General features: G+C 66.5%; 61 protein-coding genes and 1 tRNA gene. 40 read left to right on the top strand and 22 right to left on the bottom strand.

The features are described 5' to 3' along the window. Nucleotides 1–10: 10 nt before the first annotated feature. On the bottom strand, nucleotides 11–484 hold the full coding sequence (gene ybaK / locus ATE64_RS12780; RefSeq protein ID WP_058457089.1) for a Cys-tRNA(Pro) deacylase: 474 nt from the start codon (nucleotides 482–484) through the stop codon (nucleotides 11–13). A gap of 152 nt (nucleotides 485–636) precedes the next feature. Between ybaK and ATE64_RS12775 the strand changes: the two genes are divergently transcribed. From ATE64_RS12775 to ATE64_RS12750, 6 genes are all read left to right on the top strand, one after another. After that, nucleotides 637–1,881, top strand: coding sequence for an alpha/beta fold hydrolase (locus ATE64_RS12775; protein WP_331458619.1), 1,245 nt, complete (start codon nucleotides 637–639; stop codon nucleotides 1,879–1,881). Between the two features lie 638 nt (nucleotides 1,882–2,519). Further along, on the top strand, nucleotides 2,520–3,422 hold the full coding sequence (locus tag ATE64_RS12770; protein WP_058457091.1) for an oxygenase MpaB family protein: 903 nt from the start codon (nucleotides 2,520–2,522) through the stop codon (nucleotides 3,420–3,422). A 133-nt stretch (nucleotides 3,423–3,555) separates the two neighbouring features. Then, nucleotides 3,556–4,575, top strand: coding sequence for a formylglycine-generating enzyme family protein (locus ATE64_RS12765; RefSeq protein WP_058800157.1), 1,020 nt, complete (start codon nucleotides 3,556–3,558; stop codon nucleotides 4,573–4,575). Nucleotides 4,576–4,822: 247 nt separating this feature from the next. Further along, entirely contained in the window at nucleotides 4,823–5,599 is a 777-nt protein-coding gene (locus tag ATE64_RS12760) for an SDR family NAD(P)-dependent oxidoreductase (protein ID WP_058457093.1), read from the top strand. Then, nucleotides 5,596–6,387, top strand: a complete 792-nt coding sequence (locus ATE64_RS12755) for an enoyl-CoA hydratase-related protein (protein ID WP_058457094.1) — start codon at nucleotides 5,596–5,598, stop codon at nucleotides 6,385–6,387. The genes ATE64_RS12760 and ATE64_RS12755 overlap by 4 nt, the downstream gene beginning before the upstream one ends. 67 nt (nucleotides 6,388–6,454) lie before the next feature. Then, a complete protein-coding gene (locus ATE64_RS12750; protein ID WP_058457095.1) occupies nucleotides 6,455–8,284 on the top strand; it encodes an arylsulfatase in 1,830 nt (609 codons plus the stop codon). Between the two features lie 10 nt (nucleotides 8,285–8,294). On the opposite strand, the gene ATE64_RS12745 is transcribed toward ATE64_RS12750, so the two are convergent. Further along, entirely contained in the window at nucleotides 8,295–8,912 is a 618-nt protein-coding gene (locus ATE64_RS12745) for a TetR/AcrR family transcriptional regulator (protein ID WP_058457096.1), read from the bottom strand. A gap of 122 nt (nucleotides 8,913–9,034) precedes the next feature. Between ATE64_RS12745 and ATE64_RS12740 the strand changes: the two genes are divergently transcribed. Both ATE64_RS12740 and ATE64_RS12735 read left to right on the top strand, forming a co-directional pair. Beyond that, nucleotides 9,035–9,694, top strand: coding sequence for a hypothetical protein (locus ATE64_RS12740; protein WP_058457097.1), 660 nt, complete (start codon nucleotides 9,035–9,037; stop codon nucleotides 9,692–9,694). Further along, the gene (locus ATE64_RS12735; protein WP_058457098.1) at nucleotides 9,691–11,325 is read left to right on the top strand and encodes a sulfatase-like hydrolase/transferase; all 1,635 of its coding nucleotides are present in this window, start codon (nucleotides 9,691–9,693) and stop codon (nucleotides 11,323–11,325) included. The genes ATE64_RS12740 and ATE64_RS12735 overlap by 4 nt, the downstream gene beginning before the upstream one ends. On the opposite strand, the gene ATE64_RS12730 is transcribed toward ATE64_RS12735, so the two are convergent. Genes ATE64_RS12730 through hutI form a run of 5 tightly spaced genes read right to left on the bottom strand, consistent with a single transcriptional unit; the run spans nucleotide 11,310 to nucleotide 17,062 of the window. Continuing rightward, complete coding sequence (locus ATE64_RS12730; RefSeq protein ID WP_058457099.1) at nucleotides 11,310–11,873, bottom strand: HutD family protein; 564 nt, start codon at nucleotides 11,871–11,873, stop codon at nucleotides 11,310–11,312. The two genes, ATE64_RS12735 and ATE64_RS12730, sit on opposite strands and share 16 nt — an antisense overlap. Continuing rightward, on the bottom strand, nucleotides 11,873–13,537 hold the full coding sequence (hutU, locus tag ATE64_RS12725; protein ID WP_058457100.1) for a urocanate hydratase: 1,665 nt from the start codon (nucleotides 13,535–13,537) through the stop codon (nucleotides 11,873–11,875). Before hutU ends, ATE64_RS12730 begins: the two co-directional genes overlap by 1 nt. Beyond that, nucleotides 13,534–14,337, bottom strand: coding sequence for an N-formylglutamate deformylase (gene hutG, locus ATE64_RS12720; protein ID WP_058457101.1), 804 nt, complete (start codon nucleotides 14,335–14,337; stop codon nucleotides 13,534–13,536). Before hutG ends, hutU begins: the two co-directional genes overlap by 4 nt. Beyond that, entirely contained in the window at nucleotides 14,337–15,866 is a 1,530-nt protein-coding gene (hutH, locus tag ATE64_RS12715; protein WP_058457102.1) for a histidine ammonia-lyase, read from the bottom strand. Before hutH ends, hutG begins: the two co-directional genes overlap by 1 nt. Next, complete coding sequence (gene hutI, locus ATE64_RS12710) at nucleotides 15,863–17,062, bottom strand: imidazolonepropionase (RefSeq protein ID WP_058457103.1); 1,200 nt, start codon at nucleotides 17,060–17,062, stop codon at nucleotides 15,863–15,865. Before hutI ends, hutH begins: the two co-directional genes overlap by 4 nt. Nucleotides 17,063–17,148: 86 nt before the next feature. On the opposite strand from hutI, the gene ATE64_RS12705 reads away from it, so the two are divergent. Genes ATE64_RS12705 through ATE64_RS12695 form a run of 3 tightly spaced genes read left to right on the top strand, consistent with a single transcriptional unit; the run spans nucleotide 17,149 to nucleotide 20,311 of the window. Further along, nucleotides 17,149–18,504, top strand: a complete 1,356-nt coding sequence (locus tag ATE64_RS12705) for a formimidoylglutamate deiminase (RefSeq protein ID WP_058457104.1) — start codon at nucleotides 17,149–17,151, stop codon at nucleotides 18,502–18,504. Continuing rightward, a complete protein-coding gene (hutC, locus tag ATE64_RS12700; protein WP_058457105.1) occupies nucleotides 18,501–19,205 on the top strand; it encodes a histidine utilization repressor in 705 nt (234 codons plus the stop codon). Before ATE64_RS12705 ends, hutC begins: the two co-directional genes overlap by 4 nt. A 14-nt stretch (nucleotides 19,206–19,219) precedes the next feature. After that, nucleotides 19,220–20,311 carry an alpha/beta fold hydrolase gene (locus ATE64_RS12695; RefSeq protein ID WP_058457106.1) on the top strand — a complete coding sequence of 364 codons (1,092 nt, stop codon included), beginning with the start codon at nucleotides 19,220–19,222 and terminating at the stop codon, nucleotides 20,309–20,311. 5 nt (nucleotides 20,312–20,316) lie between these two features. Here the strand turns inward: ATE64_RS12695 and ATE64_RS12690 are convergent. Together ATE64_RS12690 and ATE64_RS12685 are read right to left on the bottom strand one after the other, a co-directional pair. Beyond that, nucleotides 20,317–20,392: transfer RNA gene (locus tag ATE64_RS12690), tRNA-Thr, on the bottom strand. Between the two features lie 18 nt (nucleotides 20,393–20,410). Beyond that, the gene (locus tag ATE64_RS12685) at nucleotides 20,411–21,283 is read right to left on the bottom strand and encodes a hypothetical protein (RefSeq protein ID WP_058457107.1); all 873 of its coding nucleotides are present in this window, start codon (nucleotides 21,281–21,283) and stop codon (nucleotides 20,411–20,413) included. Nucleotides 21,284–21,346: 63 nt separating this feature from the next. On the opposite strand from ATE64_RS12685, the gene ATE64_RS12680 reads away from it, so the two are divergent. From ATE64_RS12680 to ATE64_RS12640, 9 genes are all read left to right on the top strand, one after another. After that, nucleotides 21,347–21,925: a NifU family protein gene (locus ATE64_RS12680; RefSeq protein WP_058457108.1), complete on the top strand. Its 579-nt coding sequence runs from the start codon at nucleotides 21,347–21,349 to the stop codon at nucleotides 21,923–21,925. A gap of 21 nt (nucleotides 21,926–21,946) precedes the next feature. Beyond that, nucleotides 21,947–22,540: a malonic semialdehyde reductase gene (locus tag ATE64_RS12675; protein ID WP_058457109.1), complete on the top strand. Its 594-nt coding sequence runs from the start codon at nucleotides 21,947–21,949 to the stop codon at nucleotides 22,538–22,540. Next, entirely contained in the window at nucleotides 22,533–23,159 is a 627-nt protein-coding gene (gene tsaB, locus ATE64_RS12670; protein ID WP_231729077.1) for a tRNA (adenosine(37)-N6)-threonylcarbamoyltransferase complex dimerization subunit type 1 TsaB, read from the top strand. The genes ATE64_RS12675 and tsaB overlap by 8 nt, the downstream gene beginning before the upstream one ends. Further along, on the top strand, nucleotides 23,156–23,617 hold the full coding sequence (locus ATE64_RS12665; protein WP_058457111.1) for a GNAT family N-acetyltransferase: 462 nt from the start codon (nucleotides 23,156–23,158) through the stop codon (nucleotides 23,615–23,617). The genes tsaB and ATE64_RS12665 overlap by 4 nt, the downstream gene beginning before the upstream one ends. Before the next feature lie 135 nt (nucleotides 23,618–23,752). Beyond that, on the top strand, nucleotides 23,753–24,184 hold the full coding sequence (locus ATE64_RS12660; protein ID WP_058457112.1) for a MucR family transcriptional regulator: 432 nt from the start codon (nucleotides 23,753–23,755) through the stop codon (nucleotides 24,182–24,184). 123 nt (nucleotides 24,185–24,307) lie between these two features. Further along, the gene (locus ATE64_RS12655; protein ID WP_058457113.1) at nucleotides 24,308–24,730 is read left to right on the top strand and encodes a Fur family transcriptional regulator; all 423 of its coding nucleotides are present in this window, start codon (nucleotides 24,308–24,310) and stop codon (nucleotides 24,728–24,730) included. Next, on the top strand, nucleotides 24,702–25,589 hold the full coding sequence (locus tag ATE64_RS12650; RefSeq protein WP_058457114.1) for a lysophospholipid acyltransferase family protein: 888 nt from the start codon (nucleotides 24,702–24,704) through the stop codon (nucleotides 25,587–25,589). Before ATE64_RS12655 ends, ATE64_RS12650 begins: the two co-directional genes overlap by 29 nt. A 49-nt stretch (nucleotides 25,590–25,638) precedes the next feature. After that, a complete protein-coding gene (gene miaB, locus ATE64_RS12645) occupies nucleotides 25,639–26,979 on the top strand; it encodes a tRNA (N6-isopentenyl adenosine(37)-C2)-methylthiotransferase MiaB (RefSeq protein ID WP_058457140.1) in 1,341 nt (446 codons plus the stop codon). A 125-nt stretch (nucleotides 26,980–27,104) separates the two neighbouring features. Next, entirely contained in the window at nucleotides 27,105–28,097 is a 993-nt protein-coding gene (locus tag ATE64_RS12640; RefSeq protein WP_240481998.1) for a PhoH family protein, read from the top strand. Here ATE64_RS12640 and ATE64_RS12635 read toward each other — a convergent pair. Together ATE64_RS12635 and ATE64_RS12630 are read right to left on the bottom strand one after the other, a co-directional pair. After that, the gene (locus ATE64_RS12635; protein ID WP_058457116.1) at nucleotides 28,094–29,008 is read right to left on the bottom strand and encodes a hypothetical protein; all 915 of its coding nucleotides are present in this window, start codon (nucleotides 29,006–29,008) and stop codon (nucleotides 28,094–28,096) included. The two genes, ATE64_RS12640 and ATE64_RS12635, sit on opposite strands and share 4 nt — an antisense overlap. Nucleotide 29,009: 1 nt before the next feature. Further along, the gene (locus tag ATE64_RS12630) at nucleotides 29,010–29,984 is read right to left on the bottom strand and encodes a toll/interleukin-1 receptor domain-containing protein (protein ID WP_058800378.1); all 975 of its coding nucleotides are present in this window, start codon (nucleotides 29,982–29,984) and stop codon (nucleotides 29,010–29,012) included. Nucleotides 29,985–30,409: 425 nt separating this feature from the next. On the opposite strand from ATE64_RS12630, the gene ATE64_RS12620 reads away from it, so the two are divergent. Next, nucleotides 30,410–31,228, top strand: a complete 819-nt coding sequence (locus ATE64_RS12620; RefSeq protein WP_058457119.1) for a ferredoxin--NADP reductase — start codon at nucleotides 30,410–30,412, stop codon at nucleotides 31,226–31,228. On the opposite strand, the gene ATE64_RS12615 is transcribed toward ATE64_RS12620, so the two are convergent. Then, nucleotides 31,225–32,637 carry a M20/M25/M40 family metallo-hydrolase gene (locus ATE64_RS12615; protein WP_058457120.1) on the bottom strand — a complete coding sequence of 471 codons (1,413 nt, stop codon included), beginning with the start codon at nucleotides 32,635–32,637 and terminating at the stop codon, nucleotides 31,225–31,227. The genes ATE64_RS12620 and ATE64_RS12615 overlap by 4 nt on opposite strands. 106 nt (nucleotides 32,638–32,743) lie before the next feature. On the opposite strand from ATE64_RS12615, the gene ATE64_RS12610 reads away from it, so the two are divergent. Genes ATE64_RS12610 through ATE64_RS12600 form a run of 3 tightly spaced genes read left to right on the top strand, consistent with a single transcriptional unit; the run spans nucleotide 32,744 to nucleotide 34,568 of the window. Beyond that, nucleotides 32,744–33,361 carry a lysophospholipid acyltransferase family protein gene (locus ATE64_RS12610; protein WP_082657646.1) on the top strand — a complete coding sequence of 206 codons (618 nt, stop codon included), beginning with the start codon at nucleotides 32,744–32,746 and terminating at the stop codon, nucleotides 33,359–33,361. Between the two features lie 11 nt (nucleotides 33,362–33,372). Beyond that, nucleotides 33,373–34,188: a DUF1295 domain-containing protein gene (locus ATE64_RS12605; RefSeq protein WP_058457121.1), complete on the top strand. Its 816-nt coding sequence runs from the start codon at nucleotides 33,373–33,375 to the stop codon at nucleotides 34,186–34,188. Further along, the gene (locus ATE64_RS12600) at nucleotides 34,164–34,568 is read left to right on the top strand and encodes a hypothetical protein (protein ID WP_058457122.1); all 405 of its coding nucleotides are present in this window, start codon (nucleotides 34,164–34,166) and stop codon (nucleotides 34,566–34,568) included. The genes ATE64_RS12605 and ATE64_RS12600 overlap by 25 nt, the downstream gene beginning before the upstream one ends. Nucleotides 34,569–34,574: 6 nt before the next feature. Here ATE64_RS12600 and ATE64_RS12595 read toward each other — a convergent pair whose 3' ends face one another. After that, a complete protein-coding gene (locus ATE64_RS12595) occupies nucleotides 34,575–35,528 on the bottom strand; it encodes a beta-propeller fold lactonase family protein (protein ID WP_058457123.1) in 954 nt (317 codons plus the stop codon). Between the two features lie 173 nt (nucleotides 35,529–35,701). Here ATE64_RS12595 and ATE64_RS21700 point away from each other — a divergent pair, with 173 nt between their 5' ends. From ATE64_RS21700 to lepA, 4 genes are read left to right on the top strand one after another with little or no spacing between them, the layout of a single operon-like run. Then, nucleotides 35,702–35,848 (top strand): hypothetical protein, encoded by a 147-nt coding sequence (locus ATE64_RS21700; protein ID WP_156416509.1) that lies wholly within the window; start codon nucleotides 35,702–35,704, stop codon nucleotides 35,846–35,848. A gap of 51 nt (nucleotides 35,849–35,899) precedes the next feature. Then, a complete protein-coding gene (locus tag ATE64_RS12590) occupies nucleotides 35,900–36,880 on the top strand; it encodes a HEAT repeat domain-containing protein (RefSeq protein ID WP_058457124.1) in 981 nt (326 codons plus the stop codon). Next, nucleotides 36,868–37,746 (top strand): transposase, encoded by an 879-nt coding sequence (locus ATE64_RS12585; RefSeq protein ID WP_156416508.1) that lies wholly within the window; start codon nucleotides 36,868–36,870, stop codon nucleotides 37,744–37,746. The genes ATE64_RS12590 and ATE64_RS12585 overlap by 13 nt, the downstream gene beginning before the upstream one ends. Before the next feature lie 44 nt (nucleotides 37,747–37,790). Next, a complete protein-coding gene (gene lepA, locus ATE64_RS12580) occupies nucleotides 37,791–39,614 on the top strand; it encodes a translation elongation factor 4 (protein WP_058457125.1) in 1,824 nt (607 codons plus the stop codon). A 330-nt stretch (nucleotides 39,615–39,944) separates the two neighbouring features. Here lepA and ATE64_RS12575 read toward each other — a convergent pair whose 3' ends face one another. Then, the gene (locus ATE64_RS12575; RefSeq protein ID WP_058457126.1) at nucleotides 39,945–40,898 is read right to left on the bottom strand and encodes a LysR family transcriptional regulator; all 954 of its coding nucleotides are present in this window, start codon (nucleotides 40,896–40,898) and stop codon (nucleotides 39,945–39,947) included. Between the two features lie 177 nt (nucleotides 40,899–41,075). Between ATE64_RS12575 and ATE64_RS12570 the strand changes: the two genes are divergently transcribed. Together ATE64_RS12570 and ATE64_RS12565 are read left to right on the top strand one after the other, a co-directional pair. Next, nucleotides 41,076–41,786, top strand: a complete 711-nt coding sequence (locus ATE64_RS12570; protein ID WP_058457127.1) for an SDR family NAD(P)-dependent oxidoreductase — start codon at nucleotides 41,076–41,078, stop codon at nucleotides 41,784–41,786. Nucleotides 41,787–41,853: 67 nt separating this feature from the next. Beyond that, a complete protein-coding gene (locus ATE64_RS12565; RefSeq protein ID WP_058457128.1) occupies nucleotides 41,854–42,180 on the top strand; it encodes an NIPSNAP family protein in 327 nt (108 codons plus the stop codon). A gap of 440 nt (nucleotides 42,181–42,620) precedes the next feature. Here the strand turns inward: ATE64_RS12565 and ATE64_RS12560 are convergent, their stop codons facing one another. The 3 genes from ATE64_RS12560 to ATE64_RS12550 form a co-directional block, all read right to left on the bottom strand. Continuing rightward, nucleotides 42,621–42,926, bottom strand: coding sequence for a hypothetical protein (locus ATE64_RS12560; protein ID WP_058457129.1), 306 nt, complete (start codon nucleotides 42,924–42,926; stop codon nucleotides 42,621–42,623). Further along, nucleotides 42,923–44,209 (bottom strand): hypothetical protein, encoded by a 1,287-nt coding sequence (locus ATE64_RS12555; protein WP_058457130.1) that lies wholly within the window; start codon nucleotides 44,207–44,209, stop codon nucleotides 42,923–42,925. The genes ATE64_RS12560 and ATE64_RS12555 overlap by 4 nt, the downstream gene beginning before the upstream one ends. Nucleotides 44,210–44,289: 80 nt before the next feature. Continuing rightward, entirely contained in the window at nucleotides 44,290–44,982 is a 693-nt protein-coding gene (locus ATE64_RS12550) for a hypothetical protein (protein WP_058800403.1), read from the bottom strand. Here ATE64_RS12550 and ATE64_RS21695 point away from each other — a divergent pair. Both ATE64_RS21695 and ATE64_RS12545 read left to right on the top strand, forming a co-directional pair. Further along, entirely contained in the window at nucleotides 44,981–45,127 is a 147-nt protein-coding gene (locus tag ATE64_RS21695) for a hypothetical protein (protein ID WP_156416507.1), read from the top strand. The two genes, ATE64_RS12550 and ATE64_RS21695, sit on opposite strands and share 2 nt — an antisense overlap. A gap of 83 nt (nucleotides 45,128–45,210) precedes the next feature. After that, nucleotides 45,211–45,822, top strand: coding sequence for a GNAT family N-acetyltransferase (locus ATE64_RS12545; RefSeq protein ID WP_058457132.1), 612 nt, complete (start codon nucleotides 45,211–45,213; stop codon nucleotides 45,820–45,822). A gap of 219 nt (nucleotides 45,823–46,041) precedes the next feature. On the opposite strand, the gene ATE64_RS12540 is transcribed toward ATE64_RS12545, so the two are convergent. The 3 genes from ATE64_RS12540 to ATE64_RS12530 all read right to left on the bottom strand — a co-directional run bounded on the left by ATE64_RS12540 (nucleotide 46,042) and on the right by ATE64_RS12530 (nucleotide 47,166). Then, nucleotides 46,042–46,326: a hypothetical protein gene (locus tag ATE64_RS12540; RefSeq protein ID WP_058457133.1), complete on the bottom strand. Its 285-nt coding sequence runs from the start codon at nucleotides 46,324–46,326 to the stop codon at nucleotides 46,042–46,044. Nucleotides 46,327–46,481: 155 nt separating this feature from the next. Continuing rightward, nucleotides 46,482–46,781, bottom strand: coding sequence for a DUF1153 domain-containing protein (locus ATE64_RS12535; protein WP_041383255.1), 300 nt, complete (start codon nucleotides 46,779–46,781; stop codon nucleotides 46,482–46,484). A 10-nt stretch (nucleotides 46,782–46,791) separates the two neighbouring features. After that, nucleotides 46,792–47,166 carry a hypothetical protein gene (locus ATE64_RS12530; protein ID WP_058457134.1) on the bottom strand — a complete coding sequence of 125 codons (375 nt, stop codon included), beginning with the start codon at nucleotides 47,164–47,166 and terminating at the stop codon, nucleotides 46,792–46,794. A gap of 132 nt (nucleotides 47,167–47,298) precedes the next feature. On the opposite strand from ATE64_RS12530, the gene mnmA reads away from it, so the two are divergent. The 7 genes from mnmA to ATE64_RS12500 all read left to right on the top strand — a co-directional run bounded on the left by mnmA (nucleotide 47,299) and on the right by ATE64_RS12500 (nucleotide 51,525). Further along, nucleotides 47,299–48,447 carry a tRNA 2-thiouridine(34) synthase MnmA gene (gene mnmA, locus ATE64_RS12525; protein ID WP_197410118.1) on the top strand — a complete coding sequence of 383 codons (1,149 nt, stop codon included), beginning with the start codon at nucleotides 47,299–47,301 and terminating at the stop codon, nucleotides 48,445–48,447. A 54-nt stretch (nucleotides 48,448–48,501) separates the two neighbouring features. After that, complete coding sequence (locus ATE64_RS12520; RefSeq protein ID WP_058457135.1) at nucleotides 48,502–48,930, top strand: hypothetical protein; 429 nt, start codon at nucleotides 48,502–48,504, stop codon at nucleotides 48,928–48,930. Between the two features lie 89 nt (nucleotides 48,931–49,019). Next, nucleotides 49,020–49,160, top strand: a complete 141-nt coding sequence (locus ATE64_RS21690; RefSeq protein ID WP_156416506.1) for a hypothetical protein — start codon at nucleotides 49,020–49,022, stop codon at nucleotides 49,158–49,160. 61 nt (nucleotides 49,161–49,221) lie between these two features. Beyond that, the gene (locus ATE64_RS12515; RefSeq protein WP_082657645.1) at nucleotides 49,222–49,911 is read left to right on the top strand and encodes a DsbA family oxidoreductase; all 690 of its coding nucleotides are present in this window, start codon (nucleotides 49,222–49,224) and stop codon (nucleotides 49,909–49,911) included. 58 nt (nucleotides 49,912–49,969) lie between these two features. After that, on the top strand, nucleotides 49,970–50,296 hold the full coding sequence (locus ATE64_RS12510) for a hypothetical protein (protein WP_058457144.1): 327 nt from the start codon (nucleotides 49,970–49,972) through the stop codon (nucleotides 50,294–50,296). 288 nt (nucleotides 50,297–50,584) lie between these two features. After that, a complete protein-coding gene (locus ATE64_RS12505) occupies nucleotides 50,585–51,148 on the top strand; it encodes a thermonuclease family protein (RefSeq protein ID WP_058457136.1) in 564 nt (187 codons plus the stop codon). Between the two features lie 137 nt (nucleotides 51,149–51,285). Then, nucleotides 51,286–51,525, top strand: a complete 240-nt coding sequence (locus tag ATE64_RS12500) for a DUF2171 domain-containing protein (RefSeq protein ID WP_058457137.1) — start codon at nucleotides 51,286–51,288, stop codon at nucleotides 51,523–51,525. Nucleotides 51,526–51,763: 238 nt separating this feature from the next. On the opposite strand, the gene ATE64_RS12495 is transcribed toward ATE64_RS12500, so the two are convergent. After that, entirely contained in the window at nucleotides 51,764–52,243 is a 480-nt protein-coding gene (locus tag ATE64_RS12495; protein ID WP_058457138.1) for a hypothetical protein, read from the bottom strand. Nucleotides 52,244–52,374: 131 nt separating this feature from the next. Further along, nucleotides 52,375–52,539 (bottom strand): hypothetical protein, encoded by a 165-nt coding sequence (locus ATE64_RS22025; protein ID WP_167541766.1) that lies wholly within the window; start codon nucleotides 52,537–52,539, stop codon nucleotides 52,375–52,377. Nucleotides 52,540–52,692: 153 nt separating this feature from the next. Between ATE64_RS22025 and ATE64_RS12490 the strand changes: the two genes are divergently transcribed. Next, nucleotides 52,693–53,178 carry a hypothetical protein gene (locus tag ATE64_RS12490; RefSeq protein ID WP_058457145.1) on the top strand — a complete coding sequence of 162 codons (486 nt, stop codon included), beginning with the start codon at nucleotides 52,693–52,695 and terminating at the stop codon, nucleotides 53,176–53,178. Nucleotides 53,179–53,348: the final 170 nt, after the last annotated feature.

The raw sequence follows: 53,348 nt of genomic DNA, 5'->3' as shown, positions 1-53,348 counted from the left end.
CCTTCTTTTTTCAGGCGACGAGTGGTGCGGCGATCGCATTGATCGCCGATATTGCCGCCATGGGTTCGAGCCGAAGCTGAAGTCCGCGCTGGCCCCCATTCACATAGACATAAGGCTCGGCAAGCGCGCTCTCTTCGATCGCAGTCGACACCTGCTTGCGCTGTCCGAAAGGGCTGATGCCGCCGACATGATAGCCGGTCAGGCGCTCCGCATCTGCCGGCGCCATCATCGCAGCCGATTTGCCGCCGAGCGCGGCGGCGAGCTTTTTCATCGACACCTCGCGATCTGACGGGACGATTACGCAGACCGGCTTGCCATCGACTTTCGCCATCAACGTCTTCAGTACCCGCCGGGGCTCCTCTCCAAGCGCTTCGGCAGCCTGGACGCCGATGCGATCCGCGCCCGGATCATAGTCGTAAGTGCGGGTCTCAAAGGCGATTCCTGCCTTTTCGAGTGCCCTCGTTGCTGGCGTGGTCCGTGCCATGCCTTCTCTCCATCAATGTGCCCACCGCGTGATTGCGGTTTCTGTCGGTTGGCGCATCGGCGCCCGAACCGGGCAGCGCGGTTAGTCCAAGTCACGGTGCGGGCAAATTCGTACCTAGGTATGAATAGCGCCTCGGTCATCCGCGATGAACAATGATCGCGCATCGGCCGCGCGCGGCGCGGCGGGAAGGAGCCCGACCAATGGCGCAACCCTTTGATTTTCACGGCGCGCGCGGCAACCGCCTGTCGGGGCTTGTCGATCGTCCTGCGGCGACGCCGCGCGGATGGGCGATTTTCGCCCACTGCTTTACCTGCGGCAAGGACAGCCTCGCGGCGGTGCGGATCGCGCGTGCGCTTGCGCGGCAGGGTATCGGTGCGTTGCGGTTCGACTTTGCCGGCCTCGGCTCGAGCGAAGGCGCGTTCGGCGAGACACGCTTCGCTGATAATGCCGACGACTTGATCGCGGCGGGCGAGGCTATGGAAGCGGCAGGCATGCCGCCCGCCCTCCTCATCGGTCACAGCTTCGGAGGGGCGGCAGCACTTGCCGCCGCCGGCGCGATGCCCGGGATCAGGGCGATCGCAACGATTGCGGCGCCCGCAGAGGTCCGCCATGTGCTTCACCTCCTTGACCCGGCGAGCCTTCAGCAGATCGATGTCGAGGGACGCGCCGACGTCCTCTTGGCCGGCCGGCACTTCTCCCTCGATCGCAGCTTTGTGGCGGACGCGCGTCAGCAGGATTTGCTGCCGCGCGTCGCGACGCTGCACCGGCCGCTCCTGATTCTCCATGCCCCTCGCGACGAACTCGTCGGGATAGACAATGCTTCGGCGCTGTTCGGCGCCGCGAAGCACCCCAAGAGCTTCGTCTCGCTGGGCGAGGCAGATCATCTTCTCACCGGTCCCGGCGATGCGGAATTCGCTGCGGCCATGATTGCCGCGTGGGCGCCTCGATATTTGCCAATCCTGGAGGCCGACCTGGAAGCGCCCGACGGCGGCGGTGTTGTCGCTGAAGAAACTGTTGGTGGCAAATTTCAGCTGGCGGTGCGGAGCGGGTCGCACAACTTCTTCGCCGACGAACCGATTTCCGAAGGTGGACTAGATTCCGGGTTGGCGCCCTATGAACTGGTATCGGCAGGGCTGGCAGCCTGTACGACGATGACAATGCGTCTCTATGCCGATCGCAAGGGCTTCGGGCTTGCCAAAGCGAGGACGATCGTAACGCATGACAAGCGCAGCGGCCAAACCCCGCAAGACGTGTTCACGCGAACGATCGAGCTCGAAGGAAGTTTGTCGGAGGAGGAGCGCGAAAGGATCCTGGCGATCGCGGAGCGGTGCCCCGTAGATCTGACGCTGGTCCGCGGATCGGAAGTCGTCACATGCCTGGCCACGGGGCGATACTGACGACGCACCGACGTTCATCAGGGATGTCGGCAGACCCTCACCGGCGCCGCGTGGAGAGTATTTTCCCGCTCGGTTTGTTCCAAACTGGTCGGTCCTTCTGGCGCTCCGCAGTGGAAATTTATGGTCGAGCGATAGGCTTCGCTTTGTCGGAATTCCTCCTGCCGTGAGAGGTGAACGCCTTGTCGATTTGGGACACGCGGTCGCAAAATGCCTCGCTGAAGCTCACAAAAATTAGGGCTAAAGCACGGTATATTCACTAAGTATCGACACAATATGATTTTTTAACAACGGTTTAAGTTGGCCGAAAACATCTGCCGCCCCAGACAGCCGGTGTTTTCAGAAGCGCGCTTCAGTCCTCGCGGCCTCTCAGTAAATCAACGAAAACAGTTGGTTATCTCGAGATGGAATCGTGGCTCCGCTCAGGACATCCTCTTTCAGCCCGTCAATACCAGCCTGGGGTCGAAGGGCGAGAGCGGATGGTCGGCGTCGCTGTGGGCGAAGAATCTGTTCAACAGCTATTCTTGGTCGGTGGTCGCGAGCAATGCCATGTCGTGGTACGTTCCCCGAACCCGTCGCGCAGCTATGGGCTGAGGCTGGGCTTCGACTTCTGAGCCATCGCGGGAAGGGCGCGTGCGGCTATGCAGGACAAGTATCTGGGCACGATAATCGACTTCGCATCTCCCGCCGGGGAGCCGGCCCTGCTTGCGCCCGACAGCGTCCAGTGGCGCGTATACAAGAATCCGGTCGCGCTCGGCATCGGTGGTATAGCGGCGGTGCTGCTGGAATTTGCCGAGCCGCGCATCCGGACGGGCGTTTGGGATCATTCGACATACAAGGCCGATCCGATCGGTCGCTCGCGCCGCACCGGACTCGTCGCGATGCTTGCCTGCTACGGTCCGGCGAGCATGGCGAAAGAGGTCATCGGCAAGGTCAATCGCATGCACGGCGCGGTGAAGGGCGCGACCCCGGCCGGCGAAGAATATCGCGCGCTCGATCCAATCCTGCTCGATTGGGTCGCAGCCACCGCCTCCTACGGCTTCCTGACGGCCTATGATCGTTTCGTCCATCGGCTGAGCGCCGCGGACAAGGATCGCTTCATGCGCGACGGCGACGCGATCGGCCGCGAATTCGGCGCCCGGCGCCTGCCGCAGACGATCGATGCGTTCATGGCGATGATGGCGCAGCTTGCACCGCGCTTCGAACCGCACCCGATCATCTTCGAATTTCTCGACATCATCGAGTCCGGCCGCGCTGCACCGGGCGTGCCGCGCTTCCTGCACCGCGCGATAGCCCGCGCGTCGGTGTCGCTGCTGCCCGAGTCGGTCCGGCAGCAGCTCGATCTTGGTCCTCGCTATGATCTGACGCCGATCGACCGCCTGATGCTCCGGGCCGCGGGTCGCCTTGCCGACCGGCGCATCGACCGCAATTCGCCCGCGTGCCAGGCGAGTGTACGGCTTGGCCTGCCCCATGATTTTCTCTTTCGATCTAACGGCGAGAAAATCCGGATGCTGGCGAATCAGAAAGTGGAGCCAGGGTCCTGACCCTGGACGTTACCGGCCCGTCGTCGCGCGCTGGGGTCGGTTTTGGCGGCATCCGCCCATTGACCGGTGCGCGCGGGGCGTTCAGCTTCGCTTGCTGCGGCAACTCGATCAAGGTTTACCGATGGCGATTTCCATGCTCCGACGATCTTCCCTGCCCATCGGTACGCTGGGCACAGCGCTTTTGCTCCTTGCGCTCGCCGCCTGCGACGATGGTGCGCCGGGCGAAAAGGCCGCGGCGGTCGGCGCGCCGCGCCAGTGCCCCCGAATCGCGGACGCGCCCGTGAAGCTGCCGGGCGGCACCTTCGATATGGGCGAGGATGATGTGTATGACGAGGAAGGGCCGGTGCGGAGGACGACGGTCCGCGGCTTCTGGATCGACCCGCACGAGGTGACGAACCGCCAGTTCGCGGCGTTCGTGAAAGCGACCGGCTATGTCACGGTGGCCGAGAAGCCCGTCGATCCCAAACAGTTCAAGGCGCCCGCCGACCGGATTCCGCCCGACATGCTGAAGCCGGGATCGGCGGTCTTCACGCCCCCCGACTTTCCCTCGAACCGCTACACCGACTGGTGGAAATATGTCCCCGGCGCGAGCTGGCAAAAGCCCTATGGGCCGCAGGGTCCCGATCAGGTGCCGAACGAGCCGGTCGTCCATCTCGCGTGGGATGACATGATCGCCTATGCGAAATGGGCGGGGGGACGCATCCCGACCGAAGCCGAATGGGAATATGCCGCGAGCGCGGGGAAGCGGTCGAAGAATGTCCAGCCCGACGAGGCGAACAGCTGGCAGGGTGCCTTCCCGAACTACAATGCCGAAAGCGACGGCTTCAAGGGCGTTGCGCCCGTCGGCTGCTACAAGCCGAACGCCAACGGCCTGTACGACATGGTCGGCAATGTCTGGGAAGTGACGGCCGACTTCTTCCGTCCGGGTCACGACCCGAAGGACAGCGACGACCCGAAGGGACCCGACGAGGGCAGCGCCTATGACCCGCTCAATCCGGGGATGCCATCGCGCACGGTAAAGGGCGGCAGCTATCTATGCGCCCCAAATTATTGCCAGCGCTATCGCCCCGCCTCGCGGCAGGGGCGCGATCCCGGGATGGGCACCAGCAATGTCGGCTTCCGCCTGGTCTATGACAAGGCACCGGCCGGCTGATGCCGGGCAGCCCGGTCCGCGCGTCACTCACGATGTTGGCGAAAGGAAGGGCGATCCGAAATACCGCGCCTTTATCCCCCGTCCGCCGCGCTTGGCGGCCGCGACGGGGGAACAGGTTGTTCGTGCACGAGAAGAACAATAGGTGAACAAAATTTCTTTGTCAACTGGGCTTGATGGCCCGCGAGCCGGTTGACGGTACCCGCACTTTGCTGCCTAGCTGCAGCGAATGCGAAAGAAGGGATGAGGAATGACGCCGCAAATCAGTTTCGATCTTACGGGGCGCGTTGCGCTCGTAACCGGCGCCTCGTCGGGCCTCGGCGCCGGCTTTGCCAAGGTGCTCGCCGCGGCTGGGGCCAAGGTGGTCCTCGCGGCGCGCCGCGCCGACCGGCTCGCCGCACAGGTGGCCGAGATCGAGGCGGCCGGCGGGGAAGCGATTGCCGTCAGCCTCGACGTTACCGACGAAGCGTCGACGAAAGCGGCTTACGACGCCGCCGAAGCCGCGTTCGGCACGGTCGACACGATCATTGCCAATGCGGGCGTCGCAACCGAAAAAATGGCGTTCGGGCTGAGCGTCGAGGAGGTTGACGGGCTGTTGGCGGCGAACGTCCGCGGCGTCTTCCTGACGGTCACCGAGGGCGCAAAGCGGCTCGACGCCGCAGGCAGCCGCGACAAGCAGAACGGACGTATCGTCATCATCGGATCGATCACCGCGGAGAAGGTGTTTCCCGCGACCTCGGTCTATGGCGCGACCAAGGCGGCGGTGCGGCATCTGGGCAAGGCACTGGCGCGCGAATGGGCGCGGCGCGGGATCAGCGTCAATGTGATCCAGCCCGGCTATTTCGAATCCGAAATGACCGCCGCGCTCTTCGAGAGCGAGGTCGGGGCGCAGATGGTCAAGAGCTTCCCGCGGCAACGGATGCGGCCTCCGAGCGACCTGCATGCGCCGCTGCTGATGCTCTGCTCGGACGCGGCACTCGGGATCACCGGAACCGTGATCACCGTCGATGACGGACAGACGCTGTGAACGGCGAACTGCTGATCGAGGCGCGGGGGGCGGTCGAGATCGCGACGCTGAACCGGCCCGAACGGCTCAACGCGCTGAACGAGGGACTGGTCGACGAACTCAACGCCTACTTCGGCGGGCTCGCCGACCGTAAGGATGTGCGCGTCGTCATCCTGCGCGGTGCGGGGCGCGGCTTTTGTGCCGGGCTCGACATCCAGGAGGATCGGTCGAGCGACGAAACGCCGGTGCTGCGCACGCTCCGCACCCAGACGAACATCGGCAATATCTATCGCAAGATGCGCGCCTGTCCGCAGCCGATCATCGCGCTCGGCCACGGCGCCGCGGCAGGCGGCGGCCTGTCGCTGTTGCTCGCGTCCGACGTCCGCTATGCGACGCCCGATTTCCGCTGCAACGCCGCCTATATCCGCATCGGGCTTGGCGGTTGCGACATGGCGTCGAGCTATTTCCTGCCGCGCCTTGTCGGGGCGAGCCTCGCGTCGGAGATGATCCTGACCGGACGCTTTATCGATGCCGAGCGGGCCCTGCGCGCGGGACTCGTCAGCGAGATCGTCGGGCAGGACGAACTGCTGGATCGCGGACTGGCGCTCGCCGACGAGATGTTGGCGACAAGCCCGTACGGACTGCGGCTGTCGAAGCAGGCGCTGAACCTCAATATCGATGCGCAAAGCCTCGACACCGCGATGGCGATCGAGGATCGGCAACAGGTGATCCTTTCGGTAACCGAGGACCATCGCGAGGCGCTGGCTGCCTTCCTCGAAAAGCGCGCGCCCGAATATCGCGAACGCTAGATCGCGCCCATTGACTCCCCGATATATTGACATATCAAGTGCCAATATAAAGGCGGGGAGAGAAGCAATGGCGGTGCCTGTCCGGGCCAGAGGGGTGCCGGGTCGCAAAGGCAGGTCCGGATACGCTGCCAGTGTCGTTTCAGCTGCCCTGCTCGCGGCGGCGCCGATGGTGGTCCATGCCACTCCGGCGCCGCCGCGCCATCCCAATATCGTGATCCTGCTTGCCGACGACTGGGGGTTCAGCGACGTCGGTTCGTTCGGGGCCGAAATCGCGACCCCGAACATCGACGCGCTCGCGATGGCAGGGATGCGCTTCTCGAACTTTCACGTCGCCGGATCCTGCTCGCCGACGCGCGCGATGTTGCAGACGGGGGTGATGAATCACAGGAACGGCCTCGGCAACATGCCCGAGACGATCCCAGACGCGCATCGCGGCAAGCCCGGCTACGACACGGTGATGAATTTCCGCGTCGTCACGGTCGCGCAGCTTCTGAAAGCCGCAGGATATCGTACCTACCTGACCGGAAAATGGCATCTCGGCAGCGACGCGAAGCGGTTGCCGCACGCGCGCGGCTATGACCGCGCCTACAGCCTCGCCGATGCCGGCGCCGACAATTTCGAACAGCGGCCGATCGAGGGTATGTACGCGACCGCGGCGTGGACCGAAAATGGCAAGCCCGCGACTTTGCCCAGGGATTATTATTCGTCGCGCTTCGTCGTCCAGAAGATGATCGATTATATCGAGGCCGACCGGGCAAGCGGCAAACCCTTCCTCGCCTCGGTCAATTTCCTCGCCAATCATATTCCGGTGCAGGCGCCCGACAGCGACATCGCGCGCTATGCCGCGATGTACAAGGAGGGCTGGACCGCACTGCGCGAGGCGCGGGCGAAGCGCGCCGCGGCGCTCGGCATCATGCCACAGGGTGCGCCGATGGTGACGATGGCGACCACGCCCGACTGGGCGACGCAGGACGCCGAGGAACGCGCGGCGGCGATCCGCGTGATGCAGGCTTATGGCGGGATGGCGACCGCGATGGACCGCGAGATCGGCCGTCTCGTCGCGCATCTCAAGGCCACCGGCGATTATGAGAATACGATTTTCGTATTCCTGTCCGACAATGGCCCCGAACCGACCGATCCGTTCAACCGGACGATCAACCGGCTGTTCCTCAACAGCAAATATGACACCTCGACCGCGAATATCGGCCGGCGCGGCAGTTTCAGCGCGATCGGGCCCGGATGGGCAAGCGCGTCGGCCTCGCCGCTGTCGGGTTACAAGTTCACCGCGTCAGAGGGCGGGCTGCGCGTTCCGCTGATCATCGCCTGGCCGGGGCACGCGCAAATCCGCGCCGGGACGATCAACGACGGCTTCGCCCACGTCACCGACATATTGCCGACCTTGCTCGACCTCGCGGGGGTCACGGGGCAACAGGGGCGATGGCAAGGCCGGCCGGTCGAGAGCATCGTCGGACGCAGCCTCGCGCCGATGCTGGCGGGCACCGAGGGCAGCGTCCATGGCGACACGCCGCTTGGCTACGAATTGTCGGGCAATGCCGCACTGTTTCGCGGCGACTACAAGCTGGTGCGCAACCTCGCGCCGACCGGGGACGGAATGTGGCGATTGTTCAATCTCAAGGCCGATCCCGGCGAGACGAACGACCTGTCGGCGGCGATGCCTAACCGCTTCGCCGCGATGCGCGCCGACTATGCCAACTATGCCAAGGCGAACGGCGTGCTGGAGATGCCCGCGGGCTATACCGCCGACGAGCAGATCAACCGCTATGCGTTCGAACGGCAGGGCAAGCCGCGCCTCATTCGCTTTGCGACATGGGCGGGCGGGATCATTGTGCTGCTCGCTGCATTGTTGTGGTGGCGGCGCCGGCGGCGGCGTGTCTAGGGTCCTGACCCTAGGCCAGGCTCGCGACCAGCGCTTCGACCGTCCGCTCGACCACTGCGCTCGCATCCTCGACCGAGAGTGCCTGGTCCTGCCGGATCGCGCGCCAGCTCTGGAACGACAGCGCCGAGCACAAAGCCTCGACGAAATAGCGATCGCCACTCACCTCGGCGGGCAGCAGGCGCAGCACGAACTCGCGCTCCAGCGCCACCACCTGCCCATATTGCGCCATCAGATAGGGCGATTGGTAGCGTTTGATGTTTGCGGCGAGGCGGAAGGGCAGCATCAACTCGAACACCCGCGCGCGCCGCCGCGTCAGATCGCGCAGCTTGGCGCGCCAGTCATCGCCGCGATGGGGTTCGCTGATGATCGGCCAGATGCGCTCGCCGACGATCTTCGAAATCTCGCGATAGAGCGCGTCCATATCGTCGAAGTGACGGAAAACGGTGCGCAGGCCGACGCCCGCCTCTTCGGCGACGCGCGCCGCGCTGGGGGTCAGGTCGCCGCTTTCGATGAGCGCCATCATCGCGGCGACGATCCGCTTGTGGTTAGACCGGCCGCGCTCGCGCCGGCCATCGACGCGCGGTTCGGCCGCGCCGACGATCCGTTCGATTTTGGTCCTGTCCCCCATGCCTCCTCCGCTGGACCAGCTTGAACAGCGGGTCAATGGCCGTGTTTAACCATCTTGCACGTCCATCAATATAGTGACACATATAGTGCCATAATATTCTGAACAAGACCAGCGGGTGGGAGATGGACGGACAGGGGCTGCTCTTCGCGGCGATTTGGGGCGGCGCCTTGCTGCTTTGGCTTGCTTTTCTGGCCTTCTATGATGGCCTGCGCCGTCCGTTGCGGCGCGATGAGATCGACGCGTTCCTCGCCGCGCTCGGCCCGCGCATGGACGAAACCGGCAACGACAGCGCGCGATTGCGTGCCTTCCTCGAGGCGGACGACGGACGCGAGTTCGTGATGCTCAATCTTGTGCGCACCCGCCCCGGCCCGGTCACCGATCCCGCCAGCGGCGAGACGCGCGAGGGTAGCGAGTGGCTGCGGCGCTATTCGGACCCCTTCGTGCGCGGCCTCATCGCGCGCGGCGGACACCCGCTGTTCGTCGGGCGCAAGGTCGGCGGCTATATCGACGCGTGGAACGCCGGCGAAGACCCGGGCTGGTCGCTGGTCGGCACGATGCGATACCGCAGCCGCCGCGATCTCGTGCGCATGGCCAGCGATCCCGCGTTTCGCGCGGTGCATCCGAATAAATCGCTGGGGATCGAGAGCACATTCTCCTTCCCGACCCAGCGGCAGGTTGCTTTCTACGCCAGCCCGCGCGTGACGATGTTTCTGGCGCTGATGCTTGCGGCCGCGCTGCTGCACATCGCGGTTCTGACGTTCGGTTGGGGAGGGACGGCATGAAGAAAAGATGGCTGGCGCTCGGGCTGGTCGCGCTGGTCGGCGCGGGCGGCTATTGGACATTTCAGGAGAATAAATACCGTCTCCCCGGCCTTTTGCAGGACTGGCGCGATCCGGTGCAGGACAATCGTCCGGTCGTCTGGCAGCAGGGACCGAAGGCCGCGCCCGCGGGCACGCGGCCACCCAACATCGTCCTGATTGTCGTCGACGACATGGGCTGGAACGACATCAGCCTCAACGGCGGCGGGGTCGCCGGCGGCATCGTCAAGACGCCGAACATCGACGCGATCGCGCGGCAGGGCATGAACTTCACCACCGCCTATGCCGCGAACGCAACCTGTTCGCCGTCGCGCGCGGCGATGATGACGGGGCGCTATGCGACGCGCTTCGGCTTCGAATATACCGCCGTCCCCGTGCAATTCTCGGAGAACCTCGCCCATGGCGACGGCGTCGGACCGCTGAAGGCGGTGTTCCACAAGGAGCTGATTACCCCCGACATTCCCGACTATCCCGACATGGGCGTCCCCGCCAGCGAAGTGACGATCGCCGAGGCGGTCAAGGCGGCGGGCTATCATACGATCCATATCGGCAAATGGCACCTTGGCGAGGCGCCGAGGCTGCAGCCGCAGCGCCAAGGCTTCGACGAGAGTCTGGCTGTGCTGGGCGGTGCGGCGAAATTCCTGCCCGACGACGACCCCGACACCGTCAACGCAAAGCTGCCGTGGGATCCCATCGACCGCTTTATCTGGGCGAACCTCCGCCACGCGGTGACCTTCAACGGCAGCAAGCGCTTTCACCCGAAGGGGCACATGACCGACTATTTCGCCGAAGAAGCGATCGCCGCAATCGAAGCGAACAAGAACCGGCCCTTCTTCATGTATCTGGCGTTCAACGCGCCGCACACGCCGCTGCAGGCGACGAAAGAGGATTATGCGAAGCTGCCGCAGATCAAGGATCACAAGACGCGCGTCTATGGCGCGATGATCGCACAGCTCGACCGGCGGATCGGCGACGTGATGACGAAGCTGAAGGCGGCGGGGATCGACGACAATACGCTCGTCATCTTCACCAGCGACAATGGCGGCGCCTGGTACAACGGCATCCCGAACCTCAACGCACCATATCGCGGGTGGAAGGCGACCTTCTTCGAGGGTGGCATCCGCACCCCGTTCTTCATGCGCTGGCCTGCGAAGATCGCGCCGGGATCGACGCGCGCCGACATGACGGGGCACATCGACATCTTTTCGACCATCGCCGCGGCGGCGGGCGCGAAGGTGCCGACCGACCGCGTGGTCGACAGCGAGAATATCCTTGGCGGTCCGGCGAAGCGGGCGGCGCTGTTCTGGCGCTCGGGCGATTATCGCGCGGTGCGGATGGGGGACTGGAAGTTGCAGGTGACCAAGCGGCCCGAAAAGGTGCGGCTCTATAATCTCGCCGCCGATCCGACCGAGCGGCAGGACCTTGCAGCCAGCGATCCCGCGCGCGTCGCGCGGCTTCGCGCGATGCTGGAGGCGCAGAACAGGGGGATGGCGAAGCCGATCTGGCCGGGGCTCATCGAGGGGCCGGTGCGCATCGACGTGCCGCTCAACGCGCCGTGGAAGGACGGCCAGGACTATATCTACTGGACGAACTGATCGCGGATGAAGGCCGCGACCAGCGGCGCGTCTGCCGATGGCGGATTGCCCGCCGGCCGGTCGATCAGGAGCGCGTCGTCCTTTGCCAGGTGGATCGTATCGGCGCCGACGGTGACCCGGGCGGTGCCGGTCGCCAACAGCAGCAGCCTGTCCGCCGCCCTCGCGCATGACCATCGTTCGAGGATTGCCGAAGCCCTCCCGCGCCGCGTCATGATGTTGAGCGCGGAGCATGAGCCGCCAAGCGGCTCGGCGCCGACGCTGTCTTCGCCGCCGAACAACAAGGCCGGTGAGCCGGGGCGGAGCCGTTGCTCACCCCGGTCCCCGACCTCGATCCGCAAGTCACCGCGAAGCAGCAGGAAGGCGCGATCGACGCCCGGAAAGACCGAGAAGGGTCCCGCTTTCTCTATCGTCGCGATGCTCGCGCGCCACAGGAAATCGGCGTCGCCCGCGCCATCCGGAAAGACCGCGATGTCGCGCGTGACCCCGCCGCCATTCTTCCACGGCCGCGCGATGCGGTCGTTCGCGCGCAGGAGCCGGACGCCCGTCATCAGAGGATGCCGGGGAGATCCAGACCCTTCTCGCGCGCGCAATCGAGCGCGATGTCATAGCCAGCGTCGGCGTGGCGCATGACCCCGGTGCCGGGATCGTTCCACAGCACGCGTTCGAGCCGCTTGGCCGCTTCGGGGGTGCCGTCGGCCACGATCACCATGCCCGAGTGCTGCGAATAGCCCATGCCGACGCCGCCGCCATGGTGGAGCGACACCCAGGTCGCGCCGCTGGCCGTGTTGAGCAGCGCGTTGAGAAGAGGCCAGTCGCTCACCGCGTCGGATCCGTCGCGCATCGCCTCGGTCTCGCGGTTGGGGCTCGCGACCGATCCTGAATCCAGATGGTCGCGGCCGATCACCACCGGTGCGCTCAGTTCGCCCGACGCGACCATCTCGTTGAACGCTAGGCCGAGCCGGTGACGGTCGCCGAGCCCGACCCAGCAGATGCGCGCGGGCAGGCCCTGGAACTTGATCTTCTCGCGCGCCATGTCGAGCCAGTTGTGGAGGTGGGCGTTGTCGGGCAGCAGTTCCTTCACCCTGGCGTCGGTCTTGTAGATATCTTCCGGATCGCCCGACAGCGCCGCCCAGCGGAAGGGGCCGATGCCACGACAAAAGAGCGGGCGGACATAGGCGGGGACGAAGCCGGGGAAGTCGAACGCATTCTCGACGCCCTCGTCCTTCGCCATCTGGCGGATGTTGTTGCCATAGTCGGTTGTTGGAACCCCGGCCGCTTGCAGGTCGAGCATCGCCTGCACATGCACCGCCATCGAAGCCTTCGCGGCCTTGGCGACCGCGGCCGGATCGCTCTCGCGTTTTGAAAACCACTCGTCGAGGGTCCAGCCGGCGGGAAGGTAGCCGTTGACCGGATCGTGCGCCGAGGTCTGGTCGGTGAGCAAATCGGGGCGGATGCCGCGGCGGACCATCTCGGGCAGAATTTCGGCGGCGTTGCCGAGCAGGCCGACCGAGATGGGCTTACCCTCTGCGTGAGATGTCTCGATAATCGCGATGGCTTCGTCGATGCTGCCCGCCTGCTTGTCGAGGTAGCCGGTGCGCAGGCGCATTTCGATGCGGCTCGGCTGACATTCGATCGCGAGACACGAAGCGCCCGCCATCACCGCGGCGAGCGGCTGCGCGCCGCCCATGCCGCCGAGACCTGCGGTGAGCAGCCAGCGGCCCGCAAGGCTGCCGCCATAATGCTGGCGGCCCATTTCGACGAAGGTTTCGTAGGTGCCCTGCACGATGCCCTGGCTGCCGATATAGATCCAGCTGCCTGCGGTCATCTGGCCGTACATCATCAGGCCCTTTTTATCGAGCTCGTGGAAATGCTCCCAATTCGCCCATTCGGGAACGAGGTTCGAATTGGCGAGCAGCACGCGGGGCGCATTCTCGTGGGTACGAAACACCCCGACCGGCTTGCCCGACTGGATCAGCAGGGTTTCATCGCCCTCGAGCCGCTTCAGCGTCTCGACGATCTTGTCATAGCTTTCCCAGTCGCGCGCGGCGCGGCCGATGCCGCCATAGACGACGAGTTCGTGCGGCGCCTCGGCGACGTCGGGGTGGAGGTTGTTCATCAGCATCCGCATCGGCGCTTCGGTGAGCCAGCTTTTCGCGCTGATTTCGGGGCCGGTCGCGGGGCGGATCACGCGGCTGTTGTCGAGGCGGGTCATGAATGTCCTTTCGCAAAGTCGAGGGTCGCGGCGATCACCTGCTCCAGCACGGGCCGGATCGCGGGATTGGGGTCGAGGGGGGAAGGCCAATTGGCGTGGGTGATCGCGTCGGGCTCGGCCATATAGCCGCGCTGCGCGAGTTCCATCTGGATCGCGTGGATGCCGTCGTCGGGACGGCCATAGTGGCGCGTCGTCCAGCCGCCCTTGAAGCGGCCGTTCACGACATGGCTGTGGCCGCTCGCGGCGCAGATGTTCGCGACGATCGTTTCGAGCTCGGGCGCGCAGGTCGCGCCGCGGTTCGTCCCGATGTTGAACTGCGGCAGTTCGCCGTCGAACAGGCGCGGGACATGGCTGCGGATCGAATGGGCATCGTAGAGGACGACCTTGCCGTGCACGACCCGCAGGCGGTCGAGTTCGGCGGCCAGCCTATCATGATAGGGTCGGTGGTAAGAGTTCAGCCGCTGCATGATCTCGGCCTCATCTGGCGCGTCGAAGCGATAGAGCGGTTCGCCGTCGAAGGTTGTCGTCGGACATAGCTCGGTCGTCGCCTGCCCCGGATAGAGCGAGGCACCCGACGGATCGCGGTTCATGTCGATCACGCTGCGCGAAATATCGGTGGCGACCAGCGTGGCGCCGAGATCGGCGGCGAAGGCGTAGAGGTCGGCGATCCACCAGTCGGTGTCGATCTGCGCGTGCCAGGGCGAGACGAATTGCTCGTCGAGACCGGCAAGGTCGGTGCCGCCGTGCGGGAAGGCGATGACGAGCGGCGCGTCGCCGCGCTGGACGCGCAGCCAGTCCATCAGCCGACGCCCGGCAGGCCGGCGGGCACCGCGGCGACGAGGCTGCCGGTGCGGATCAACGCGGTCGCGGCTTCCATGTCGGGGTGGAAATGCCGGTCGTCCTCCAGCGTCGGAACGACGGCGCGCAAATGCTTATGTGCGGCTTCAAGTGCATCGCTCGATTGAAGCGGTGCGTGGAAGTCGATGCCCTGGCAAGCCGCGAGCAGTTCGATGCCGATCACCGCGCTGGCATTATCGGCCATGTCGAGCAGGCGCCGCGCGCCGTGTGCGGCCATCGACACATGGTCTTCTTGGTTCGCCGAGGTCGGGATCGAATCGACGCTGGCGGGATAGGCCCGCTGCTTGTTCTCGCTGACGAGTGCGGCGGCGGTGACTTGCGGGATCATGAAGCCCGAGTTGAGGCCGGGGCGCGGGGTCAGGAAGGCAGGGAGGCCCGACAGCGCGGGGTCGACGAGCATTGCGATGCGGCGCTCGGAGATAGAGCCGATCTCGCACAGCGCCATCGCGATCATGTCGGCGGCGAAGGCGACGGGCTCGGCGTGGAAATTGCCGCCCGAGAGCGCCTCGTCGGTGTCGGCGAAGATCAGCGGATTGTCGGAAACGCCGTTCGCCTCGATGCCGAGCGTTGTCCCCGCTTGCCGCAGCAGGTCGAGCACCGCACCCATCACCTGCGGCTGGCAGCGCAGACAATAAGGGTCCTGCACGCGCGGATCGCCCTCCGCGTGCGAGGCGCGGATCGCCGATCCCGCCATCAGGGTGCGCAGCGCGTCACCGACCTCGCGCTGCCCGGCATGGCCGCGCAGCGCATGGATTCGCGCATCGAACGGCGCGTCGGAGCCCTTTGCGGCCTCGGTCGAGAGCGCGCCGGCGATGAGCGCCGAACGGAAGACCGTCTCGGCGCGAAACAGGCCGGCGAGGGCGTTGGCGGTCGAAAATTGCGTGCCGTTGAGCAGCGCGAGGCCTTCCTTGGGGCCGAGGTCGAGCGGAGCGAGCCCCGCCCGCGCGAGTGCATCGGCAGCAGGCAACGTCTTTCCGCCGACCTCGATTTCGCCGACGCCGATCATCGCCGCGGCCATATGCGACAGCGGCGCGAGGTCGCCGCTTGCCCCGACCGAACCCTGCGAGGGAACGACCGGCGTCAGCCCCTTGGCGAGCATCGCCTCCAGCATTGCAACCGTCTCACGCTTTACGCCCGAGGCGCCCATACCGAAGCTCGCGAGCTTCAGCGCCATCATCAGCCGGACGATTTTCGCGGGTGACAGCGCGCCGGTACCCGCTGCGTGGCTGAGCACGATATTGCGCTGGAGCGTCGCCAGATCGTCTTCGGCGATCCGCACGCTGGCGAGCTTTCCGAAGCCGGTGTTGATGCCATAGACGGGGGCGCCCTTGGCGACGATCCGCGCGACCGCGGCGGCGCTGGCGTCGATTGCCTGCCAGGCCGCCGCATCGAGCGCGACGCTCGCACCCTCGTAGATTGCGCGCCAGTCCACCAGCGTCATGGCGCCGGGGGTGATTATGACCTTGCTCATAGTCCCATCCAGATTCGTTGGTGCAGCGGGTTGAAGCCGATCCGGCCGACAAGGTCGGCGGGCCGTTCGATGTCCCAGATCGCGAGGTCGCAATGCTTGCCGACCTCTAGCGTGCCAACCATCTCCTGCATCCCCAGCGCTTGCGCCGCGTGGCGCGTCACGCCGAGCAGGCATTCGTCGACGGTCAGCCCGAACTGCACCGCCGCCATGTTCATCGTCAGCAGGATCGAGGTCAGTGGCGAGGTGCCGGGGTTGCAGTCGGTCGCCAGCGCGATCGGTACGCCCGCGGCGCGAAGCGCGGCGACGGGCGGCTGCTTGGTTTCGCGAAGGAAGTAGAAAGCGCCGGGCAGCAGCGTCGCGACCGTCCCGGCTTCGGCCATCGCGGCGATGCCCGCGTCGTCGAGATATTCGAGATGGTCCGCCGACAGCGCGTGATGGCGCGCGGCCAGCGCGGCACCATGCTGGTTCGACAACTGCTCGGCATGGAGTTTCACCGGAAGGCCATGCTTCTTCGCGGCCGCAAACACCCGCTCGGTCTGCGCCGGGGTGAAGCCGATATTCTCGCAAAAGGCGTCGACCGCGTCAGCGAGCCCTGCGGCCGCAATCTCCGGCAACATCGTTTCGGTGACGAGTCCGATATAGCCGTCCGCGTCGCCCGCATATTCGCCCGGCAGCGCATGCGCGCCGAGGAAGGTCGTGCGCACCGTCACCGGTCTTACCTCGCCGAGGATACGCGCGGCGCGGAGCATCTTCGCCTCGTCGTCGACCGACAGGCCGTATCCCGACTTGATCTCGATCGTCGTGACGCCCTCGGCGATCAGCGCATCGAGGCGGGGGAGGGCGCTTGCGACAAGTTCGGCCTCGCTCGCGGCGCGCGTTGCGTGGACGGTCGACACGATACCGCCGCCCGCACGGGCGATCTCTTCGTAGGATGCGCCTCGCTGGCGCATCTCGAACTCGCCGATGCGGTCGCCGGCGAATACCAGATGCGTGTGCGGATCGATCAGCCCGGGGGTGATCCAACGGCCTTCGCAATCGATCGTCTCGCGCGCCGCCGGCGCATCGACCATCGACCCGGCATAGGTGATCGTCCCTGCCGCCATACCGACCGCACCATGCTCGATGACGCCGAGGCCGGGCACGCCACCTTGCATCGTCGCGAGCCGGGCGTTGGTCCAGAGCCTTTCGCACTTCATGCCAGCCTCTCCTGCTTGCTGACGGCGACTCAATTATGTATATACATTAATGGAAGACGCGGTACGATGTCCAGATGGGATGTGCGATGGCGCTTTGGTGCGAGCAGGCATGGTTGGCGGAAGGGTGGCGGAACAATATCCGCCTGAGCCTTGATAACGGGCGCATTTCCTCGATCGAGATCGGAGTGGACGCCGCGCCGGGCGACGAGCGCCACGCGATCCTGCTGCCGGCGCTCCCCAATCTGCACAGCCACGCCTTCCAGCGCGGAATGGCCGGTCTCGCCGAGCGCGCAGGGACGGGCGACGACAGTTTCTGGACATGGCGCGAGGTCATGTACCGCTTCGTCGACCGGCTCGATCCCGATGGGATGGAGGCCGTCGCCGCGCTCGCCTATACCGAGATGCTCGAGAGCGGCTTTGCCCGGGTCGGCGAATTTCACTATCTGCATCATGACCCCGACGGCCGTCCCTATGGCGATCTCGCGACGATGGCGCAGGCGATCGCGGCGGCGGCGGGAGAGACCGGGATCGCGCTGACGCTGCTTCCCGTCTTCTACGCCCATTCGGGTTTCGGCGGCGGCGCGCCGACGCATGGCCAGCGGCGCTTCATCAACGATGTCGGCGGGTTCGGGGCGCTGCTGGACGGATGCCGAGACGCGGTGGCGGGGCTGGACGACGCGGTGGTCGGCGTCGCGCCGCACAGCCTGCGCGCCGCGACCGCCGGCGAACTCGCCGAGGTGGCGGCGATGGCGGCGGGCGCGCCGATCCACATCCATATCGCCGAGCAACTGCCCGAGGTTGAGGCCTGCCTTGCGTGGAGCGGCGCGCGTCCGGTCGAATGGCTGCTCGATCACGCCGACGTCGGCCCCGACTGGTGCCTTGTCCATGCGACCCACATCAGCGAAGCCGAACGGTGTGCAGTCGTCGGGAGCGGCGCGGTCGTCGGCCTTTGCCCGATCACCGAAGCGAACCTCGGCGACGGGCTGTTTCCCGCGCGCGAATTCATCGCCGAGGGCGGACGCTTCGGCGTCGGGTCGGATTCGAACGTCGAGATCGACGCCGCTGCCGAGCTGCGTCTGCTCGAATATGGCCAGCGCCTGGCGCATCGCGGGCGCAACCTGCTCGCGGGCGGTGCCGGACAGTCGACCGGCGCCAGCCTTTATCGCGGCGCGCTTGCGGGCGGCGGGCAGGCGCTCGGGCACCCGTCGGCGGGGCTTGGCGTCGGCGAGCCAGCGGACATCGTCAGCCTGAAGGCGGACGATCCCACATTCGCCGGGCGCAGCGGCGACGCGATCCTCGACAGCTGGATTTTCGGGGGCGGAGCGCGGCTTGTCGATTGCGTCTGGCGCGGCGGCGTCAAGCGCGTTGCGGGCGGGCGCCATGTCGCGCGCGAGGCAATCGACACGCGCTATCGAGCTGCGATGGACAAGCTGCTCGCATGACCGAGAGCGGCGCCATCCACGCGCGTATCCGCCGCGATATCGAGGCGCGGATCATGTCGGGCGAATGGGCGCCGGGGACGCGCATCCCCTATGAACATCAGTTGATGGCGACCTACGGCTGTTCGCGGATGACGGTGAACCGTGCACTGCGGATGCTGATGGAGGCCGGGCTGATCGAAAGCCGGCGGCGTGCGGGCACCTTTGTCTCGCATCCGCGCGTCCAGCGTGCCGCGCTCGAAATTCCCGACATTCGCGACGAGGTGGCGGGGCAGGGCGAAAGCTATCGTCTCGACCTCGACCGGCGCGAAATCCGCGCCGCGAGCGAAGAGGACAAGCGCCTGCTTCAGATCGACGGCGGTTCGGTCCTCGCGCTCGAATGCCGCCACCACGCCGGCGGCCGCGCCTACGCGCTCGAACGCCGCCTGATCAACCTGGCCGCGGTGCCCGAGGCCGCCGAGGTCGATTTCGCTATCGAACCGCCAGGGTCGTGGCTGCTCTCGCACGTTCCCTGGACCGAGGCCGAGCACCGGATCACCGCGTTCAACGCGGGCGGCAAGGAGCTTGTCGCGCTCGGGATTTCGGCGGGGGCGGCGTGCATGGCGCTCGAACGCTGGACATGGCGCGGCGAGGAACGCATCACCTATGCGCGGCAGGTTTATCCCGGCGACCGCTATGCGCTTGTCGCGCGCTTCCGCCCCTGACGAAGGACAAGACCATGGATTTCTCGCGGCTCGAAACCAGCAGCAAGATCGGCGACGGTTGGATCTATCCGGCGGCCGAAGCGCGCAGCAGCGGCTGGCTCGCGGTCGACGCCGAGGCGGGACACCGCATCTATTGGGAGGATTATGGCGCCGCCGATGGCGAACCCGTGATGTTCCTGCATGGCGGGCCGGGCGGCGCATGCGCCCCCGATATGGCGCGCTTCTTCGATCTGTCGCGCTACCGCGTGATCCTGTTCGACCAGCGCGGATGCGGCAAGAGCGAACCCAATGTCGCTGCGGCCGGCCCGGCGGCGGCGCTGCGCAACAACACCACCGCCGACCTGATCGGCGATATCGAGAAACTGCGCGATGCGCTGGGCATTTCCGGCAAGATGCACGTTTTCGGGGGCAGCTGGGGCTCGACGCTCGCCATGGCCTATGCGATCGGATTTCCGGGGCACTGCGCAAGCCTGATCCTGCGGGGCATCTTTCTCGGCGCGTCGGAGGATCTTCTCTATCTCTATCAGGGCAATGCCGCAACCTGGCATCAGGCGCCGCACGCGTTGACCGCGCCCGGCGCTTATATCAGCTATCCCGACGAGTGGGGCGAGCTGTTGTCGGTGCTGACCGTCGAAGAGCGCGCCGACGTGATGGCGTCGTACAAGGCGATCTTCGACATGGTCCCGCCGACCGAGGCGGAGCGCGCGAAGCAGTTGCACGCGGCGCTGACCTGGTCGCTGTGGGAAGGGGTGATCTCGAACATGATCCCCGAAGATGCGGCCGCGGGAAAGTTCGGCGATGCCGATTTCGCGCTCTGCTTCGCGCAGATCGAGGCGCATTATTTCGCGAACAACCTGTTCATCGAGCCGGGCCACCTGCTTGGCAACGCCGCGATCCTTGCGTCGATCCCGGTGCATATCGTCCATGGCCGGTTCGACCAGGTCTGCCCGCTGACGCAGGCCTCGCGCCTCGTCGATGCGCTGCGCGGCGTAGGGGCGGAACCCGCGACCTACGTCATCACCAACGCCGGGCACAGTGCGATGGAGCGGGAGAATGCTCTCGCGCTGACGGCGATCATGGACGGATTGCCGCCTATCGCGGGATGAGGGACTGGTGCCGGCTGTCAGACTCGAACTGACGACCTACCGCTTACAAGGCGGTTGCTCTACCAACTGAGCTAAGCCGGCGCTGTCCGGCCCTTTGCGTCAAATTATGCCGAAGGTCCAGCCTTCGGTTGCGGCGAGCGCGGTCGACAGCGGCGCGGGCGACCAAGGCGCGGCGTCGCCGGCGATCGCGCGCAGCCACGCGGCCGTGAGCAGCGCGTCGGCGGCATGGTCGCTGACCGGGCCGGAGAGGCCGGTCCGCCGCGAACCCAGCGCGGCGAGCGCTGCGTCGAGTGCCGCGCCGTCGCGGATCTTGCTCCGTCCCGCCGCCATTCCCGACGCGCGGGCGGCGAGGCTGGTATAGATTTCGACCAGCAGTGGCCCGCCTGCGGGCACCGGGTCGAGCGGCCAGAGCGGCAGTAGCTCGTGCAGCCGGTGCAGGACGCGCATTCCCGCAAGGCTGGCCTTGCCGACCTGCGCCGCGCCGACGAGGTTGAAGTTGCTGACGCTTGCCGCCTGTTTCGTGCCACGCTGATGGCGTTCGACACGGCGCAGCCGACCCGCGCCGCCCTCGAACAGGTCGCCGACGTTGCCCTTCGCATGGCGGAAATGCCGCCGCGCCTCGGGATGAGACAGGAAGCCGTCGATCCCGAAATGCGGATCGCGGGCGCATAATTGCTCGACCAGCGCCCACAGCTCGGGCAGGTCGGCGGGGCTTTCGCTCCAGTCGGGGAAATAGGCGCCATGATCGGCAAAGGCGAAGGCAGCCGAAAAATCGAAACCGATCAGCATGTCGGTCCCCGCCGCCGCGACGTCCAATAGCCAGCCGAGGATTTCGGCGCGCGACCAGATATGCCCGGGGCGGACGAGTTCGGGCGCGCCCGCGCCGCTCGCCACGGCCAGCGCGATCCCGCGCTGCCGCTCGCCGCGCGCGCCCGACCAGTCGATGGCGGCGAAATGGGTGAAGCGGCGCATAACGCTCTCCTAGCCGACGCGACCGACCTTGCACAAAGCCGCATTGCGTCCCACATGCGGCCCATGCTGATCGAAACCGAATCGACGCCCAATCCGGCGACGCTCAAATTCCTTCCCGGCCGGGCGGTGATGGAGACGGGAACGCGCGATTTTTCGAGTCCCGAAGAGGCCGAGGCCTCGCCGCTGGCGACCGCGCTGTTCACGCTCGGCGATGTGACGGGGGTGTTCTTCGGCCGCGATTTCATCTCGGTGACGATCGCGCCGGGCGCCGAATGGGCCGATGCGAAGCCCGACGTGCTCGGCATCGTGATGGACCATTTCCTTGCCGACATGCCGCTGTTCCACCCGGCGAGCGCCGCTGGTTTCAGCGTCCCGGGCGAGGATGAGGGCGGGTTCGCCGACGATCCGGCCGACGCCGACATCATCGACCAGATCAAGGAACTCATCGAGACGCGCGTCCGCCCCGCGGTCGCGAACGATGGCGGCGACATCATCTATCGCGGTTTCGACAAGGGCAATGTCTATCTGAAGATGCAGGGCGCGTGCGCCGGCTGCCCGTCGTCGACGGCGACGCTCAAAAACGGCATCGAATCGCTCTTGAAACATTATGTGCCGGAGGTAACGGCGGTTCACGCCGTCTAACTGTTTCAGGAGATCAAGCCGATGAGCGAGCCGCTTCCCGACAGCGCCCTCGACCAGCTTTTCCGTGCCGCGCGCACCTATAATGGCTTTCTCGAAAAGCCGGTATCCGAAGACCAGCTGCGCGCGATCTGGGATCTGGTGAAATATGGCCCGACCAGCGCCAACGCCCTCCCGGCGCGGATCGTCTGGTGCGTGTCCGTGCAAGCGAAGGAAAAGCTCGCCGCGCTCGCCATGCCGGCGAACGCCGAAAAGATCCTGAAAGCGCCGGTCACCGCGATCATCGCGATGGACACCGAATTCTACGAGCATCTGCCCGAACTCTTTCCGCACACCGATGCGCGGAGCTGGTTTGTCGGCAATGAAGCGCTCGCGCAGACCACCGCCTTCCGCAACTCTAGCCTGCAGGGCGCCTATTTCATCCTCGCGGCGCGTGCGCTCGGGCTCGACACCGGGCCGATGTCGGGCTTCAACAATGAAGCGGTCGACGCGGCCTTCTTCGTCGATACGCCCAAAGTGAAGAGCAATTTCATCTCGACGCTCGGCTATGGCGATCCCGCGAGCATCTTCGAGCGCAGCCCGCGCCCCGATTTTGAGCGCTTCAACCGCATTGCCTGACGGCCGATGCCTCGTCATCGACAGCGCCAGCGAGGCCTGTTCGGTCGCGCTGGTCGATGACGGCGTCGTCGTCGATTTTCGCCACGAGCTATTGGGCCGCGGCCATGCCGAGCGGCTTGTCCCGCTGATTGCCGAGCTGGCGGACGGCGGGCGTGCGACTTCGATCGCGGTCGGTTGCGGTCCGGGAAGCTTCGCCGGCGTGCGCATCGGCGTCGCGGCGGCGCGCGCGCTTGCCCTTGGATGGCAGGTGCCCGCGCACGGTTTTTCGAGCCTTGCGCTGGTCGCGGCCGCCGCGGCCGACGATATCGCCGCAGCGGGCGGCGCGCTGGTGGTGATGGAGGGCGGCCATGGGCAATGGTTCGTCCAGCGCTTCGGTGCCGACCTCGCGCCGCAGGGCGATCTCCGTTCGCTCCTCCCCGACGAGGCGGTGCGCGAGGGCGATACACTCATCGTCGGCAACCGCGCCGCAGCCTTCGTTGAGCGCCGCGGCTTGGGAACCGCCGTTTCCGCGCTGCCCGACGCGCGCGCCTTCGTCCGCCTGCCGACGCGGGCGCTGTTCGCCGAACCGAGCCCGATCTACGGCCGCGCGCCCGACGCCAAGCCGATGACTTCGGCATGAGCCGCGCCATCCGCCTTGCGCCCGCCCGCGTCGGCGATATTACCGCGGTGATGCGCGTGATGGAGGCGGCGTTCGACCCCGCCTATGGCGAGGCGTGGAGCACCGCGCAACTCCTCACCCTCTTTGCCCTCCCGTCCGCGCGCGTCGCGGTCGCGTGGGATGGCGACACGCCCTGCGGCTTTTCGGCGGCACGCGTCGCGGGACCGGAGAGCGAGTTGCTGTTGCTCGCGGTCGATCCGGCCCGGCGCGGGCAGGGGATCGGCAAGCGGCTGATCGACGATTGGCTTGCGTGGGCAAAAGAACAGGGCGCCGACGACTATTTCCTCGAAATGCGCGCCGACAATGATGCCGTGCATTTATACGCCCGCACCGGTTTTACCGAGTGCGGACGTCGGCCCCAATATTACCGCGGCAGCGATGGCGTGGTGCGCGATGCGATCACGATGCGGCGAACCTGACAGTCCAACGATATAAGCCGCAAATCGGTGATTGCGGAATTATAACCATAATGGCATGAATCGGCTATTGCCGAAGATAAGGCCCAATATTCGGCAACCTTCTCTTTTGGGGTAGCAGATAAGGAAATTGCGATCATGTCGGATCAAGCAGATGCCAATGAAATGCTCGTGACGTTGACTGCCGATATTGTTGCTGCGCATGTCAGCAATAACAGCGTCGCCATTTCGGACCTCGCCCTGCTGATCAACAATGTCCATGCGGCGCTGTCGAACCTCGGCAACCAGCCCGTCGTCGAGGAAAAGCCCGTTCCCGCGGTGTCGATCCGCGCGTCGGTGAAACCCGATCACATCGTCTGCCTCGAGGACGGCAAGAAGCTGAAGATGCTGCGCCGCCACCTGATGACGCATTATGGCATGACCCCCGACGACTATCGCGCCAAATGGGGCCTGGCGGCCGACTATCCGATGGTCGCGCCCGACTATGCCGAACGGCGCCGCGCGCTGGCAAAGGAAATCGGCCTCGGCACCAAGGGGCGGGGTGGCGGACGCAAGCGCCGCAAGCCCTGATCCGGTCGCTTTTTGCAATCAGGCGGGGCGGGACCGGCGGGTGCCGCCTTGTTCTATTTGCGGTGCGTGCCTATACAGTTGGCGAAAGAACAGAAGCGACTGCGCCCGGCAGGAAAGGCCCGCATGACCGGTACTATCGACCTTGAAGCATTGTGCCACGAAAAGGGGCTTCGTATCACCGAGCAGCGGCGCGTCATCGCGCGCGTGATTTCGGATTCGGAGGATCATCCCGACGTCGAGACGCTCTATGAGCGCGCGTCGAAGATCGACAGCGGCATCTCGATCGCGACCGTCTATCGCACCGTGCGCCTGTTCGAGGAGGCCGGGATTCTCGACCGCCACGATTTCGGCGACGGCCGCTCGCGCTACGAAGCGGCGCCCGAGGCGCACCACGACCATCTGATCGATGTCGAGACCGGCAAGGTCATCGAATTCGTCGATCCCGAGCTCGAGGCATTGCAGCGCGTCATCGCCGAGCGGCTGGGCTATCGCCTCGTCGACCATCGTATGGAGCTTTATGGCGTCCGGCTCGACCGCAAGGACTGACCCGGCCGAACAGCGCGCCGCGATCGCGGCAGGGTATCCGGCACCGATTTCGCTGAGGGGGAAGGCGCGCATCCTCTGGCGGGTGCTGTTGCTCGTGCTCGCGCTGCTGGTGCTGGTGCCGCTCCACTATCTCTATCGCATCTTCCGCTACGGCTCGCCGTTCCCGAAACTGTTCCTGTTCCTCGCCGCATGGATCGTCGGTGCGCGCGTGACCACGCACGGGACGCCGCTGCGCCGCGATGTCTTCTTCATCTCGAACCATGTGAGCTGGGTCGATATCCTCGCGCTCGCGGGCGCGAGCGGAACTGCCTTCGTCGCCAAGGCCGAACTGGGGAGGGTGCCGGTCATCGGCCGGCTCTGCCGCCTCAACCGCACCGTTTTCGTCAGCCGCGAGGATCGCGGCGGGGTTGCCGACCAGATCAACCTGCTCCGCGAGGCGCTGGCCGACAACTGGTCGGTGACGGTCTTTCCCGAAGGGACGACGACCGATGGCCAGTCGTTGTTGCCGTTCAAGACCTCGATGATGCAGGTGCTCGATCCGCCGCCGCCCGCGGTGCTCGTCCAGCCGGTAATGCTCGACTATGGTCCGATTGCCGAATGGATCGGCTGGATCGGGGTCGAGCAGGGGATCGACAACGCCAAGCGTATCCTCGCCCGGCCCGGCACCTTCCGCCTCCACATCCATTTCCTCGAGCCCTTCCACCCGCGCGACTTCCCCGGTCGCAAGGCGATCACCGCGGAGGCGCGGCGCCGGATCGAGGCGGCGCTGGTCGGCGCGCTGGGCAAGCCGCTCCGGTCCTTTCCGCATCATGTCGCGCCGGTGCGCTACCAGCCGGCAACGCCGGAAGGCGACGGATGACGGGTCGAATCCCCTTCATTTCCGCGGCTCCTTCCTCTATCGGGGCCGCATGACCGCTACCCCTCCCGCAAAGACGTTCCACGTCAAATCCTTCGGCTGCCAGATGAACGTCTATGACGGCGAACGCATGGCCGAGGTGCTGGGCGCCGAGGGCTATGTGCCCGCGGCCGACGGCGCCGATGCCGATCTCGTCGTGCTCAACACCTGCCACATCCGCGAAAAGGCGGCGGAAAAAGTCTATTCGGATATCGGGCGGCTGAAGCGCGAGGACGGCAGCACGCCGACGATCGCGGTCGCGGGCTGCGTCGCGCAGGCCGAGGGCGCCGAGATCGCGCGCCGGGCGCCGAGCGTCGATGTCGTCGTTGGCCCGCAGGCCTATCACCGCCTGCCCGAGCTGATCGCACGCGCCGAGCGGGGAGAGAAGGCGATCGACCTCGACATGCCGCTCGAGAGCAAGTTCGGCGCGCTGCCGAAACGCGCCGGCGGCCAGCGCCCCACCGCCTTCCTGACCGTGCAGGAAGGCTGCGACAAATTCTGCACCTATTGTGTCGTGCCCTATACGCGGGGCGCCGAGATCAGCCGGCCTTTCGTGGACCTGATCGCCGAGGCGCGCGCCCTGGTCGCGGGCGGGGTGCGTGAGATCACCTTGCTCGGCCAGAACGTCAATGCGTGGGACGGGGAAGACGCGAAGGGCCGGGCAATCGGCCTCGACGGCCTGATCCGCGAACTCGCGCGCGAGGACGGGCTCGAACGCATCCGCTACACCACCAGCCATCCCAACGACATGACCGACGGGCTGATCGCCGCGCATGGCGAGGTCGAGAAGCTGATGCCCTTCCTCCACCTGCCGGTGCAGGCGGGCAGCGACCGCATCCTCGCCGCGATGAATCGCAGCCATTCGGTCGAAAGCTATCTGAAGGTCATCGAACGCGTCCGCACCGTGCGCCCCGACATCGCGATCTCGGGCGACTTCATCGTCGGCTTTCCCGGCGAGAACGAAGCGGATTTCCTCGCGACGCTCGATATCGTTCGCGCGACCAATTACGCGATGGCGTACAGCTTCAAATATTCGCGCCGTCCCGGCACGCCCGCCGCGACGATGGGCGACCAGATCGACGAAGTCGTGATGAACGACCGCCTCCAGCGCCTGCAGGCCCTGCTCAACGAACAGCAGCAGGCGTTCAATCAGGCGACCGTCGGCCGCACGACGCGCCTGCTCCTCGAACGCAAGGGCAAGCATGACGGCCAGCTCATCGGCAAGTCGCCCTGGCTCCAGTCGGTGCACGTCACCGCGCCGGGGCTCGCGATCGGCGACATGGTCGACGTGCGGATCACCTCGGCCGGCCCTAACAGCCTCGGCGCCGAGCCGCTGGTCGAAGCGGTCGCCTGAATGGGCCGCGGAGTTTTCTGCTCCGTCCGTCGAATTTCGAGAGCATCGGTGATGGACTCCCGCCCTCGCGGGAGTAGAGTTGTGCCATCCTTTGAAGGAGACCTGCCCACGTGTCGAAACGCCCCCTGACTGCCGCCCCCCCCGCCGAACCCGGCGACCGTGTCAAACTGACCGCGGAATTCGAGCGAACGCAGCTGTTGGGCATTTTGTTCGGGGAGTTCGACCGTAACCTCGTCGCGATCGAGAACCGGCTGGGCGTCTATATCTCGGCGCGCGGCAACCGCGTGCAGATCGAAGGCGAGGCGGAAGCGGCGGCGCGGGCGCGCGACGTGCTGACCGAACTTTATGGCCGGATCGAGCGCGGCGAAGAGGCCGACGCGGGGCTGGTCGACGCGGTGATCGCGATGTCCGCGCAGCCGACGCTGGCGGGCATCATCCGCCATGACGTCAGCGAAGCGCCGACGGTGATGATCCGCACGCGCAAGAAGACGATCGTGCCGCGCGCGCCTTCGCAGGTTCCCTATATGCATGCGCTGGCGCGCGACGACGTGATCTTCGCACTGGGCCCGGCGGGCACCGGCAAGACCTATCTCGCGGTCGCGCAGGCGGTCGCGCAGCTCATTACCGGTAGCGTCCAACGGCTGATCCTCTCGCGCCCGGCGGTCGAGGCGGGCGAGAAGCTCGGCTTCCTGCCCGGTGACATGAAGGAAAAGGTCGATCCCTATCTGCGCCCGCTCTACGACGCACTCCACGACTGCCTGCCCGCCGAACAGGTCGAGCGCCGCATCGCGAGCGGAGAGATCGAGATCGCGCCGCTCGCCTTCATGCGCGGCCGGACGCTGGCAGACGCCTTCATCATCCTCGACGAGGCGCAGAACACGACGATACCGCAGATGAAGATGTTCCTGACGCGTTTCGGCATGAACAGCCGCATGGTGATCTGCGGCGACCCGAAACAGGTCGACTTGCCGGTGCCCGCAACCTCCGGTCTTGCCGACGCCGTGGCGCGGCTCGAAGGGCTGGAAGGGATCAATGTCAGCCGTTTTACCAGCGCCGACGTCGTCCGCCACCCGATCGTCGGGCGGATCGTTGAGGCTTACGAAGGGCCGGGAAGCTAGCTTCCCGTCTTCTTGAAGGTGACCGTAACCTTCGGTTCGTCGTCATAGCTCGGCGCGATTTCGCGCGTCCCCTTGCGCACCGTGCCATCGGGCCATTTGACCTGATAGACGTACCGGCCCGACAGCGTCTGGTCGACGCCGGTCTCTATCTCGTTCCACTTGCACGCGAAACGGTCCCACGGATCGGGCTTCTTGCGCGTGCAAACCTTGAAGGCGAAGGCGTTGATCATCAGCACCTCGCCCTGCGGCGGGCTGGTGCGGACGACCACCGGATTGCCTTCACCCGCGCCGCAGCCGCCGTCGGCGACGACCTTCGGCAGTTTCGGCGCGAGCCGCGCGCGGTTCGCCTCGACCGCCTGGGCGAGCCGGTAATAGGGATCGTTTTCAAAACCGCCCCCGTCGGCGGGCTCTGCCGCCGCATCCGACACATCGGCTTCCATCGCGGCATCGGCGGCGGCGATGTCCGCCTCGCTCATCGGTTCGGGCGCGGCCTTCGCATCCTCGATCATCGCTTTTTCGAACGCCAGCAGGGGTTCGGCATAGACCGCGACGGGATATTTCATCCGCTCGAACTCGGCGCGCAGCCGCGCGACCTCGAGTGCCACCCCGCCATAGCGCGCGGTCAGCGGGTCGGTCTCGTCGAGGCTGACATATTCGGCGTTGCAGTCGATCACGTCATAATAGGGCGGCTGGCCGTCGCCCCAGTCCATCGTCAGAGTGTCGCGCGGGAAATCGGCAATCTGCCCCTCCGCGGCGATGCGGATGTCGTAATAGCCGTCGGGATACCAGCCTTGCGGCGGCACCTTCGCTTCGATCGCCTTGAGCCCCGCCGCGCCGATCGGCTCCTTCGCGCCAGCCGCGACCGGCGACGCGAGCGCCGCGACCAGCATCAGCATCCGGATCCTGCGCATCTCAACCCTCCTGTTTCAGCCGCCGCGGCCCGCCCAGCCAGCCCGTCACGAGCAGGCTGGCGGCTGCGGCGATCAACCCCCAGCTTCCCCCCAGCATCCATTTCACGCGCCCGATCGACGCCGCGGTCCACAGCGTCGCCGGATCATAGGCGGCGTCGGCGAGCGCGTCCGACGGCAGGTCGGGGCATTCGCTTTCATACACCAGCTTCGCATCCAGCGTGCATTCGGTGCCACGCACCAGCGGCGCGCCCTGCTCGCCCGCGATGACATAGGACGACGACGCCCAGCCATAGACGCCCGCTGCGACGAGCAGCAGGGCAAGCAGTGCCCCCCGCATGGCGCGCGTCGTCCACCATGTCACCTGGCCACTCCCGGCGACGCCGGCCGGGATCGCGAGCGCAAGCAACGCCGCGATCCAGCCGACCGGCGAGGCGGGCGGCGCCAGCCCCCCGAGCCACGCGGCGAGCAGCAACACCGCGAGCGCCGCCCCGCCCGCGACCGCGCGCACCAGCCCGTTGTTCCACGACAGCCGCTTCGCCCCGCGCGGCTTGCCGGGGACATAGCCGGTCTTCGGCCCCGCGATCAGCATCGCGACAACGTCGGCCAGCTTGTCGACATGATCCTCGACCGGCGGCGACAGCGCGTCGAACCAGTGCGGCACGCTCATGAAATATTCGAGGCTGCGTTCGGGCATCACATCCTCGATGCGGAAGGGGAGGATCGGCAGGCCAAGGTGCACCGCGCGCTCGACCTCGCGCAATATCTGCGGCGACTCATTGGCGTGGCGCGAGAAGACGAGGACAAAGAGGGTCGAGGATTTGAGCGCATCGATGATCGCCTCGCCCCACGACGTCCCGGGCACGATATCGCGCGGCGCGATCCAGCAGCGATGCCCGCGTTCCTCGAGCAGCGCGCACAGCATGTTCGCGATCGTCCGGTCTTTTGACGAATAGCTGATGAACACCTGCGCCGGCATCGGTCCCTGTCCCCCTGCCGCCATCATGCCGCGCGGGGGAGGGCGGGGCAATCGCCGAGTTTCGCGGCCGCCCCGATCTCCTGCAGCGCCGCCACATCGGAATTTCAACGCGTGACGCCTTGTTATTGCAAATACCTCGCAATAACATATAAGCCCGCCCACGGCGCGGTCCGGCAACTCGCGCTCGCGCCGATGCCATGCCTCCAGATTTCAGAGGATCAAGCAATTCTGCTTGGACTCGGGCACCGGTTTTCGCTTGGGGAGGGTGCCCGGGCATGCGCGACACGCGCGCTGCTCGCCGACGGTGACAGCGTCGGCCCGATCGCGAAGGCGATGGAAACCAGGGCCCGCCGGTTGATCGCGGCGGGGTTCGACATGCCGGTCCTCGCGGCCGGTGCCATGACCTGTCAGGAAAGTTCAAAGTGATGAGTGACCGTATCGCCGCCGCCGCCAAGCTGGCCCCCTCCGCCTCGCTGACTGTCGAGGAGGTGCTGCGCCTCCGCCACTGGAACGACCATCTGTTCAGCTTCTCGATCAGCCGCCCGGCGAGTTTCCGCTTCCGCTCGGGTGAGTTCGTGATGATCGGCCTGCCGGGCGGCGAGGGGCGGCCGCTGCTGCGCGCCTATTCGATCGCCAGCCCCGCCTGGTCGGACGAGCTCGAATTTCTGTCGATCAAGGTGCCCGACGGCCCGTTGACCTCGCGGTTGCAGAAGATCCAGCCCGGCGACCCCGTCTATCTCGGCCGCAAGCCGACGGGTACGCTCGTCGCCGATGCGCTGCTGCCCGGCAAGCGGCTTTTCCTGCTCGCGACCGGCACCGGCCTCGCGCCCTTCCTCAGCCTCGCACGCGATCCCGACATTTACGACCGTTTCAGCCAGATCGTGCTCGTCCATTGTGTCCGGCAGGTCAGCGACCTCGCCTTCCGCGAAGAGCTCGAAAGCCAGCTCGCGGGCGATCCGCTGGTGCGGGATCAGGCGTTGCTGCAGTTCCACTATCTGCCGACCGTGACGCGCCAGCCCTTCCGCAACGAAGGCCGTATCGACGCGCTGATCGACAATGCCCGGCTGTTCGGCCCGCCTTTGACCGGCCCGCATCATTTCGACCCGGCAAGCGACCGCATCATGATGTGCGGCAGCATGGCGATGATCCGCGACCTGCAGGCGCGCTTCGCCGCGCTCGGCTTCAAGGAAGGATCGAACGCCGCGCCCGGCGACTTCGTGATCGAACGCGCTTTCGTCGGTTAGGGCTTGCTGGCATAGGCCTTCACCAGGTCGAACATGAAGTCGCGCCCGACATAGAGCGATTTCACCTCGATCCGCTCGTTGAGCCCGTGGACGCCATTGCCGTCGGGATCGCCCCAGATGCCGGGAATGCCATAGGTCGGGATGCCCGCGGCGCCGAGGAAGGTCGCGTCGGTATAGCCGTTCGCCATCGACGGGATGACCTTCAGCCCCGGCCAGTACTTCGCGACCAGCTTTTCCATCGGTCCGATGATCTTGGGATCGAGCGGCGGCTGCGGCGGGGTGGGGCGCTTCGGCGGCAGCTGCGTGATCGTGACGCCGGGATCGCCGATCACCCTCATCAGCTCGTCGCGAATGCTCTCGATGCTGTGGCCGGGGAAGATGCGGCAATTGACGTTCGCCCCGGCGCGCTGCGGCAGCGCGTTCGGCGCATGGCCGCCATCGAGCAAGGTCGCGACGCAGGTGGTGCGGATATTGCCGTGCAGGAAGCGGTCGGTGTTGACGACCGCCTCGGCGGTCTTGTCCGCCGGGTTCTTCGCCAGCGCGACCATCGCCGCGCCGATCGCGTCGCCGCGGGCGGCCCCGGCCTCGGTGAAGAAGCGCCGCGTCGTGTCGGTCATTTCGACCGGAAATTCATGTTCGTCGATCTTCGTCAGCGCTCGCGCGAGCTGGTAGATCGCATTGTCGCGCACCGGCACCGAACTGTGCCCGCCGGGGTTGCGCGTTTCGAGGCGGAAGTTGGCGAAGGTCTTCTCGCCGACCTGCACCGACTGGCCGAGCACTTTCCCCTTGCCGTCGCTGTCGCCGCCGCCGCCTTCGTTCAGCGCGAATTCGGCGTCGATCAGGTCGCGCTTGTTCGCGGCGAGCCACTCGACCCCGTTGAACGCGCCATTGGTCTCCTCGCCGCAGGTGAGCGCGAGCTTCACGGTGCGCTTCGGCTTGTAGCCCTCTTTCTTGAAACGCAGCAGCGTATCGACCCACACCGCCGCCTGCGCCTTGTCGTCCAACGTGCCGCGGCCATAGAAATAGCCGTCCTCCTCGATCAGCGTGAAGGGATCGCGCTCCCAATCCTCGCGCTTCGCCTCGACGACGTCGATGTGCGCGACGAGCAGGATCGCTTTCGCCTTCGGGTTCGTGCCCGGATATACGACCGCGAGCCCGCCTTCCTCGCGGTGCCCTTCTTCCATGAACAGGATGAGCTGGTCGCCCGGAAACTCCGCCGCCTGAAAGCGTTTGAGCATCCGCTGCGCGGCGAGCGTGCAACTGCCCGACGACAGTGTCGTGTTGGTTTCGACGAGTTCCTTATAGATGTCGCGGAAGGCGATCTGGTCGGGGCGCGGCGGCGCCTCCTTCGCCGCGGCGGGTGCCGCAACCAGCAGCATGGAGGTCAGCAATGCGGTCAGCGTTTTCATGCGGCTCGTCTCCCCTGTCGAGGCGAAGGGAGCAGAAAGCAGCGCGGCCCGCAAGCCGCTTGCGCGGGGCGCGGCTTTCGCGCAAGTGCGGGGCAGGGAGAGAATTTTGACGAGCATCGAAGACGATCCGCCGGGACTGGTGGCGCGCGCCGTGCGGCGCCTGCTGCTGCTGCTCTACCGGCTGCGCGGCTGGAAGGCGGTGGGCGAGGTTCCCGAGCCCCGGCGCTTCATCATCATCGCCGCGCCGCATACCAGCAACTGGGATTTCGTGAATTATCTGGGGCTCACCGCCGACCTGGGCGTGCGCCCGCATTTCATGGGCAAGCTGTCGCTGTTCCGATGGCCGATCGGCGGCTTCATGAAACAGATGGGGGGCGTGCCCGTCGACCGCCGCCATGCGAGCAACGTCGTTCAGCAGATGGCCGACGAATTTGCGCGCCGCGCCGAATTCATGCTGACCGTCGCGCCCGAAGGGACGCGCGGCAAGGCGAAGAAATGGCGCACCGGCTTTTACCAGATCGCGATGGCGGCCAAGGTCCCGATGGTCGTCGGGCTGATGGATTATGGCAGCAAGACCGGCGGGCTCGGGCCGCTGATCTGGCCGACGGGCGACTTTCGCGCCGACATGATGAAGGTGTTCGACGTCTATAAGGGATGTATCCCGAAATTCCCCGAGCGCGCGGTGCGTTCGATCGACGATATATTGGGAAGCGACGAGGCATAAGGAGCGCACCGATGAGCGAAGGGCTGACGCTGCTCGGTCTCAATTTTGCCGGGCTGATTGCGGTGATCCTGATCCTGTGGGGCATCGCCGTCGCGATCCGCGACGTCTCGTTCATCGACGCCTTCTGGGCGTTCGGCATGGTGCTGCTCGCATGGGGCAGCGCGTTGCAGGTCGGCGTCGAGGGCGTGCATGCACAGTTGCTCCTCGGGCTCGTGACGCTCTGGGGGCTGCGGCTTGCGATCCATCTGTTCCTGCGCTGGCGCGCGCATGGCGAGGATCCGCGCTATGCGAAGATTTTGGGCGGCGTCATGAAGCAGCGCGGCTGGAACTGGCCCGTCGCGGCGCTGGTGATGGTATTCCTGATGCAGGCGCCCTTGCTTTTCATCACCTGTCTGCCCGCGCAGCTCGGCATCTGGGCGAGCGCGACGATGAGCCATGCGGCCGGCCCGCTCGCCTGGGCGGGCGCCGCGATCGCGCTCGCGGGAATCGCGTTCGAGAGCATCGGCGACGCGCAACTGAACGCCTTCCGCCGCGATCCGGCGAACAAGGGCCGCGTGCTCGATACCGGGCTCTGGCGCTACACGCGCCACCCCAATTATTTCGGCGATGCGCTGACCTGGTGGGGGCTGTGGCTGATCGCCGCCGACATGGGCTGGGGCATCGCGCTCGCCACCGTCATCGGCCCGATCTTCCTCACCTTCACGCTCACCCGCTGGTCGGGCAAGGCGCTGCTCGAGCGGGAGCTGCACAAGAGCCGCCCCGGCTATGCCGACTATGTCCAGCGCACCTCGGGCTTCCTTCCATGGCCGCCAAAGACCGGGGCCTAGGTGCCGCCGAAAGCGCGGCGGACGTCGGCGCACTCGGCGATGCGCCGCGGATCCGCGCGATCCTGACCGAGGCTGCACGCGAGGGACGCAGCGTCAGCTATTCCGAACTGCTCGGCGACCTCGGTTTCCGCTTCACGCGCCCCAAGATGCGCGCGGTCTGCCGCACGCTCGAAGAGGTCGACCGGCTTTGCGCGATCGACGGCGAGCCCGACCTCGCCGTGCTGGTGGTGCGCGAGAGCGACCGGCTGCCAGGGCAGGGCTGGTGGGTTGGCGGCACCGCGCTGCTCCTCGGCTATGACGGGCCATGGGAAGGCGCCGCCGCGGCGCGTTTCATCCGCGAGCAGCAACAGGCGGTGTTCGACTTTTGGGAGCGGCGCTAGAAAAGGTCAGGGCGCGATCGCCAGTCCGTCGCCATTCGTCCCTGCCGCGATCCGCCGCAGCACCTTTCCCGTAGCGACATCAATCTCCGCGACCTTGTCGACCCCCGTTTCGGCCGCGTAGAGCCGCTTTGAATCGCGGCTCCACAGCAAGGTAACCTGCCGCGCCGCATCGCCTTCCGACACCGCGATCACCTTTACAGGCGCGCGCGTTTCGGCGTCGAACAGGCTGATCGTGCCCTTGCCGATATTGCTCGTCGCGACCCATTTGCCGTCGGGGCTCGCCAGCACGCGGATCGCGACCGGATCGACCGCCAGTTCGGTGATCTTCTCGCCCTTCACCGTATCCCACACCTGCACGCGCGGCGCCGACAGGTCGCCGACCCACAGCTCGCGCCCGCCCTTCGTCAGCGACAATCCCTCGGGCTTGCCGCCCACGGCGAGGTCGCGCAGCTTCTTGCCCGCGGCGAGGTCGAGCACGCTCACCGTCCCCGACGCGATATTGGCGGTGTAGGCGGTGCGATTGTCGGGCGCGACGACGATCATGTGCGTGCCCTGTTGTCCTGTCGCGATCGACGTCACCGTCCCACCCGGCGCGATCACCGCGACCGACTGGCTCCCCTCGGCCGTTGCCACGAGTCGCCCGTCACTGAGCCACAGCAGGCCGTGCGGCCGCTGGTTCGGGCTGAGGTCGATCGTCCGCAGCTTCACTCGCTTCGCAATGTCGACGATGTCGATCGTCGTCGCACCATAGGCCACGACCGCCGCCTGCTTCCCGTCGGGTGAGACCGCAATCTCGTGCGGCATCTTGCCGGTCGGCACCCGCGCCAGCTCGGCGCCGCTATCGAGCGCGATCAGGCTCAACGTGTCCTCGCCCTTGTTGCCGACGAGCAGGGTCTCGGCGGCGGCAATCGACGGTGCCATCATCAACATGCCAAGGGTGGCGGCAATCGTACGGCGCATGGCTTTTCTCTCCGTTTCGATCGTCGCACCCTAAGCGGCGCTGCCCATCGGGCAACCGCGCTTCGACCAGCGACATGGGAGGAATTACGAGAAGTTAACTGTGCGCGCGCCGCGCCCTTTCCTAGCCCGTCACCGGCGGCACCTCTCGCCGCCGTCCCGCACAGGAGCCTCATATGGACGTACCCGCCATCGACATCGACGCCCTACCTTTGCTCGACACCCATGTCGGGCTTTTCGGATCGTTCGCTGGAGACAGCACCTCGGCGAACGCCTCGGTGTTCGAGGTCGGCGTGACCGTGATCATGATCATCCACGATTGATCGGGACGCGGGCGGCCCATCGCGCCGCCCGCACCCTTGCCGGAGCAGCCGATGACCGCCCAGCCGTCCCGTCACGACCATTACCCGCGCGCAGACGCATTGCGCCGCCAACGTCTTCGCGCCGCGACGGCCGAACTCGATGCGCGCTGGCGGGCCGAAGATGCGTCGCCCGGCGGCCTGGTCGCTGCGATCGATTCCGCCGCTGGGGCGTCGCCCGACGAAGCCGTCGCGGCTCTGACGCCCTGGCTCGCCGATACCGGCTGGCTGGTCGAACGCCTCGACGCGGGGTTGGCGCTGGCCGCCGCTGATCCTTTCGCGCGCGTTCCGATGCGGGTCGTCGGCGGGGAAGAGGCGGCCGGCGGGCTCATCCTCGCCGAACGCGGCGCGATCCGCCTGACGTTGCAAATCCAGCCCGCGCACTTCGCTGCGCCGACGAAGGCGCTCTTCATTCCCGGCCGGTCGGCGGTCCGCATCCTTGCCGACGGCGGCGCCAAGGTCCGCTTCCACCATGTCGCGCTGACGCCGGGCGAGGTGGCGGGGGCATTCATCGTCGCCGCGGCGTCGCGCTGCCACAGCGACCCGCCGCGCGCCGTCGCGGCGGATGAGGTCTGGACGCTCGACACCGCGCAGACCGCCTTCACCCTGTCGGATGCGCACCGCGACGTGCTGCTCCTCGAACTCGCGGTCCAGCCGCCGTCGCCGCTTCCGGTGCGCAGCTACGACATCGCGAGCGGCCAGCTCGTCCGCGCCGCCTCCGCGCGCCGCGACAGCAGTTTCCGCCAGATGGCGCTGGCCCTGCTCCGCCACCTCGGCCGCCGCGACGCCGCGCCGCTCTTCGCCGCCGAGACCCGCAGCGAGGATTTTGCGGCGCGCTGGTCCGCGATGCGCGAGTTCGTCGCGCTCGAACCCGCCGCGGCGCACCCGCATCTCGCCGATATGGCGGCCGATGATCCGCACCCCGAGGTCCGCCGCGCTGCCACGGCAACCCTCGCGCTCTACCCGCCAGCCAAGGCCGACCCATGCCCCGCCTGATCGATCCCCCCGCCGGTCCCGAGCTCGACCTCGATGAAATCGCCGCCCGCCTCGACGAAAGCGGCGTCGACCTCGGCGACGAGGCCAGCGTCGCGCGCTGCGCCGCCCTCCTCGCCGGGCTCCAGCGCAACCGCAGCTTCCTCGCCGATCGCATCATCGACGCGCTCAAGGCGAGCTACACCGACCAGCTCGCCGCGAACCGCTATTCGGCGCAGGTCTTCCTCCTCCACCGCAGCCCGCGCGGGCATTTCCTCCGCGCCAATCTCTGGCCCGCCGCGAGCGACGCGGTGTACGCGGCGAGCGGCCCCGCAGCCTTCGCCTACGGCCTGCCGCACGACCATAATTTCCACTTCCTGACCACCGGCTACTCGGGCCCCGGCTATGTCAGCGACTATTATGATTATAATGCCGAAGCCGTCGACGGCCGCGTCGGCGAGCCGCTGAACCTCCGCTTCGTCGAGCGCAGCGCCCTCGGCGAAGGCAAGATGATGCTCTACCGCGCCCACCGCGATGTCCACAGCCAGCTCCCGCCGGAAAGCCTCTCGGTCAGCCTCAACATCATGGACGAGGGCGAGCATATCCCCTGGCGCGACCAATATATCGTCGATCTCGAAGCCGGCACGATCGCGCGGCGCCCGACCCTGACCCCCACCGAAATGCTCCTCCGCTGCGCCGTCCACCTGACCGACAACGCCAAGGACATCGCCGAGCATTTCGTGAAAGCCCACCCGGTGCCGAGAGTGCGTGCAAACGCGATCGCCGCGCTGGCGGCGGTGGCGGATGATCGCGAGGCTATATTGGAGTGCGGTTTGGCCGATCCCGACGCGCGTGTCCGCGAAGATTGCGTTCGCTGGCTCACGCGATAGCCAAGCCTGCTGACAGCGCGGCTTTCCGCTGCTAACGGGCCGCGATGACCACGCCTCTCTCGCATATCCGCAATTTTTCGATCATCGCGCACATCGATCACGGGAAATCCACGCTCGCCGACCGGTTGATCCAGTTCACCGGCGGGCTCACCGCGCGCGAGATGTCGGCGCAAGTCCTTGATAACATGGACATCGAAAAGGAGCGCGGGATCACCATCAAGGCGCAGACGGTGCGCCTCAAATATACCGCGAAGGATGGCGAGACCTATGAGCTGAACCTCATGGACACGCCCGGCCACGTCGACTTCGCCTATGAGGTCTCGCGGTCGCTCGCGGCGTGCGAGGGCGCGCTGCTCGTCGTCGACGCGGCGCAAGGGGTCGAGGCGCAGACGCTGGCCAACGTCTATCAGTCGATCGAGCACGACCATGAGATCGTGCCGGTGATCAACAAGATCGACCTGCCCGCGGCCGACGTCGACAAGGTGAAGGCCGAGATCGAGGACATCATCGGCCTGCCCGCCGACGAGGCGGTGCTCGCGTCGGCGAAGTCGGGCATCGGGATCGAGGAATGCCTCGAGGCGATCGTCGCGAAGATCCCGCCGCCGAAGGGCGACGCGGCCGCCCCGCTCGTCGCGATGCTCGTCGACAGCTGGTACGACCCCTATCTCGGCGTCGTCATCCTCGTCCGCGTCGTCGATGGCGTGCTCAAAAAAGGCCAGCAGATCAAGTTCATGCAGGCGGGCACCACCCACCTGATCGACCGCGTCGGCTGCTTCACGCCGAAGCGCGAGGAGCTGACCGAGATCGGCCCCGGCGAGATCGGCTTCATCACCGCGCAGATCAAGGACGTCGCGCAGGCGCGCGTCGGCGATACGGTGACCGACGCGAAAAAGCCCGCGGCGAACCCGCTGCCGGGGTTCAAGGAGGTTCAGCCGGTCGTCTTCTGCGGCCTGTTCCCGACCGACGCGAACGATTTCGAGAAGCTCCGCGAAAGCATCCAGAAGCTCCGCCTCAACGACGCATCGTTCAGCTTCGAGATGGAGACGAGCGCGGCATTGGGCTTCGGCTTCCGCTGCGGCTTCCTCGGCCTCTTGCACCTCGAGATCATCCAGGAGCGGCTGACCCGCGAATATGACCTCGACCTGATCACCACCGCGCCCAGCGTCGTTTACAAGCTGAAGCTCACCCGGTCGAAGGAGGGCGGCCCGACCGAGATGGAGCTGCACAACCCCGCCGACATGCCCGACCCCAACCGGATCGACGAGATCGAGGAACCGTGGATCGAGGCGGTGATCTATGTCCCCGACGACTATCTCGGCGCGATCCTGAAGCTCTGCCAGGACCGCCGCGGCATCCAGAAGAACCTGACCTATGTGGGCGGCCGCGCGCAGATCACCTACGAACTGCCGCTCAACGAGGTGGTGTTCGACTTTTACGACCGGCTGAAGAGCATCAGCCGCGGTTATGCGTCGTTCGACTATCACCAGATCGGCCACCGCGCCGGCGACCTCGTCAAGATGAGCATCCTCGTCAACAACGAGCCGGTCGACGCGCTCAGCATGATCGTCCACCGCGGCAGCGCCGAAAGCCGCGGCCGCGGCATGTGCGAGCGGCTGAAGGACCTGATCCCGCGCCACATGTTCAAGATCCCGATCCAGGCCGCGATCGGCGGAAAGGTGATCGCCCGCGAAACCATCGCCGCGCTGCGCAAGGACGTGACCGCCAAATGCTACGGCGGCGACGCGACCCGCAAGAAGAAGCTCCTCGAAAAGCAGAAAGAGGGCAAGAAGCGGATGCGCGAGTACGGGAATGTGAACATCCCGCAGGAGGCGTTTATTGCGGCGCTGCGGATGGGGGACGACGCCTAATCCGCTTTTTCACTGAAGCAGAAAGAAGGCAGATGGGCCAATCAGACGAAGCTGCGGGGCAGCTTGGACCGGCCCAGCCGCATGCGCGAATATATAGGAATGTAAGCATCCCGCAGGAGGCTTTTTTTTGCGGTGTTGCCGATGGGGGGTGACGCCTAGGTAGCTTGCGCCTCACGTCGGCGGTTGCGACCTAGAACAGCATCGGCCACAACCGACAGCGCGACGGTCCTCGGTATGCGCGAAAGCCCTCCAAGTGCAATTCGGCCCCCTTTGCTTCTACTCATAATAGCGCGCGCAGGGCTGGATGATCGTACCGGTTGCTCTGAACTTTCACTCCTCCGAGTAGACGAAAGAGCTCAAGGCGCGCGCTTCGGTCGCCAGTCGCGCGAATTCGGACCGCAGGCGAGGCGCCGCGAAGTCGATAAAGGCTCGCACCTTGGGCACCGAGCTGCGCCCCTTCGGGGTTAACAAATGTGCGGGCATCGGTGGATGTTCGGCATTGGCGAGCACGACCCTGAGGTCGCCGCGCCCGACCGCCTCGGCAACATGATAAGAATAGAGTCGGGTCAGTCCGACTCCGCTTATCGCCGACGCCGCGGCCGCGCGCACCGTGTTCACGGTCAAGCGCGGCGTGAAGGTGACCGTCCGTGGAACACTCGCGCCCTTGGCGGGGGTGAACGTCCATGAATCGAGCCCCAGATTTGAGAAGGCGATGATGCTGTGCCCGGCAAGGTCGGAAGGTTCGCGAATCGGCGGATGGTTGGCGAGATAGTCCGGCGAGCCGACGACCACCTTCCTGACGTCGGCGCCGACCCGCGTTGCAATCAACGCGGAATCGGGGAGCTGTGCGACGCGCAGGACAATGTCGATGCCCTCTTCCACCATATTCACGTGCCGATCGAGCAGGAGCAAGCGCACAGAGACGGTGGGGTAGAGTTCGAGAAACTCGTCGACTAGCGGCCGCAATATGTCTTCGCCGCTGATGGGCGGCGCCGATATGGTCAGGATGCCCCTTGGTGCCGAGCGCTCGCCCACAGCGACGACGTCCGCCTCTTCCAGCTCGGTCAGAATTCTGCGGCAGGCAATCGCATAGCGCTCGCCGGCCTCGCTGAGGCGGATCGAACGAGTGGTCCGGTGCAACAGCTCGACGCCGACATGGGCCTCGAGGAAAGCGATGGCACGGCTGACCGCTGCCGGGGAGCGCGTGAGCAGACGCCCCGCACCTGCAAGGCTGCCCTCGTCGAGCGCGGCGAGAAATACTTTCATCGCGTCGATCCGATCCACCCTATGCCTCCTGCAAACCCGCCAGCCACGCCCCGATAGCACGGATCAGGCGCACATTCATCCGTTTTGCGGAACAGTGCATGCCAAGCAGCGGCTATTCCTACGATATCTGGTGCAATCTAAATAGTTGCCAGCGGTGCAATCGTGCGCCGGGCCAATAAAACAGGAGTTGAAGATATGAATGATCCACGCAAAGTCGCCGTCGTGACCGGCGCATCGCAGGGCATCGGTGCCAGCCTCGTCGAGGCGTTTCTCGATCGCGGCTATCGCGTTGTTGCCACGTCCCGGTCGATCAAGCCGTCATCGAACCCTGACTTGCTGACTGTCGCCGGCGACATCGGCGACCCTGAGACCGGGAAGCGGGTGATTGATGAGGCGCTCGCCAAGTTCGGCCGCGTCGACACGCTGGTCAACAACGCCGGCATCTTCGTCGCGAGCGGGTTCACCGGCTACACCGCCGAGCAATATGCGCAGGTGCTGGCGACCAATCTCAACGGCTTCTTCTTCATCAGCCAGCATGCAATCGCGGCGATGGAGAAGCAGGGCAGCGGTCACGTCGTGCAGATTTCGACAAGCCTGATCGACCAGGCGAATTCGAAGGTGCCGTCGGTCCTGGCATCGCTCACCAAGGGCGGCCTCAATGCCGCGACCAAGAGCCTTGCGATCGAATATGCCTCGCGGGGCATTCGCGCGAACGCCGTGGCGTTGGGCATCATCAAGACGCCGATGCACGCGCCTGAAACGCACGAGTTTCTCGCAGGCCTGCATCCGGTCGGCCGGATGGGCGACATCCGCGATATCGTCGATGCCGTCCTTTACCTCGACGGCGCCAATTTCGTGACCGGCGAGATCCTCCACGTCGACGGCGGGCAGAGCGCCGGCCACTAAGTCCTCCGGAGCGTCGCCCCCTTTGCGGGGCGACGCTCCCGGCTCCCAAGGAAGAAAGGAACGATCGATGATTTACGAACTGCGCGTCTATGAGGCCATCCCGGGTCGACTGCCGGCGTTGCTTGCGCGATTCCAGAACCACACACTGCGAATCTGGGACAAGCACGGCATCCGTCAGGCCGGATTCTGGACGACGCTGGTCGGCGAGAGCAGCCAGCGGCTGACATACATGCTCGCCTGGGACAGCGTTGCCGATCGCGAAAAGCGGTGGGCCGCATTCCTGGCCGATCCCGAATGGCTGGCGGTCAGCGCCGAAACCGAGAAGGACGGTCCTATCGTACAGAATATCAGCAACGAACTGTTGGCGCCGACGGCCTTTTCAAAGGCAGGATGAATGGACGCCGTTCCGCCCCGGGCCTGCGGTCGTCGGCCGTCATCGACCGGGGCGCGACGACATCCGGTTTGGACACCCGTCCCGTCGGGGTCGCACGCCCCGACACGCCGCGGAAGCGGAAGGGTATAATTGTCCTCCAAGGCAGTGGGGCGCCGATCATGGCATGAGCATGAATTTTGCCGACGGATACAATGTGGCGGGCGATGTCGATGCCCTATTTGGTCGGTTTATGTGGCCACCAACCTTCGTTAATCCCAGTCGACGGCGAACTGAGCGTGAAGATACCGATCGGGTTGGCTGAATGTCGCGCCAACACACGCCGGGGGCTCTCTTGGCGCCGAACTGACGAGGAAGGTAGTGACCGTTCAATAGAAGTGGCGTGGACGACGCCTGCCATCGCTGACTTCCATTTAAAAACGGACGGTGTGAAATTGGCCAACTCAGGCTCCGCGCTCCTCCAACCTAACAATCCGCACCACGCACCGCGCCGGAATCTCGATGATCCCGCTCAGCATGATGCGCTCCTCATCCCCGACGATCATCGCCGAGGCGGCGAGGATCTTTACGCAGTCGTCGTCGCGGACGAGGCGGCCGACCGAGGTGCAGGTTTGCACCGGCTCGGGTTCGAGATGCGCGGCGTCGGTCCAGCCGCCATAGGGCTCGCGCGGCTGGATCCAGTCGATCCGGACGATGCGGCCGAAGCGGGCACAGATGCGGTTTTCGTCGAGGGCGCGTTCGAGGCTCATTGCTCGCCTCCCGCGCTGTCGGTCTTGGCGGCGGCGCCATCGCCCGCCTTCCACGCCGCCCAGCTTTCCTCGCTGTACGCCGCATTCCATTCGCGTTCGAGCTCGGCGATCGTGCGTTCGATGCGGCGGCGGGCGGTGTAGCGTTCGATTCCCGTGGCGCCGCCGCATTGGCTGGTGTCGGCGAGGAAGCCGTGGGGGTGCTGGTACACCGGACGACGCGCGGCTTGCCAGGCTTCGGCGCGGTCGCGCAAGGTGCGGGCGGCCCGGCGGAGGTCGTTGCGGGCGACTCCGGGGGTGGCTGTTGCGGGGGCGGGGTCGCGCTCGTCGGCCTCGCCCTCGACGATATGATCCTCATAGCGTTTGAACCAGAATTCGTCCTCTTCGCCGCCCTCCGCCCCGGGGACGCAAGCGGCGGGGGGCGGGTTCGGGTGCGACAGGTCGCCGCCTTCGTGCGCCTGCCAGTCGATATGGCCCGCGCCTGCGGCGAAGGGGAGGATCATGTCGGGGTGGTATATGTGCCACTCATGCTTTTGCGGGTTGGTATAGGCGTCCTCGCGGCGTAGCGCGTCCCAGTCGGTGCCGGGGCCGGCGAGCATGTCCCACGCGGCGCGCTTGACCGGGTCGTGCGAAATCCCGCGTTGATATCCGGTGCGGATGGTGCGGAGGCGGTCGTCCAGTTCGGATTCCTGCCGACGCGCGCGCTCCGCATGGTCGCGCATTTCGGCCTGCTGCGCGGCTTGTCGCTCGGCCTCCCACTCGGCGCGCCATGTCTCACGCAGGCGGCGGACCGCGTGCGGGATCGCGGTGGCGGGGCGGCCGTCGGCGGGGTCGATGCCGCCGAAATTCGCGGGAAAGCGGCTGGCGGCGATATGCTGCATCGCGCGGACATTCGGGCGGCGGCGCTCGATGATCACCCGACCCCGCTTCGAGATCGTCTCGGGCACGCCATAGATGGCATATTCCATGAGCAGGTCGGCGACGCGGCGCGCGCCCGCCTCCACCGCGCGGTCCCACGCCGCGGCGAAACTCTCCGCGCCGTCGCGCTTGCGGAGCTGGTAGAGCGCGGAGGTGCTGTGGCCGATCGCCTTTGCCGCGATGCTGACCGCGCCGGTCGCCGCGAGCTGCGCGATGAAGAGGCGCTGTTTCTGCGCGTTGATGCCCGACCAGCGCTTCGCCTGTTGCTCGACGGGGGTGAAAGCAAGCTCTTCGGGGAGCTCGTCGTTCGCGATTTCGTCCATCGCTTCGGGGTCGGCGGGGAGGGGCGGAAGAATTTCCTGTCGCATGACGATGCTCCTTGGTTTGTGATATGACCATCACGAACCATATTGGAACATTGTAGGAAAGCGGATTCCGGTGCCGGGGCTCAGCCCGCGAGTCGGCCGCGCTGTGCCGGCTGCCGGTCGGCGGCGAGAAGCTGGCCGAGCGCCGTTTCCATGAAGTGGACGAGATCCCGCTCGGCCATGGTGTCGTCGCCGGCGCTGGCGATGGGAGCGTCGGCGCTGTGGTGCATCAGCGCGCCGTCGGCAGAGGGACGATCGAGCGTGCGCGCGACGATCGAAATGTCGAAGGCGCCGAAGGAGAGGCGCGCAAGGGTGGCGGGGGCGAGATCCCCCGATGCGGCCAGTTTCTGCCCGCGATGCGCGACGACCGAATAGCCAAGGCTGGCGGCGTGTGGATTATAGTCGGCGATGGCGAGATCGCGGTCCGACGGCGCGCCCTTGAGGTCGTAGGCTTTTGCACGAAGATCGGGAGCGAGGCGCGAGAAGACCGGCCAGGCCCGGACGGCGGAGTTTTCGTGCGAGAAGGCCGCGAAGGCGACGATCCGCCGGTCCGAAAGGCGGAGCGAATGTTTGACCGTGACGTAACCCGACACCGGGTCGATGTGGAGCGAATAGCGCTGCTCGACGACGCGGTGCATCTTGCCGCCGATCGCGATCGGATATTCGCTGCCGCGCAGGACGAGCAGCAGGGTGCCGCCGCCAAGCTCGCGGATCGCGAACAATAGTTTCGGCACGCCGTTGCACGACGCGGTGACGCGGCACTCTTTTTTAGCCATGGAATTTCTGCGCGACCTCGGCGCGGCGACGGGCCGCGAACGACCGATCATGCTGGAAGTCCTGGCGGCTGGCAAGGTCTTCGGCATGGTCGGCAATTTGCTCGGCGGGCCGGTCGCCCGACAGCGCATAAATATTCGGGCGTGAGGATCGCGATCCAGCAACGGGATTGCGGGCGGATCGCGCCCGGATTAGCTTCGCTTCCGTCCCATCCGTAAAGAGCGTCCGTTATGACCGAAGCCCGTGCAAGGCCGATCGACGGCATCGTCATCCACAGCGCGTTGACCGACGGGACGCGCGTGTGCCTGCGCACGATCAAGCCCGACGACGAGGAGCGCATTCGCGACGGGATCGCCAGGCTGTCGGCCGAATCGCGCTATTTGCGCTTTTTCTCCCCCGCGCCGGCCTTGCCCGACGAGGTCGTCCACCGACTCGCCGACGTCGACGGGCATGATCATATCGCCTGGGGCGCGATCTGCAGCGAATGCCCCGGATGGCCCGCGATCGGCGCGGTCCATGCGGTGCGCAACCAGCCCGATGGCCGCGTCGGCGAATATTCGGTCGCGGTACTCGACGAGTTCCACGGCAAGGGACTGGCACGTATGATGACCGCCGCGCTGCTCGTCGACTGCCATGCCGAGGGTCTGATCGGGCTCGATGTCCACACCTTGTCGGAGAATCACGCAGCGTCACGCCTCGTTCATGCATTGGGCGGGACATGGAAAGGCGAGAGCGCCGGGGTTGCCGAATATTGTCTCGATGTCGGAGCGGCGATCGCGGCGCTGCGCGCCGACACCGATGCGCCGGGCGTACAGCATGTGTTCGAGCAATTGGGGGTTTGAAGATTTGGGGCTAGTCCTGCCCGCCGCGGCGGGTCGCAGACCGCGGCGGGAGGGAGCGTGACGGAGCTTGGATCGCCCCCTCGCGAATCCCTTCTAGCCGCGACGGCATGACGTCGCGGTGACGTGGCGCACAGGGGGATGAATTCGGCGGGCGGCGGACAAGCAAAGGGCGCCGCGGCTTTCGCCGGGCGCCCTTCCGCGACCCAATCGCGGAGCTCCTTATTTCTTTTCGGCGGGAGCCGTCGTGGCGTCCTTGACCTCGGACGGGGCGATTTCGCCGTTATCGTCCATCGCGTTCGCCTTTTCCTCGCCCGCGGCTTCGACGGCGTCGGCCTTGGCTTCGGTGGCTTCCTTGGCGGCGCCCTCAGGCATTGCGTCGGCCTGGGCATCGATCGCGTCGGCCTGGGCTTCGGCCTGGTCCTCCACCTTGTCGGCTTCCTTGCTCTGGCAGGCGCCGAGCGCCAGGGCCGATGCGGCGGTGAGGGCGATGATCATCTTGCGCATATCGAGTTCTCTCCAAAATTGACTCGGGGGCTTAACGCCCGGTGAATGGCAAGGTTGCATCGAATTTTCGAAGCCGCGGAAATCGCGGGATTTTGGGCAAAAAAGAGGGCGCCCGCAGGCGCCCCCTTCATGACCCCTTCGGGCGCGTCCTTTTATCAGAAGCGTTGCTGGCGCTCATAGAGGTCGCGGTAGTGCTGGATGCGCGTGACGCGGAGACCCGGCATACCGCTGCGGTCGATCGACCGCTGCCAGCCGGCAAATTCCTCGAGCGTCAGGCCATAGCGTTCGCACGCTTCATCGACAGTCAGCAGACCGCCGTTGACCGCGGCGACGACCTCTGCCTTGCGGCGAACGACCCAGCGGGTGGTCGTCGGCGGCGGCAGCGAGTCGAGCGTCAACGGTTCGCCGAGCGGACCGATGACCTGTGCGGGCCGGATTTTCTGATTCTCGATCATATTCATTCCATTAATCTTCGTCGTGGGGGATCGGGCGAGCCGACAAGAGGGGATGTAGATCGGCGGGACTCAACATCGGCTGAAACCCTCTGGTAAACAGGTCATTCACAGTTTCGGACAGGGCGTTCGCGGGGTCCGACAAGTCGAAGAAGCGCGCCGGCCGGACGCCCTCGGACGCCGCGGCGGGGGCGGTGCCGAGCAGCATGTCGCGCAGCGCGCCGATCTTTTCCGCGTGGCGTTCGCGAGTCGCCTGCGCGCGCACCATGCGCACGGTTGGCAGCGCCGACTGGCGTGCTTCCGACACGGCGAGCAGGATGTCGAAGCCGGGGTTCGACAGGCTCGTCGCGGCGGAAAGCTGCGGGATATTTGACGGGCTGGCGTTCATGCAGCCTGTCTAGATCAGAGGAGCTAAGGTCCAGTAAATGCCCGTTTCAGCCCCTGTTAGCGAAGCTTAACCGGCGTCAATATCTTGACGCACAGCGCGGAAAAGCTGGTATTTTGAGGTTCGCATCCCTAGATGGCGCCGACCATGATCGAGACGATTTCCGCCCCCGACGGCCTCGCCCGCGCCGACTTCCAGCTTGCCGAACCGCTGAAGAACCGGCGAGTCGTCGTCGCGATGTCGGGCGGAGTCGATTCGAGCGTCGTCGCCGCGCTCGCCGCACGGTCGGGCGCCGAGGTGATCGGCGTGACGCTCCAGCTCTACGATCATGGCGCGAAAGCGAAGCGCGTCGGGGCGTGTTGCGCCGGGCAGGATATCCGCGACGCCCGAGCGGTCGCCGACCGGCTGGGTTTCGCGCATCACGTCCATGATCATGAAAGCCGCTTCCGCGACACGGTGATCGACCAGTTCGCCGACGAATATCTCGCCGGACGGACGCCGATCCCCTGCGTGCGCTGCAACATGGGGGTGAAGTTCACCGACCTGTTCCAACTCGCGAAGGACCTGGGTGCCGATTGCCTTGCGACCGGCCATTATGTCCGCCGCGTCATGGGCCCGGCGGGCGCCGAACTGCACCGCGCGGTCGATCCGGCGCGCGACCAGAGCTATTTCCTGTTCGCTACGACACAGGAGCAGCTCGACTTCCTGCGCTTTCCGCTCGGCGGGCTGGAAAAGAGCGTGGTGCGCGACATCGCGCGCGAGCTCGGTCTCGGCGTTGCGAGCAAGCCCGACAGCCAGGACATCTGTTTCGTCCCCGACGGCGACTACGCGACCCTCGTCCGCAAGCTGCGCCCCGACGCCGACGATCAGGGCGCGATCGTCCATGTCGACGGCACCATACTCGGCGCCCACAAGGGGCTGATCCACTATACGGTCGGCCAGCGGCGCGGGATCGAGATCGGCGGGCAGGCCGAGCCCCTGTATGTCATCCGGCTCGATGCGGAGACAAAGGAAGTCGTCGTCGGGCCGCGGCGGGCGCTCGCGGTATCGGGCGCGCGGCTCGGCGAAACCAACTGGCTCGCCGACGTCGAGGGACGTGCGGTGCTCGCGAAGGTGCGCAGCATGGCGAAGCCTGTGCCCGCGCTCGTGACGGGCGACCGGCTGGTCTTCGCCGCGGCCGAATATGGCGTCGCGCCGGGACAGGCGGCGGTGCTGTACGACGCGGCGGACGAGAGCCGCGTGCTGGGCGGCGGCTGGATCGAAGAGACGTTCGCCGCGGAATAGATTGCGCTTTTCCTCCCGATGCCGCAGCCTGCGGGTAAATCAGGGAGAAAAGCGATGGTCAACTGGGTCTTGCGCGGCGCCGTCCTGCTGTGGGCGGTCTTTTTCACCATATTGGGCGCGCAGGGGCTGCTCGATCCCGCGACCTATGCCGAAACCTTCGCCATCGCGGTCGACGGGGCTGCGGCGAACACCGTGCGCGCCGACCTGTCGGCCTTCTTCCTTGTCGCTGCGGGGAGCGCGGCCATCGGTGCGCTGGTGCGCGGCTGGACCGGCGCGCTGCTGGTGCCCGCGGCGCTCTATGGCACCGCGCTGGCCGGTCGGCTGATCGGGGCGGCGTTGGGCGATGCGGTCGGCGCGGCGATCGTGCAGGCGATGATCATCGAGGCGCTGACGCTGTTGCTGATGGCCGGAAGCTGGTGGGTGCTTTCGGGGCGTGCGTCGCGCGGCGATACTATTGCCGCGGCCGCCGACACCCTGCATTAAATTGGGCTTTCCTTGTCTTTTGGCCGATAATGTGAGTTACTGGCGGCAGGGTTGCTTCTGATTTCCTTTTTACGGGAAGGGGGGCTGTTATGTCGGGCGATAAGACGCGTAGGCCGGCGGATCGGCGGCGGGAGGATCGGCGTGTCGTCGACGATCCGGCCTATGACGGTCCCGAGCGCCGCGAGGGCGAGCGCAGGACGGGCAAGGACCGGCGGTCGCCGACGAAGTGACGCGATGGTATAGGGGCGGCTCGGGCGACGCGACGGTCGCCGTGCCGGTTGGAGATTTGCCGTGACCGAAGTGCTGCCGCGCCTGTCCGTCGACATCGTGTCCGATGTCATGTGCCCCTGGTGCATCATCGGCTGGCTGAAGTTCGAAAAGGTGATGGCGCATTTCGAGGGGCGGCTGGCGTTTCGGGTCCAGTGGCACCCGTTCGAGCTCAATCCCGACATGCCGCCCGAGGGCGAGGATGCGGCCGCGCATGTGATGCGCAAATATGGCATCAGCGCGGACCAGAGCCGCGCGAACAGCGGACGGCTGGCAGATATCGCGCGCGAGCTGGGCTTCGCCTTCAACCGCGGTCCGGAGTTCCGGATGCGCAACAGCTTCGACGCGCACCGGCTGCTGACCTGGGCGGGGGCGCTCGAGGAGCCCGAGCAGGCGGCGGCGACGGGCGTGCAGACCGCGCTGAAGTTGGCGCTGTTCAGGGCGCATTTCACCGATAATCGTGATGTTTCCGATCATGCGGTGCTCGCCGATGTGGCGGCATCGGTCGGGCTCGACCGCGTACGCGCTGCCGCGATCCTCGCGGGCGACGATTATGGCGAGATGGTCCGCGTCGAAGAGGCCTATTGGGCCGACCAGAATGTGACCGGGGTTCCCGCGTTCATCCTCGGCGGCCGGATGATGGTGCCGGGCGCGCAGGATCCCGACATGTTCATCCGCGTGATCGAGAGCAAGGTGCTGGCCGCGGCGGCCTGAGGAACGGCCGGGTCCCGCCGCGCGTTATCTGTTGATCCTGGCAATGGAGGCGATGACGATGGCCGACGACCCCCGTGACGATGAATCCCGTGATGGCGATGACCAAGCGCCCGAAGCGCTGAACCGCGAACAGGAGGACGAGGACGCGCAGGCGCAGACGGTCGCCGAGGCGGCGCGGCGCGAACGCCCGCTGGGTGAGAGCCGCAAGGCGAAGGCGCGCTACGAGGATCGCGACACGCCCGATCTGGTCGACCATATGCGCCAGATGGAGCGCTCGGGCCGGATCGACATGGACGCCTATCGCGGCGAACGCAGCGACGATGACGAGGACGGCGAGCTCGGCGAGGACGGGATCGACGACGACGCGCCGCGCGGCGCGCCCTGACGTCCGATGCCTAGCGCCGGTTTCGGATCAGGTCGGCGAGCGCGATCGGGCCGAGGACGAGCAGGAAGCTGCCCACCATCGCGGTGAAGATCAGGACGGGGCCTTGCAAGAGCGGATTGGTCATGACGGGTCTCCTTGACTGGTGACCCCGTCTGGCGCCGCGCCGCGCCTTTTTCTTTGATATCGGTCAAAACGGTGCCGCGCCGGATACGATCAGTGGCGTTTGCCAGCCATGGCGGAGCCGCCGCGTTGGGACTTTGATAAGCCCTTTCGGGCAGGCTGCCCGCCATGGCCCACCGTCGATATGTCCGAAAACCGCCGCGCCCCGGGCGCCGTGCCTATCCGAAGCGGCCGCGGCGGCGGCGCAGCTTCGGGCTGTCGCTTGCGATGGTCGTCGCGGGCGGATTCGTCGGCACGCTGGGTGCGCTGAACATGACGCCGGGCGGACGCGAGGCCGCGGCCGGCATCCCGCTGCTCCGCGAGGGGGCCGCGGCGCCCGACACGCTCTCGGCACGCTTCGGGCTCTGCCACAGCGGCGGCGGGCGCAATTGCGTCGTCGATGGCGACACCTTCTGGTTCGAGGGGCAGAAATATCGCGTCGCCGACATCGACACGCCCGAGACACACCCCGCGCGCTGCGCCGAGGAAGCCGAACTGGGCGAGGCGGCGACCGGGCGCCTGCTCCGCTGGCTGAACGCCGGCGCCTTCACGCTCGAAAGCGTCGATCGCGACACCGACCGTTATGACCGCAAGCTGCGGATCGTCACCCGCGGCGGCGACAGCGTCGGCGACATGCTGGTGGGCGAAGGGCTCGCGCGGCGGTGGGAGGGACGCCGCCGGCCCTGGTGCTGACGAGCGCATTTGGCGGCGGTGCCGATCGCGGCGCCGACCCTGTCCGCGGGGCGCTTCGTCGGAGGGGGTGGAGCCGACTCGCCTTTCGGGCGTATGGTGAATGCGCTCCCCCTCCCGGAGCGGCAAGGAGACAGACGATGGCCGAACATGACCACAGCGCGATCAAGGAAGATATGAATGTCATCGGCGCCGACGGCGTCCATCTGGGCACGGTCGACCATATCGACGGCGAACGCATCAAGCTGACCAAGGCCGACAGCGTCGACGGCAAGCATCATTATCTTCCCGCCGGGCTGGTCGCCGCGGTCGAGGGCGACACGGTGCGCCTGTCGGCCACCGCCGCCAACGCGATCGACCTGTTCGAGGAAGCCGAATAGTCCATCCCCCGGACATAGATGGCGGGGGCGCAATCCGGCGTCCCCGCACCTTGAAACTGGCCCGCCCTGTCCCCTGGGGCGGGCCGTTTTCATAGGGCAAAGCCGCCCCGAAAAGCTTGAGCCAAACCGACAAAGGAAACGGAGCCGGGGTGGTTCGTCCCGGCTCCGTCCTGTGCCCGCGTCCACGATTTTCCCGCGAGGGGCGACCCACGCGGAAGCGGGCGGTGGGGAAGGCGCGTCAGTGCGACTTGGCGTCCGCGCTGGCCTGCGCACTGCCGTGCGCACGGGCCGCGATCTCGGCGCGCGACAATTTGGTCACCAGCGGCCCGGTGACGCTGTTCGCCTTGCTGTAAAGCGCCGAGAGCGGGATGTTGTAGAGCTTGCCGCCGTCGACCACGACCGCATTGTCGCCGTCGAGGCTCTGGACGGTGCCGATGCTGTTGCCCTTGGCATCGGTGATCTGCGCGCCGGCGCGGACCTGTTCGCGGGTCGCGGCGGAGAGCTTTGCCGAGTCGATCGCACCGTTGACGGCGCCGTCGGCGCGATCGACGCTATTGCCGAGCTGGCCGGTGACGTTGCCGACGGTGTTCCCGACCGCGCCGGTGCCGACCTGCGCCGTCGTGTCGACCGTACCGCCGACCACTCCGCCAACCTGCGCGATGGCGGGGGCGCCGAGCAGGGCCGCACCCGCGGCGAGCAGCGTGAGGGAATTGCGCATGGGGTGTCTCCTGTCCTGCGGGCAGCCGGGAGCGGCCGCCCGTCCGGCAAGAGAAACCGGCGGACGCGGCGAATGTTGCGCGGGCGGGCGACGGGGCGCCGCGCGCACGCGACGAACCGCCCGCCGATATTTCAGTGCGTTTTGACGGACTTGCCGGCGAGATTGTTGCCAACCAGCTTGTTCAGCGTCGCGATCCGCATTCGCGCCGCGCTCCAGTCGCGTTCGGGGTGCGCCTGGATCTGCGCGAGCAAGGTCGCGAGCTCCTTGCGGCGGTCGCCTTCGGTTACGGCCTGCATGGGCTTTCTCCTTTCGCCTTGCTTATAGCATCGCCGCGACGCTTTTGCAGGCGGCTTGCTGCGCGGCCGGGGCGCATTGTCCCGCGCCTCGCGACTGGCGCCGCGCCGCCGCCATCCCTATCTGTGGGCATGATGCAATATCGGGACCGGAAGATGATCGTCGTCGCGCGGCTGAAGGCGAAGCCGCTGCTCGCGGGGCAGGTGATCAGCGCGCTGGCGTTCGCCGCGCTCGCGTGGGGGCAGGCGGCGCCGGTGCGCGCCGACGGGGCGGGCGCGATGATCCGCGCGCTGCTGTTCGGCGATGCAGTCGCGACGGTGGCGATGCTTGCCGCGGCCTTCGCCTTCTGGACGTGCCTGCGGTTGTGGCGCCAGCGCGGCTCTTACGTGTTCCACGACGGCGTGCGGCTCTATCGCGGCAGCAGCCTGTCGTGGCCGCTGGCGGCGATCCGCGACGTGGTGATCGAGCGCGACCGGCTGGGCTTTCCCGTGCTGCGGCTGGTCGTCGACGACGACAGCGAGGTGACGCGCGCCCTGGTGCCGCTGCCCTTGCTCGACGGATCGGCCGAGGCGGTGCGCGGCGGGGTGCTGTTCGCGGCGGGCGGTCTGCGCGGGGTGCCGGTCGGGGTGACGGTGAATTGAGGGGGCGCGGCGGCGGTTCGCGCCCCGCCAAGTTTCGGGCCAAAGTTCAGTAAAGTTCAGCCTTGTGGCGGTCCGGTTTCCGCATCGTCGGGGACGACCGCGAGCCGCTCGGCGGCATCGCCGGCGTCGTCGCGATACCAGCGCGGCAGCTCGCCGTCGCACAGATCGGC

Origin of the sequence: Sphingopyxis sp. H073 (assembly GCF_001468395.1) — a bacterium.
In the GTDB taxonomy this organism is placed as follows: domain Bacteria; phylum Pseudomonadota; class Alphaproteobacteria; order Sphingomonadales; family Sphingomonadaceae; genus Sphingopyxis.
The sequence above is the reverse complement of the archived record's forward strand: the minus strand, read 5'-3'. Positions and strand labels throughout refer to the sequence as shown.

Bases quoted from the DNA above. Each gene is read 5' to 3' on its own strand.
- ybaK (WP_058457089.1), bottom strand. From the start codon at position 484: ATGGCACGGACCACGCCAGCAACGAGGGCACTCGAAAAGGCAGGAATC.
- ATE64_RS12775 (WP_331458619.1), top strand. From the start codon at position 637: ATGATCGCGCATCGGCCGCGCGCGGCGCGGCGGGAAGGAGCCCGACCA.
- ATE64_RS12770 (WP_058457091.1), top strand. From the start codon at position 2,520: ATGCAGGACAAGTATCTGGGCACGATAATCGACTTCGCATCTCCCGCC.
- ATE64_RS12765 (WP_058800157.1), top strand. From the start codon at position 3,556: ATGCTCCGACGATCTTCCCTGCCCATCGGTACGCTGGGCACAGCGCTT.
- ATE64_RS12760 (WP_058457093.1), top strand. From the start codon at position 4,823: ATGACGCCGCAAATCAGTTTCGATCTTACGGGGCGCGTTGCGCTCGTA.
- ATE64_RS12750 (WP_058457095.1), top strand. From the start codon at position 6,455: ATGGCGGTGCCTGTCCGGGCCAGAGGGGTGCCGGGTCGCAAAGGCAGG.
- ATE64_RS12745 (WP_058457096.1), bottom strand. From the start codon at position 8,912: ATGGGGGACAGGACCAAAATCGAACGGATCGTCGGCGCGGCCGAACCG.
- ATE64_RS12740 (WP_058457097.1), top strand. From the start codon at position 9,035: ATGGACGGACAGGGGCTGCTCTTCGCGGCGATTTGGGGCGGCGCCTTG.
- ATE64_RS12735 (WP_058457098.1), top strand. From the start codon at position 9,691: ATGAAGAAAAGATGGCTGGCGCTCGGGCTGGTCGCGCTGGTCGGCGCG.
- ATE64_RS12730 (WP_058457099.1), bottom strand. From the start codon at position 11,873: ATGACGGGCGTCCGGCTCCTGCGCGCGAACGACCGCATCGCGCGGCCG.
- hutU (WP_058457100.1), bottom strand. From the start codon at position 13,537: ATGACCCGCCTCGACAACAGCCGCGTGATCCGCCCCGCGACCGGCCCC.
- hutG (WP_058457101.1), bottom strand. From the start codon at position 14,337: ATGGACTGGCTGCGCGTCCAGCGCGGCGACGCGCCGCTCGTCATCGCC.
- hutH (WP_058457102.1), bottom strand. From the start codon at position 15,866: ATGAGCAAGGTCATAATCACCCCCGGCGCCATGACGCTGGTGGACTGG.
- hutI (WP_058457103.1), bottom strand. From the start codon at position 17,062: ATGAAGTGCGAAAGGCTCTGGACCAACGCCCGGCTCGCGACGATGCAA.
- ATE64_RS12705 (WP_058457104.1), top strand. From the start codon at position 17,149: ATGGCGCTTTGGTGCGAGCAGGCATGGTTGGCGGAAGGGTGGCGGAAC.
- hutC (WP_058457105.1), top strand. From the start codon at position 18,501: ATGACCGAGAGCGGCGCCATCCACGCGCGTATCCGCCGCGATATCGAG.
- ATE64_RS12695 (WP_058457106.1), top strand. From the start codon at position 19,220: ATGGATTTCTCGCGGCTCGAAACCAGCAGCAAGATCGGCGACGGTTGG.
- ATE64_RS12685 (WP_058457107.1), bottom strand. From the start codon at position 21,283: ATGCGCCGCTTCACCCATTTCGCCGCCATCGACTGGTCGGGCGCGCGC.
- ATE64_RS12680 (WP_058457108.1), top strand. From the start codon at position 21,347: ATGCTGATCGAAACCGAATCGACGCCCAATCCGGCGACGCTCAAATTC.
- ATE64_RS12675 (WP_058457109.1), top strand. From the start codon at position 21,947: ATGAGCGAGCCGCTTCCCGACAGCGCCCTCGACCAGCTTTTCCGTGCC.
- ATE64_RS12665 (WP_058457111.1), top strand. From the start codon at position 23,156: ATGAGCCGCGCCATCCGCCTTGCGCCCGCCCGCGTCGGCGATATTACC.
- ATE64_RS12660 (WP_058457112.1), top strand. From the start codon at position 23,753: ATGTCGGATCAAGCAGATGCCAATGAAATGCTCGTGACGTTGACTGCC.
- ATE64_RS12655 (WP_058457113.1), top strand. From the start codon at position 24,308: ATGACCGGTACTATCGACCTTGAAGCATTGTGCCACGAAAAGGGGCTT.
- ATE64_RS12650 (WP_058457114.1), top strand. From the start codon at position 24,702: ATGGCGTCCGGCTCGACCGCAAGGACTGACCCGGCCGAACAGCGCGCC.
- miaB (WP_058457140.1), top strand. From the start codon at position 25,639: ATGACCGCTACCCCTCCCGCAAAGACGTTCCACGTCAAATCCTTCGGC.
- ATE64_RS12635 (WP_058457116.1), bottom strand. From the start codon at position 29,008: ATGCGCAGGATCCGGATGCTGATGCTGGTCGCGGCGCTCGCGTCGCCG.
- ATE64_RS12630 (WP_058800378.1), bottom strand. From the start codon at position 29,984: ATGCCGGCGCAGGTGTTCATCAGCTATTCGTCAAAAGACCGGACGATC.
- ATE64_RS12620 (WP_058457119.1), top strand. From the start codon at position 30,410: ATGAGTGACCGTATCGCCGCCGCCGCCAAGCTGGCCCCCTCCGCCTCG.
- ATE64_RS12615 (WP_058457120.1), bottom strand. From the start codon at position 32,637: ATGAAAACGCTGACCGCATTGCTGACCTCCATGCTGCTGGTTGCGGCA.
- ATE64_RS12605 (WP_058457121.1), top strand. From the start codon at position 33,373: ATGAGCGAAGGGCTGACGCTGCTCGGTCTCAATTTTGCCGGGCTGATT.
- ATE64_RS12600 (WP_058457122.1), top strand. From the start codon at position 34,164: ATGGCCGCCAAAGACCGGGGCCTAGGTGCCGCCGAAAGCGCGGCGGAC.
- ATE64_RS12595 (WP_058457123.1), bottom strand. From the start codon at position 35,528: ATGCGCCGTACGATTGCCGCCACCCTTGGCATGTTGATGATGGCACCG.
- ATE64_RS21700 (WP_156416509.1), top strand. From the start codon at position 35,702: ATGGACGTACCCGCCATCGACATCGACGCCCTACCTTTGCTCGACACC.
- ATE64_RS12590 (WP_058457124.1), top strand. From the start codon at position 35,900: ATGACCGCCCAGCCGTCCCGTCACGACCATTACCCGCGCGCAGACGCA.
- ATE64_RS12585 (WP_156416508.1), top strand. From the start codon at position 36,868: ATGCCCCGCCTGATCGATCCCCCCGCCGGTCCCGAGCTCGACCTCGAT.
- lepA (WP_058457125.1), top strand. From the start codon at position 37,791: ATGACCACGCCTCTCTCGCATATCCGCAATTTTTCGATCATCGCGCAC.
- ATE64_RS12570 (WP_058457127.1), top strand. From the start codon at position 41,076: ATGAATGATCCACGCAAAGTCGCCGTCGTGACCGGCGCATCGCAGGGC.
- ATE64_RS12565 (WP_058457128.1), top strand. From the start codon at position 41,854: ATGATTTACGAACTGCGCGTCTATGAGGCCATCCCGGGTCGACTGCCG.
- ATE64_RS12560 (WP_058457129.1), bottom strand. From the start codon at position 42,926: ATGAGCCTCGAACGCGCCCTCGACGAAAACCGCATCTGTGCCCGCTTC.
- ATE64_RS12555 (WP_058457130.1), bottom strand. From the start codon at position 44,209: ATGCGACAGGAAATTCTTCCGCCCCTCCCCGCCGACCCCGAAGCGATG.
- ATE64_RS21695 (WP_156416507.1), top strand. From the start codon at position 44,981: ATGGAATTTCTGCGCGACCTCGGCGCGGCGACGGGCCGCGAACGACCG.
- ATE64_RS12550 (WP_058800403.1), bottom strand. From the start codon at position 44,982: ATGGCTAAAAAAGAGTGCCGCGTCACCGCGTCGTGCAACGGCGTGCCG.
- ATE64_RS12545 (WP_058457132.1), top strand. From the start codon at position 45,211: ATGACCGAAGCCCGTGCAAGGCCGATCGACGGCATCGTCATCCACAGC.
- ATE64_RS12540 (WP_058457133.1), bottom strand. From the start codon at position 46,326: ATGCGCAAGATGATCATCGCCCTCACCGCCGCATCGGCCCTGGCGCTC.
- ATE64_RS12535 (WP_041383255.1), bottom strand. From the start codon at position 46,781: ATGATCGAGAATCAGAAAATCCGGCCCGCACAGGTCATCGGTCCGCTC.
- ATE64_RS12530 (WP_058457134.1), bottom strand. From the start codon at position 47,166: ATGAACGCCAGCCCGTCAAATATCCCGCAGCTTTCCGCCGCGACGAGC.
- mnmA (WP_197410118.1), top strand. From the start codon at position 47,299: ATGGCGCCGACCATGATCGAGACGATTTCCGCCCCCGACGGCCTCGCC.
- ATE64_RS12520 (WP_058457135.1), top strand. From the start codon at position 48,502: ATGGTCAACTGGGTCTTGCGCGGCGCCGTCCTGCTGTGGGCGGTCTTT.
- ATE64_RS21690 (WP_156416506.1), top strand. From the start codon at position 49,020: ATGTCGGGCGATAAGACGCGTAGGCCGGCGGATCGGCGGCGGGAGGAT.
- ATE64_RS12510 (WP_058457144.1), top strand. From the start codon at position 49,970: ATGGCCGACGACCCCCGTGACGATGAATCCCGTGATGGCGATGACCAA.
- ATE64_RS12505 (WP_058457136.1), top strand. From the start codon at position 50,585: ATGGCCCACCGTCGATATGTCCGAAAACCGCCGCGCCCCGGGCGCCGT.
- ATE64_RS12500 (WP_058457137.1), top strand. From the start codon at position 51,286: ATGGCCGAACATGACCACAGCGCGATCAAGGAAGATATGAATGTCATC.
- ATE64_RS12495 (WP_058457138.1), bottom strand. From the start codon at position 52,243: ATGCGCAATTCCCTCACGCTGCTCGCCGCGGGTGCGGCCCTGCTCGGC.
- ATE64_RS22025 (WP_167541766.1), bottom strand. From the start codon at position 52,539: ATGCAGGCCGTAACCGAAGGCGACCGCCGCAAGGAGCTCGCGACCTTG.
- ATE64_RS12490 (WP_058457145.1), top strand. From the start codon at position 52,693: ATGATCGTCGTCGCGCGGCTGAAGGCGAAGCCGCTGCTCGCGGGGCAG.